The sequence below is a fragment of the Paenibacillus sp. Soil750 genome, assembly GCF_001428045.1.
Classification (GTDB): domain Bacteria; phylum Bacillota; class Bacilli; order Paenibacillales; family NBRC-103111; genus Paenibacillus_E; species Paenibacillus_E allorhizoplanae.
This window is the reverse complement of record NZ_LMSD01000042.1, coordinates 1-57,671: the sequence shown is the minus strand read 5'-3', so window position 1 is coordinate 57,671 and position 57,671 is coordinate 1. Positions and strand designations below refer to the sequence as shown.

The following is a 57,671-nucleotide window of genomic DNA, read 5'->3' as shown; positions in this document are numbered from 1 at the left end:
CAATCCGTATGCCAATGGGCATACAGCCAGGTACGTTGTTCATCGATCAGATGATGCTGAACACGCCGATCGATCCTAGGTTTCATACTAGGGATTTTCAGGTGCCGTTGGTAAACCTTCGCGCTGATGTATCTGCAAACGCACACTGGCTTGCGTTATATGCGTTTGAACAGTTAGCCCCGAAGCATGCGATCCCTTCAGTGGTTATACAGGAAGAGCAAGATGCCTTTGGGCTGATGAACGAGCGGTTCGAGGCGCTCTTCCTCAAGAAACGGCGTGTGTCGAAGGAGGAGATCACGTTGCTTCAGCAGCGTTTCGCCGAGTATGGGATCGCGCGCAAAGGTGGAATTCTCACAGGCCGTCCGATCGAGCTGTTCTTCGATCATTATCCGCCTTTGCTAAAGGAGGAGCTGAAACGCCTTTCCAACGGTGTACAGCTGAGCGAGATTACATATTTCCTGCTGGAAACGGCGATCTGTTTCCAGTCTTGCGAGGAAGCGGAACAACAAGCTGATCTGCAGGCAATGTTTATAACCGTATTGGACTATATGGAGGATCAAGGCTGGACGTACGGCAGCTCTCAAGGAACCGTCCATCATTTTGGCTATAACTTCCGAGATTATTATCCTGCCGTCTTTCTTATGAGAGCTGTGCTTCAAGAGGCGGGAATCCTGGAGCGGACACAGCGGACGATGCGTTGGTTCAGCGGCGTGGGCCGCACACATACGCCTCTTGCAGAAGTAGAAGGCAACATCGACATCTACAACACGACACTGCACGGGATGCTCGCTTCCTTGCTTATCATGGACGACACACCTGAAAAAGTACGGGACCTGAAAGCGTTCCGCGATTGGCTCTCCCAGTCGTTATTGCCTGCTCCAGGTTTGCGTGCAGCGTATAAAATCGACGGGTCTGCCTATCATCACGTGAATCATTACCCTGCCTATGCAGTAGGCGGCTTTCAAGGCGTGACGCCGATGATGTACGTTCTGAAGGGTACCCCGTTCCGTGTCAGCCAAGAAGCACATGAGACGATACGAAAGGCCCTACTCTCTATGCGGTTGTACAGCAACAAGCGGGAATGGCTGATCTCGCTATCTGCCCGTCATCCGACAGGCAAGTGGGCGCTAGATCCGGAGCCTTTTGTTTTTCTGGCTGACAGTGGCACACCTGAAGGTCGCAGCGAGGTAGATGCAGAGGTTGCTGCAGCTTACCTGAGGCTGCTAGAACAAGGTGATCGAACGGAAGCGGCACGTCGCTTTGAAGTAATGGGCATCATAGCGGAACCAGAACCGAACGGTCACTGGACGATGAACTACGCCGCGTTGGCCATACATCGGCGTGGTTCTTGGCTTGCTGGCATGCGCGGGCATAGCCGCTATTTGTGGGCGAACGAAACGTATGTGAACGCAAATCTGTACGGCCGCTATATATCTCACGGTCATCTTCAGATAATGAGTCGTGGTGAGCCGGTTAATCATCATGCCAGCGGTTATCAGCACGACGGTTGGGATTGGAACCGATGGCCGGGGACAACCACGGTGCATAAGCCCTTTGAGGAGCTGCGGGCTAACGTTTGCAATGTAGATACGTTTAGCGGATTTGAGGAAATGCTCCTTTCGGATGAAACCTTTGCAGGCGGACTTCATTTGGAAGGGCACAACGGAATGTTTGCCATGAAGCTTCATGAGCATCCCAAATATGAGGGGAGTCATCGAGCGCGCAAGTCGGCATTTTTCTTTGATAATCGCATTATTTGCTTGGGTTCTGGTATCGAAAACGACAATGTAGCAAACAGGACAGAAACGACCCTGTTTCAGAATCATTTGCCTGTCAGGAAAGATCCGCTCTGGATTGACGAAGCGGGACCGATTTATGATTTTCCTTATTTCCAAAAAAAGCAATTGGACAATCCCACATGGATATTGGACAATAAAGGGAACGGGTATTATATTCCAGCCGGGCAGACGGTTTCTGTCTCGAAAGACACACAACATTCCAAGCATCAATCGACAGATGTCGATACGCAAGGGGATTTTGCTGCAGCATGGTTGGATCATGGGACTTCACCGACTGAGGGCAGCTACGCGTACGCAATTCTGGTTGATACGGACTGCGGACAAGTTAAGCGCTTTTATAAGCAGATGGAGCATCCGGATACAGCGCCTTATAAGGTGCTGCGTCAGAATCGATCAGCACATGTGGTGTTTGATGCAGAGAGCTGTACAACCGCATACGCGCTGTTCGAAGCGGACGATTGTCTCGGAATCGGGTACGTGACGGCAGTTGATACGCCAGCAATGGTCATGATTCGCGAGGAAAGCGGAACCTTGACGATGAGTGCGGTCGATCCGGATCTTCGTTTATATGAAGAAATCGAAAAGGATCAATATGATAGGAACGGGATTCAGAAAGAAGTCAGTGTCTATTCACGCAAGTGGGTTAATGCGGAAAGCATTGCGCATCCAATGCGAATTACGCTCAAAGGACAGTGGATGCTTTCGTCGCCTGAACAGGGAGTTCAAGTTTTTGCAGGTGAGGGGGATTGCAGTGTCGTTGAGCTAATCTGCCAAGATGGGATGCCAAAGGAGCTTGTTTTGGTTCCAATCGTGTAATCACTTAGAAATGCTCAAATACAAATCGAAATGGAGGCGAAAAGATGAAAGCGGCGATTAACCAACTACCGGTCTTTTATCGTTATCTTTTTTCCTACATGGCGTTATTTTTGCTCCCGCTGCTTGTATTAGGGGTGACCGGTTACCATCAGTTGGTTCATATCGTCGGGGATGATGTGGAACGCAACAATCAGGCGCTTCTTCAAGATCTGCAGGATGAGATGGATCAGAAGATGATCCTATTGAATCGGATTGCAGGTCAACTAGAGAGTGTTTCCGAGCTATCGCCTTATGTGCTGACGCATGATTACTACAATGTCTATCAGGGGAAAAAGGTGCTGGAAAGCAAGGTTGTTGACGAAAGCATTCGGGAAGTTGCTTTGCATATTAGGGGGACTGATTTTCTGCTTTCATCGACAAGTATCTATAAGGTCAATTCCTTCATTGATGAATTTTATCAGTATAAACAGTGGACCTCAGCGCAGTTTAACGATGACTTGAACCGTTTGACAACCCCGCAGCTAAGGCCAGCGGAGGACGTTAGCATTTCAGGGCTGCCTAATCAGCGGCTAGTTACCTACATTGTGCCGATTCCGATTAACAGCCTGCATCCTTACGGCACAGTTTTGTTCATCTTGAAGGAAAATGAATTGCTCAAAAGCTTGCCGCTGGCAGGGGGCAATGCTATTGTGTTCGACAGGGAAGGGCGCGTCTTAGCGGCTCAAACGCCTACTGACTACTTGCACGATCCCGGCTTCTTCGGCAAAATTGTGAACGGCAAAGCCAAATATCAGGATGTTACAATTCAGCATATTACCTATGCAGCCTCTTACAAGAAATCGGACAAGAGTGGGTTTACTTACGTCACGATGCTTCCTAAGTCTACCCTGGTGGCCCCCATTAACAGAGCGATTTGGCAATGGGGGAGCTGGATGGCTGTTATTTTCCTTGCAGGCTGCGTGCTCGTCTATGTGCTCATGATTTTTAACTATAATCCGGTTAAAAGACTTGCTGCACTTGTGGAGACGATACGGGGCCAGTCACTCCGCAGAGCGAACGTATTTGAGATGATCGGTAACGTTATTCATGATATGGCGGATTCGAACCGAAGTCTGGGGCTGAAGTTGGAAGCCAACCGTTCCGCTGTTATGGAGCACCTGCTTGCCAGTATACTGAAGGGTGAGTTCACTTCAGTCGAAACGTTAAATGAACAGGGGAAAGAGATTGGCTTCCTGCTCCCTTACTCGGAAACAGCGGTGTTAATGTTGGAATTTCCTGCTTCTTTTGTACCTATGAAAGGTAGACTGCATGAAGAGGTGGAAGCGTGGTTCGGAGGGCAAATTGTCGGGTATCGCAAAGAAAGTCTAGAAGATCGCCGGATGTTGTTTATTGTATCATCAAGCTGTTCGCCAGAGGCTTGGAGGGAATGGCTGGATCGGATTCACGAACATCTGACAGCCGTTTTCCAAGCTCCCATCACGATGGGGGTGGGCAACCGTTATGCTGAGTTGGTGCAAGCGGGCCGTTCTTATCTGGAGGCTTCAACAGCGATCGATTATAAACTGATCAAAGGCAATCAACGGGTCATTTTCTTCGATGAACTGCTCGTGCACGACCATGCCGACCTTCTAAGCCCCAGAAGAGTGCTGGAGGATTTGGAAATCGTGCTGCAGCACGGAAATGCAGGCCGAGTCACCGAAACTGTCCATCAAATCGGCATGCGGATGAAACAGAGTGGACTTACGTTGTTTGTTGCTAGAGAGCTTTGTTACGATATGATTCGTAAGTTTATTGCCTACGCGGATAAGCGCAATTCAGGCGGGGCAACAGCCAGCTTTCCCGACGTGCTGACTCTTACTGAGTATATGACATTGGATGAAATCGTGGATCTTCTGACGACCGCCTGTGCAACCTACTGTGATTTGCTTGAATCGAAGAAGCCGGCAAATCCATCCGCATTGATCCAGCAAATCACGCAGTACATATCACGGCACTGTGGGGAATATGACTTTTCTGTGCAGAGGATCGCTGAGCATTTCTCGTTATCCTTATCATATTTGAGCAGATATTTCAAGGAACAGACGGGCAGGACCATCATGGACTATATGAACGAAGTTCGAATTGATCATGCCAAACGACTACTTAAGGCAGAGGATTTCTCCGTAAAAGATATTGTTCAGCAAATTGGTTATAGTGATGTCTCCAGCTTTATTCGCAAGTTTAAACAAACAGTTGGTGTCACACCGGGTGAATATCGGAAACAGCATCGATGATGACATGTTCATCAAACGCCCCTTCTTAGAAGAGGCGTTTTTTTGCTATTCCGCATTGAAATTGGCATATAGACAAGTTAAAAATGACTTATTCTTGGCCAAATCAGGCCAATATCAAGAATGGCATAGTCCATGTAGCGATCTCACTTATATACGGATGGTCTAAAAGGGTGGTACAAATGAGACATGAAGAGCTGATAGCTAGCGGAGGTGAAAGAACAACATGACACAACAACAAATGTTTAAGCGTATCATCCGTAACTATGACTTATATCTACTGCTTTTGCCCACGCTGGCCTATTTCATTATTTTCCACTATCTCCCGATGTACGGGCTTCAAATTGCTTTCAAAAATTTCAACCCAGTGAAAGGCATCTTGGGAAGTGCGTGGGTAGGATTCGATAACTTCGAGCGATTTTTTGAGTCGTACCAGCTTGTTACCATTATTCGGAATACGCTAGGCATTTCTATTTATGAACTGCTGGTCGCGTTTCCTGCACCAATCATTCTGGCATTGATGATCAATCAGCTAACGAGCGAAAGATTCAAACGTTTTGTACAAACGGTTACGTATGCTCCCCATTTCATTTCTACGGTAGTCGTAGTCGGCATCGTATATCTGCTGCTTTCACCGAAAACAGGAGCGGTCAACAGTCTCCTCGGTATGGTAGGCATCAAACCAATCTTCTTCATGGGAAGTGCCGAATGGTTTAAGACCGTTTTCGTCTTCTCAGGCGTATGGCAAAGCGTTGGATGGGGGACGATTATTTACTTGGCAGCCTTGACTGCCGTCAACCCAGATCTGCATGAAGCAGCAACCGTTGATGGTGCATCCAAGCTGCAGCGTGTCTACCACGTGGATATTCCATCCATCATGCCGACGGTTATTATTATGCTAATCATGAATATGGGCCATATGATGAGCGTCGGGTTCGAGAAAGTGTATCTGATGCAAAACCAGCTCAACATTGACTCGTCGGAGACTATTCAGACGTATGTCTATAAAGCCGGACTTGTGCAGGGGCAGTATAGCTACTCCGCAGCCATAGGGCTGTTCAATACCGTGATTAACTTTATTCTGCTGATCAGCGTGAACAAAATTGCAAAATCGTTAAAACAAACTAGCTTGTGGTAAGGGGGAGAACCGATGAAACTAGCGAGAACAAGAGCGGATCTCCTGTTTGATATTTGCAACTATACGCTCATCTCTATTCTGGTGCTGTTAGTTTTGTATCCGCTTTATTTTGTGTTGACCGCGTCTGTTACAGATCCTGACCTGGTTTATTCCGGGAAGTTGCTATTCTTTCCTGAACATATAACCTGGGACGGCTACAAACGGCTGCTTGCCGAGTCCTCCATCTGGCTTGGCTTTAGTAATTCGCTCTGGTATACACTCACGGGAACGGCGATTAACGTCGTGCTCACGATCACTGCAGGGTACGTGCTATCCCGCTCGGATCTAATTGGTAGAAATGTGTTTATGTTCTTGCTTGTATTTACGATGTTCTTTGGCGGCGGACTTATTCCCAGTTATTTGCTTGTCAAAGAGCTGCACATGCTGGATACGACTTGGGCGATGATCATTCCGAATGCAGTTTCGGTCTTCAATGTGATTATTGTAAGGACGTTTTTTCAAACCAACATACCGGGGGAATTGCTCGAGTCAGCTCAAATGGACGGGTGTTCTAATCTCAAATTCTTCTGGAAAATTGCCATTCCACTTGCACTGCCGATCGTAGCGGTGATCGTTCTCTTCTACGCCGTAGGGCACTGGAATTCGTACTTCCAAGCGCTTATTTATTTGAAAAGCAACGCCAAGCAGCCGCTGCAAATCATATTACGGAATATCTTGATTATGAATGAGGGCTCCGATATGCAGGGGATGCTCGATGGTTCGCAGGAGCAGCAGAAACGGATGGAGCTGATGAAATACGGTATTATTATCATATCCAGCTTGCCCGTTATGATTTTGTACCCGTTCCTGCAGCGGTATTTCGTCAAAGGCACATTGGTCGGTTCAGTCAAAGGGTAATCGCGTTTTCTTCGCTTACTATAGGCAGGGTAATCTCTTAATCAGAAAGGGGAAAAAAAGATGAAAAACAAATGGTCAAAAGCTTCACTAGGATTAGTGCTAGGCATGTCAGTTGCACTTGTAGGCTGCAGTTCAGACAAAGGCGCACCAGAGGTGAGCGGCAAGTCGGAAGGATCTGTTCCATCCGATATGAACGTGAGCGGCTTCCCGATCGCCAAAGAGAAGCTGACGCTAAATATTGCGGGGTTTAAGCCGCCTTCAGGTAAGGATTTGAACGATTACAAGCTTTTCCAGGATATAGAGGCCACGACAAACCTTCATATTAATTGGAATTTGACCCCGGGCAGCAGTTGGACAGAGAAGAAGAACCTCTTGTTTGCCGGCGGCGAGTTGCCCGACGCTTTCTATGCGCACGGTATTCTCAGCGAAGACACAGATATTGTGAAGTATGGTTCTCAAGGTATTCTCATCCCGCTTGAGAATTTGATCGAGAAATATGCCCCTAATGTGAAGAAATTGCTGCAAGATAATCCGACCTATAAAAAGCAATTAACCGCGCCGGATGGGCACATTTATTCACTGCCTACGATCGACGAAAGCTATTCGCGGACGAAATCGACGATGTTTATCAATAAAAAGTGGCTTGACCAGTTAAAGTTGCCTATGCCGACAACGACCGACGAGCTCTATAAAACGTTAAAAGCCTTTAAAGAGAACGATTTAGGCGGTAACAGCAAGAAGGATCAAATCCCGCTATCGTTCCTACAAAACTGGAACAGTGATGTAAATTCCTTCTTCGGTGCTTTCGGACGAATTGATCGCGATGTACATAAAGCGGGCAACAATCACCTAGCTGTTGAAAATGATAAAGTTATTTACACAGCGGTACAGCCGGAGTACAGAGCGGCAATTGAATATTTCAACAAGCTTTTCGCCGAAGGCTTGGCAGATCCAGAAAGCTTTACTCAGGATAGCAAGGTGCTCACGGCAAAAGAAAGCAAAGGGATTGTAGGCGTTGTGTTCGATTGGAATCCAGCCAACCAGGACTATGTATCGCTTCCGCCGCTGAAAGGGCCAAATGGTAAAGATCCGGTTTGGGCGGAATATGCAAACGGTATTTTGTTGCGAGGATCTTTCGCCATTACGAACAAGAATCAACATCCGGAAGCGACGATTCGCTGGATTGATTACACGTATGATCCGAAAGTTTCCATGCAAATGAGCAGAGGGGTTATCGGAGGCGATAGCTTAAAAGAGCGCTCGGATGGTAAATACGATGCGATTGCCTTGCCGCAAGGAGCCAACTCGGAAGACTTCATGAAGGTGCCGCCAACGGCCTATTCAGTCTGGGCGTTGACCAAAGCTGTCAGTGATATGGTCGTGCCGCCTTCACCGTCGCAAATCCGCTCCAAGGTAGATGTAGATAACCTATACGGCAAGTATCTGGTTGACAATGCGTTCCCGAAAACTTATTTCACGGCGGAAGAAAGCGATCAGATTTCCCGATACTTGACGGATATCGATGCCTACGTAAGTAAAATGTATGCGAAGTGGATGCTTACAGGTGGTATCGATAAAGAATGGGACGATTATGTGAAAAAGCTGAATGACATGGGAATGGATAAAATGGTAAAAATTTACCAACAGGTTTACGATCGGTATAAAACAACGAAATGAGTGGGAAACCGAACATCATTGTGATACTGGCCGATGACATGGGGAGTTGGGCACTTGGCTGTGCAGGTAATCACGAAATCCACACCCCGAATCTCGATCGGCTTGCAGCCAAAGGGATGCGTTTCGATCATTTCTTCTGCACGTCGCCGGTATGTTCCCCGGCGCGTGCTTCTATATTGACTGGACGTATGCCGTCGCAGCACGGCGTTCATGACTGGATTTGCTCCGGCAATGTGACTCGGAGCGAATTGCGGGAAGAGGTGCAGAGTCAGCCGATTTTTGCTGACGAGCGTACAGCTACTGAATATTTGGCTGGTCAGCTGACGTATTCGGAGCTTATGGCCGAAGCTGGATATGCTTGTGCTTTGAGTGGGAAATGGCATCTTGGTTCCAGCACGGTCCCACAGAAAGGCTTCGAACGCTGGTTTTCCATCGCCAGAGGCGGATGCTCGTATATGAAGCCTGATATGGTGGGAAATGGCGAGGTTACACTAATGGATGGCTATGTGACAGATTTGATTACGGATCGGGCACTGGACTTTCTGAATGAAATTTCCCAGCAAGACAATCCTTTTTATTTGAGTGTTCACTATACAGCTCCGCATTCTCCTTGGGATCGCTCTGAGCACCCAGAGTCCTATGTGTCCATGTATGAGGACTGCCCGTTCGACTCTGTTCCTGAGCTGCCACTGCATGCGAATCAAATCACATCTGCACCGCATGGCGAAGGTGAACGCCGTAAGGAGTTGCTTCGAGGCTATTATGCATCTGTTACTGCTATGGATGACGGCATCGGTAGAATAATCGCAAGGCTGGAGGAACAGGGATTAAGGGAGCAGACACTCCTCATCTTTACGGGCGATAACGGCATGAATATGGGGCATCACGGCATTTGGGGCAAAGGAAACGGGACATTCCCTCTGAATATGTTCGATACTTCCGTTAAGGTTCCCGCAATCTTCAGCCACCCAGGTGTCATCCCTGCCGGTGTTGTTTGTAGTGAACTGGTTAGTCAATATGATATGTTTCCAACACTACTGGCTTATGCGGGATTGTCCAATCCGGATCCATATCCGCTGCCAGGTCGTAGCTTTCTTCCGCTATTACGGGGAGAAGAGGACGACGGTCATGAGGATATTGTTATTTATGACGAATACGGACCGGTTCGTATGATCCGCACGCAAGCTTGGAAATATGTACATCGTTATCCTTACGGTCCACACGAGTTATATGACTTGCATAATGATCCGAACGAAGATGTAAATCAGATTCATGATGCTGCATGCCAAGAGGTGCTGGAAGACATGCGACGAAGACTCGGCGAATGGTTCGTGAAATATACAGATCCAAGTAAGGATGGCCGGGTTGCACCTGTTACGGGAAATGGTCAGCTAGCTCCGCTTAGGGCGGGGATCACCGAAGGCGGCGCCTTTAAGTAACACGACCCAACAATACACGTTTCTAGTTAGCAAAAACTATGCAGAGCAAGAATCTTATCTGTTATACGATGATCTGAGCGATGAGTAGCAGTTGAACAATTTCGCAGATGAACAGGAAAGCATCCCTATTATACGGGCGTTAAGAGATCAACTGAATGATACTTTGGCAACGACTCGGAATGTATGGAATGATTAGTCCATCTAGGCACGCTGCTGATCCATTTCGTTACCCAAGGAGGAAAGTTGGATGTTAGCTACTCAAATGTTACCCTCGCCACGATCTGGCGGTTTTCGAATGGACGGCTACTGGGTGTGGTGCGGTTCTGTTGTGAAAGGCGAGGATGAGCGCTATCATATGTTCGCTTCCAGATGGCCTAAATACCTGCCGATGCATCCTGGCTGGCTAGTCGCATCCGAGGTGGTGCGAGCCGTTTCGGACGCTCCCGAGGGACCTTATCAATTTGAAGAAGTTGTTCTTCCTTTCAGAGGAGCGGAATACTGGGATGGAAGAAGTACGCATAACCCGCATATCGTGAAGCATCAGGACACGTATATTTTATACTATATGGGGTCCACGCACCCATTTACGGATGTATCGCCTGAAGAGGCAGAGTCCTATGATCTTCATGATCCAAGATGTATCGTAGCGCGAGCTAATAAGCGGATTGGCATTGCTGTTTCCAAGAGTGTATACGGGCCGTGGGAACGAATGGATTCTCCCATCTTACAGCCAAGGCCGGATAAGTTCGATAATTTCTTCACTTCTAATCCTGCGCCGTGCATGCATGAAGATGGATCCGTACTTCTGGTGTATAAGACTAGAACCTACAAATCCAGGCCGTATCCTACCTTTTTGCACAGTCAAACCATGTCGTTCGGGGTTGCAAAGGCCGATCATTACAGGGGACCCTATACGGCTTTAGCAGATGAGACTGTGTTTCCAACAGATAAATTCTGCTTGGAGGATCCTTTTATTTATCAGGTACCTGGCGGCTATGAAATGATCGCGAAGGATATGATTGGCAACATTTGTGGTGAATATCATGGCGGGATTCTGGCAAGTTCGCAGGATGGGATACACTGGGAAGCTCTTGAGGGAGAAAAGTCATACACCCGGAGTATCAAATGGGATGATGGCACGGAACAGGTCATGGGGAGCCTGGAGAGGCCGTTTATTTTATTTGAAAATAACGAGCCCACCCATATGTTTTTTGCTACAGCTGACGGCCCTGGTGAATTTACAAAAGCAGCGAATACCTGGAATATGGTCATTCCATTGAAACGGGATAACTAAGGTTAGGGCATAAAATTATACAGACCAACCACATAAGATTGTTGAAACGGCAGCCGGCATGGCTGCCGTTTTCTTACATAAGCATATGAAATATTTCTGTATACAGGTGGATTTTCAAGCATTTTATCGTCAGCCGACCGTGATTTGGCTTGATTTCGCAAGGATGTGCAAACCCGACAAGATAGTTGCAGGCGAAAGAGCATGCTGTCAAAATAGTGCGATTGTTAGGGCAAAGTGACTTCCTATATAGTGCTTATATAGAAGGAAGCAGTTATTCACTTATCGAGGAGATGTGCTTACATGGCCCAGTTTACGATGCAATCTTTTGCGCAGCCGGAAGCGACTTACCGGATCCATCCTTTTTGGTTTTGGAATGGAGATATGAATGATGAACAGATTCGTTACCAGATCGATGAGATGGCGGACAAGGGGTTGGGGGGATTCTTCGTCTGTGCGAGACAAGGGCTTGAGGTACCTTACTTATCCGATGCCTGGTTTCAAAAAGTACGCGTAGCGGTTGAAGCGGCAGAACGCCGCAACTTGCAGGTGTGGCTCTATGATGAGTACCCATATCCGAGCGGGATCGCGGGCGGCGAGGTGACGCTGGAGCACCCGGAGGCCAAACACTATACACTCGAGCATCGAGCAGAGCGTGTGCAAGGTGGAGAGCACTTGTCCATGGAGCTGCCGTGGGCGCGCATTTTATATGCCAAAGCGATTCCTCTCAGTCCGGAGGGAGTTAAGCTGTGGAATGAGGCGATAGACGTCCGTTCGTCGATCGGGAACTTCCAGGCGGAGCCGATTTTTCAGAAAGCGGGCTTGACGGCTTACAATCAAAAACGGTTCTTTACGTACCGTACCGTTCAGAAAATGGAATGGACGGCACCCGCAGGCGATTGGGAAGTGCTGATTATGCAGGAGAAGGAAATCGAAGATTTCAAATACTACGGAACGTTCGTCGATCCCTGCAATCATGAAGCAATGGCGACGTTTATTCGGTTGACCCACGACAAGTATGCGCAGCACCTGGGCGAATACTTCGGCGGTACGATTAAAGGCATGTTTACCGACGAGATCGGGCTGTTAGGCAAGCTGCCATGGTCTCCGCGGCTGCCGCAATTTTTCCTGAAACGCAACGGATATGATTTGCGTGAGCACCTTCATGCGCTGCTGTATGAAGAAGGGGAGCAGTCGGCTCGTATTCGTTATGATTACTATCAAGTTATTCATGAACTGCTTCTTAGTGCTTACCATGAGCAGGTGCACGATTGGTGCGAACGGTATGGTTTGCAGTACGTGACCGAGGTGCCTTCTGTACGGCATACGACACAACGGTACAGCCATGTGCCGGGAGGCGATACCGCTCATGAGAAGCTCGGACGTTCACTGGATTGGATTTTGAATAATCAGGCGGAAAGCTTTCGGTCGAGTGCCAAAATGGTTAGCTCCATTGCCCGCCAATTCGGCCGTGAGCGCAACTTGATTGAGTGCTTCCATAGTGTGGGATGGTCGATGACGATTCAGGATGCCAAGTGGATGATCGACCGTATGGCTGCTCAAGGCACGAATTTCTTTAACTTCCATGCTTTTTTCTATACGCTCGATGCGTTGATGAAGCATGACGCGCCGCCGTCGCAGTTCCTGCAAAATCCATATTGGCCGTATTTCAGACAACTCGGCGATTATGTCGGACGGATCAGCTACGTCATGAGTTGCGGTGAAGCAGATATTCGAACAGCGGTGCTTCAACCGACAACCTCGCTGTGGGCTCACATGGGCAATCCCTTCCACCATTTTGATTATGGTGGCAACAATGCCGATGAGAAGCGTAAGCTTGGTGACTTGAAAGCGTGGTGGACACGCATTTGCAACGAGCTGACCTACAGTGGCAGGGATTACGACCATCTGGATACGGAACTGCTCGCGGAAGCTGTGGTAGAGAACGGTCAGATTCTGCTTGGCAATGCCAGCTATTCAATCGTGATCATGCCGCCGATGACGAATTTGGAGAGCGGCGCGTGGGCGAAGCTGGATGCGTTCTTGGCGCAAGGCGGAACGGTGATCAGCTTGGGGCAATTGCCGTACCAGGCGATTGAAGAGAACGGTTGGGACGAGGCTACTTCAGCGAGTACCTTTGGTTTGCCGCAGCCTGTCGCCGAGCATTTCTGGGACGAAGACGCCGAAGCGGTCTTGTCGTGGTCCAAAGGCACAAAGAGTGCATATCACTTGCCGTTCGCGGCGTCAGCTGACGAAGCGACAACGCTGGGCAGCATGACATCGCTCCTCGAGGAGCTACAGCCGCTGTCTGTGAAACTGAACACGGCTTACGGCGGGCGCAGTATTCTTATGCAGACTCGCCGGATTGACATGGACAGCTTCCTTGTTTTCGTAAGCAATCAGGAAGAGGCGGAACGTGATTTGTCATTACAAATATCAACCGCTCTTTGGGATGAAAATGATGTGAATGCCGCTCTGTTTACTGAGCTGTCCTTGGATCGCGGCGATGAGACATCTGTTGAGACTGAGATCTTTGTCAATGGCTGGTCATTGCCGGTTCTGCTCGGCGCGTTCGAATCCAGACTGTTCCGCATCACACGTAGCCATACTGACGCGGCTTTAGTCGTGCAGAACAAACCATGGACGTTGAAAATCGACGCGTCCGACTCAACCTTATGGACGATGCAGACCGATGAAGATAATGCGGTACGCTTGGATACGTTCCACCTATCCGTGCAAGGTGTGAACAGTTCGGCAGAAGGTGCACAGGACGCAGCTCCACAGGTACAAGTGAAGACGTTCATTGATCAGTGTGCCGATCTTGCTGCATCGACGAAGCTGCCCGTACACATGAGCCAGTTGTTTGGGACGCCGATGCGCATCCAGCTAGCGTATCCACTGCAGGCGAACTATACGACAACCTTTGTTATGGAGAAGCATCTCGACCGGGTTCATCTCGTGATGGATCAAGGTGCGATCTCCGGTGAGGGGGCGGTAGTGATAAACGGCCATCGTCTCCTAAAGTCGGATTTTACACGACACAATGTGTATGACTTTATGAATGTGGGCTGCGAGATTACCGCTTATTTGAAGCCTGGAGTCAATGAAATTGAGGTAGAAGTTACGATTGAACAGGATTGGAACGGACTGATCGATGCGCTGTATGTAACAGGGAGTTTCCAAACCGGTTTTGATGTGGAGCAGCGTCCTATTTTGAATCGTCCGGTTGTTCAGGCGCAGCCGCTCGCTGCGAGTCCATACGCGGGTTATCCGTATTTTGCCGGAACGATGACATTCAGCCGTGAGCTCGAGCTTGACCGATTGCCTGTGGAGGATAGCTTCGAGGTTACGTTCGAGGGACTGGACAGTGAATTCCACGACGTGGCGGAAGTACTGGTGAACGGTGTTTCCCTTGGTGCGCGCACATGGATGCCCTACCACTTCCGTGGCCAGACATCCATGTTGAGGGAAGGTATGAATTGTATAGAAGTGCGCGTGACCAATACCTTAATCGGATTGCTGGAAGGGAAGTATTTCGATTATGCAAAGCACGAATTGAAGCCGGTGTACGCTGCTGAGCGCGTGCAATCCTACCAGAACCGGGAAGGGGATTGAGACTTCTATGCCACACAACACGGAACATGGATTGCCTAAACCTAACATTATTTTTTTCATGACGGATCAGCAGCGCTGGGATTGTATCGGTACATACAACCCACATATCCATACACCGAACATCGACAAGCTGACTGCGCAGGGCATCACTTACAGCGAGGCGGTATGCCAAGCTCCGATGTGTGTGCCGAGTCGCACTTCGATGATGTTTGGTTACTATCCATCGCAGCTCGGGGTACGAACCAATCACGGCGGTTTGTATGATGAGGATAAGCTGCCAAGCGATCCGCTCCCGGAATTGATGCGGCAAGCGGGGTATCAGACCGCAGGGTTCGGGAAAACGCACTGGAATCACGGCGTGAAAACCGCGGTTCCGTCCACGAGAGGCTTCGAGGTGAGGGCCGTCGGTCTGTCCCGTGGCAGTGGACATTACGAAGACGGCGCCGTCATGATGGGGGATGCCGAGCCGGAGGGGCTCGCTGCTTATTATGAAGAAACGAAAGACTACGGCGGCGGCGAAGAAAATTCGAAAGGCTACATCGGCTGCACGAGTCAAGTGCCGACGTCTTGGCACCGTGACGGCTGGGTGGCGGAGCAATGTATGAATTTCATCGACGAGGGGCTGGATGAGTCGCGCCCGCTGTTTCTCTATCTTTCCTTTTTAAAGCCGCATGCCGGCTTCAATGTGCCGAAGGAATTCGAGGATCTCTATGATATTAACGAGATCCCCGATATTCCGCAGCCGCCATGGGAGCTTGAGCAGGATACGCATCTGGCTGCGACGGACGTTGTCAATGAGAGCAGCCAGATCAACTATTGGGAGAAGCGTCATGTCTGGGAAGCGATGACACCGGAGGAACGTAAGCGGACGACGCTTCGCTATTGGGCGAATTGCTCATGGCTTGACGATTACTTAGGCAAGGCTCTGGAGAAGCTGGAGCGGCAAGGGCGGCTGAACAATGCCTTGATCGTCTTCGTCTCCGACCATGGCGAGATGATGGGCGAACGGCAGCACCGCTTCAGCAAATACTGTTTGTACGAGAGCAGCGTCCGTGTGCCGATGGTCTTGGCCGGCAGTTATTTGCCGCAAGTGGCCCATGGGACGGTGGACGATCGTCCGGCTGAGCTGGTGGATCTCGTGCCGACCTTGTCGAAGGTAGCGGGCTTGCTGCGCAATCCGCAGTTGCCCGGACTCGATTTACTGGGCGAGACCAAGCGAATGGGGACTTTCTGCGAATTTCATGGCAAAGGAGCGGAACCACATCATTCGGCTCCTGCCTTGATGTGGAGAAAGCAGGACTACAAGCTGATCGTGTATATGCCAGGCACACTTGGAGAGGCGATTGGCCGAATCGGCGAGTATCAAGGGGAGTTGTACGATCTAGCAGCGGATCCGAATGAATGGCACAATGTGTATGGCGATGAGAAGTATGCGGGGATCCGTGAACGGATGACCGGTGAGCTGCTTATGCATTTGGCCTGCGTTTGGTCGCGCGGCCCGGTCTTTTATGACAGGCACGGGCTTGCGGCGTTGGCGTAATCGAGTTTTCTTGAACGTCTTACATGAAAGAAGGGGCTGTCCCAAGCGTCGATGACGAGGGGGATTGCCCCTTTTCATTTGGACGGGAGCCCATCGTAGAAGAGTGGTAGTCTCCAGTAGTGAGGCCATCTTAGCACGCCATTTTTCCCGTCGTGACGCCATTCTTAGGCCACTGCACAATATTGTCTCAATCGGCAAAATAGTCGCAATCCCCGTTCCACTTGCGACAAAATTGCCATGTACCCAAACAATATTGTCTGATTGTAAACGGTACGAAACTAGTCTAAGTTGATATCATTCGATAACATAACTGGAAAGGGGAATGAGAGGATGGCAATGGTACAACCAGAATCTGCAGCATCCGGCAATTCTGCGAAATCCCGAACTGTGCGCAAGGGAGGTCTTTTACGGGATTTAAGGCGTGACAAATATTTATATGTACTGGCGTTGCCAGGCGTGTTGTTTTTTCTGATTTTCAAATTTGTGCCTATGTGGGGCGTCGTGATTTCATTTCAGAACTTTTCTCCGTTTGCCGGCATTACCGGAAGTGAATGGGTGGGATTCGAGCACTTCGAACGGTTTTTCACCAATCCGGACTTTATGCTGCTCTTCCGCAATACGATGGCGATTAATCTGATGAATCTCGTGCTCTTTTTCCCGCTGCCGATCGTACTCTCGCTTCTCTTGAATGAGTTGCGAAGCGTGTTGTATCAACGGGTGATTCAATCGATCGTGTATATGCCGCATTTCTTGTCGTGGGTCATCATTTCTGGCTTAACGTTCCTGTTGTTTGCCAAGGGAGAAGGTTTGGTCAACAAAATGCTGGAAGGGTTAGGCTTTGCTAGAATCGACTTTTTAACGAATCCCGATACATTCTGGGCTATGCTTACTGTTCAATCCATCTGGAAAGAATGTGGTTGGGGGACGATTCTGTTCCTAGCGGCGATGGCCAGCATTGATCCTGGGGTTTATGAAGCGGCTAAAATTGATGGAGCAGGACGGTTTCGCCAAATGTGGCACATTACGCTTCCGGCGATTCGCACGGTCATCATCACGCTGCTTATATTGCGGCTTGGACATATGTTGGATGTTGGCTTTGAACAGGTATTCCTGATGTACAATGGCGCTGTCTCCCAAGTGGCGGAAGTGTTCGATACGTATGTATACCGGGTCGGTATTCAGCAAGGCGAGTTTAGCTACAGTACCGCTGCTGGTTTGTTTAAATCGATAGTCGGCTTGATATTGGTTGTAATTGCGAATTGGATTTCTAAAAAGATGGGCGAAGAAGGCGTATATTAAATGTCACTTCTTATCGATAAGACGTAGCTATAGCAATGTCCTTAGGAGGGAATTATATGAAAGTAGGGCTGAGCAACCGGTTGTTTAACATAGCAAATATTGCTGTGCTGGGGCTGGTCGGTATCATCACTTTTTTTCCATTGTATTATGTGTTTGTCGTTTCTTTTACCGACCCGACGGAATATCTGAAAGAAAGCTTCGTGCTCTTCCCGAAGACGTGGTCGCTGGAATCGTATAAATTTCTAATGGCGACGGGCGCTTTCCCGAGATCGATCGGTGTGAGCGTCTACGTAACCCTTGTCGGAACGGCACTAAGCTTGGTCGTTACCGCTTCATTGGCGTATACTTTGTCTAGAAAAAGGCTTCGCGGAAGACGATTCGCTCTGCTTGCGATTCTCATCACCATTTTGTTTAATCCCGGTATGATCCCGAACTACATGTTGGTTCGTGAGCTGCACCTGATTGACAGCTTATGGTCGTTGATTTTACCGGCACTTGCCAGTGGCTGGAATGTGATTTTGATGAAAGGCTTTTTTGACAGCATCCCCGCTGAGCTGGAGGAGTCCGCTTCGATGGACGGATGCAACGATCTGTCGACGTTTTTCCGGATCATTTTGCCGCTGTCACTTCCTTCGTTGGCCGCATTCGGATTGTTTTACGCAGTCGCTTACTGGAACCAGTTCTTTAATGCACTGATTTATATTAACGATGCAAGCAAATGGCCGCTTCAGGTTATGCTGCAAAACATTTTGCTCAATGCCAATAATGCGGATCTTCGGATGGATGTTTCTAGTGTTCCGCCTCCATCTGAAACGTTAAAAATGGCAGCAGTGATCGTCGCGACGGTTCCGATTTTGCTGGTTTATCCTTTCTTGCAGAAGCATTTTGCCAAAGGAGCTATGGTAGGCTCGGTCAAGGGGTAGCAGTCTGAGGGGAGGGATTCCAGTCCAAGATGTCGAAGCGTGTAGAATATTAGTGATTGGAAGGTGAACATCTTGGCTGGAATCTTCAATAATGTACTCGGCTATATTCAGAAATATAAATATAACAAGCGGTTTTTCCGTAAGAGCCTTGTCATGATACTTATTATGGCAAGTATTCCCGGGTTAATTATCGGTCTGAGCATTTATTGGATCGCAACGAATAACGTGGAAAAAGAGCTGCAAGGGCTCCACCAGAATCAAATTTCTAACCGGGCAGCCAATATTGACGATCAGCTTGCATTTCTGGAAATGACCGTATCGCACTGGGCGTTCGATTCCAAGTTCGACGAGAAGTTGAAAACGATTAATTTTGCTTATAATTACGATACGGTTCAGGATATGTACCGGACCCTCTTGTCGCTGGAGAGCGCGCATCCTTTTCTACAAAAGGTGGAGTTGTTTCTGGATAAGCCGCGTCCGCTTGTGTTCTCAACAGAACGTTACACATTTCTCAGCAATCAGTCCGACATCGGTAATTATGAGTCCTTGCTCCAGCATGATAAGTCGATGTTCTGGATGTTACGGAAGCCGCAAGGAACAGGTAAACAGGGACTTGCCATTATTAATAAAATCCCCGGCGACAGCACCGAACCCTTCGGTGCTCTTATTGCCACTTTGAATCAGGATAATCTGTTGAAGGTGCTGAAAACCTTGACTCCCTATGATGAGGGGGTCACGATGCTGTTCAACGAGAAAGACGAATGGAATTTATCAAGCAGTGGAGCCGGAGGATCGGAATTGGATCTCGCGCTCAAAGAGGCTTACGCGAAGCATCAAATGGAGCTTGGCGAAGCGGCCGTAAAAGATGCGAAACCAGAATCGTTTCTATTTGACTACAACAAGATTTCGTACTCGGTTTCTTACGGTCATTTTAATAGGTTGGGTCAAAAATGGGTCTATATCTCTGCTGCGCCGCTATCGTCCATTACCGCGCCAGTCATTGCTATTTCCAAATGGATCTTGGTGATTAGCGTTTCAGGGTTGCTTTTTGCACTGCTGCTTTCGTGGTTCGTATCCCGCCGGATCTATCATCCCGTACAGCGTCTGATGACTTTGCTGTCTGGCGAAAAGAACGATGAGGTGAAAGACGAATTCGCCATGATTGAGAAGCATTGGCAGCATATGTCCAAGGAATCAGAAACGATGCGTCATAAGCTTGAGGAGCAAATGCCGCTTTTGCGTGAAGGCTTCTTCCTGCAACTGGCGCAGGGTTACTTGATTTCCCTGCAAGAGAGCGATATGAAGGAACGGATGAAGCGCTATGGCTGGGAAACGGAGGATCGTCAATTTGTTGCGTTGGTGTTTCAATTGACGGGTTTCGCAAACCTAGAGGGAAGGTTCTCTCAAGGGGATGAGAGCCTTGTAACTTTCGCCGCGTCCAACATTATCGATGAGTTGATTAGGAGCCAATATGAGCAGGCAGAGATTATTAATTTCCACAATTTTTCAATTGGCGTCCTGCTCTCCTTTCCGTTATCTCATCCGTCGACATGGCTTGAGGACGATTTGGAGCAGGTGTGCCAAGAGATCATTCGGGCCATTAACCGGATTCTAAAAATGCAGGTTACGATATCGGTCAGTAAATGGGTACACAACGTGAAACAAATTCCACATTTGTTCGAGGAAGTGAAGCAAGCGTTGGTCTATCGGGATCTGCTCGATGAGAATCAGATTATTAAGACGGAACAGCTTTCCAAGTTAAACGTTTATAAGGAAACGGGCTATCCCTTCACCTTGGATAAAGAAATTATTAATGCGATCCGCAACGGCCAGGAGTCGGGTGCCATCGATCTCATCGCTCAGTTCATGAAGGAGTTGGCTGCCAATGGTTCTACGGAATTCATGCTTCAGCAAGGCATGCTTCAGCTTCTAGGAAGCATCCGATACGCATCCCTGCAGTCCGGGATGAATCCGGTGCAGTTGTTCGGCAGCGTGAACTTGTTCGAGCAGTTGGCGCAGATTAAAGAGCCAGAAGAAATGCTCAAGTGGTTCCAGCACAAAGTGATCGGTGTTTTCGTGCAGGAGATGATTTCTAGGCAGGATTATCACTTCAAACAAATCATTGAACAGGTCATCGTTCATTTGCGCGAGCAGTACATGACGCCACTGTCGTTGGAATCGTGCGCAGATTTATTTGGCACCAGTCCATATACATTAAGCCGGGCGTTCAAGCAGATTACAGGCATTAATTTCATCGATTTCTTGACGAACATTCGAATTAGCAACGCCAAGTCGCTGCTCATTGAAACGGATATGAAAATCAATGAAGTCGCCGATGCCATCGGATATCAGCACAGTTATTTTAACCGGCTATTTAAAAAGTACGAAGGCATTACACCAAGTCAGTTTCGCGAGCTAAACCGCACGGAATAAGGGTTTTCTTGCTTTATACATCGATGTGCAAGTTGCAAGATAGTCCTAAACCTGCTGAAATGGCCGTACAAAAAAGTCCGATTGTCGATCAAAGCGGAATGTACTAATGTCTTCCTTGTGCTCTGTTGGAGCGATGGATACGAAGAAGTTCAGAAGTTCATAACAAGGGAGGATCACTCATGAAAGTAAGAAAAAACAAAAAAGTTGTCCTAGGTTCTATGGTTCTTATGTTGGCACTTTCTAGTCTCGTTGCAGCATGCGGAAATAAGAGCACGACAGGAAGCAGCGCAGCAGGTGGAAATGAAGCACCGCTAGACGTTAGCATCATGACGATCTTGCTTACGCCATCTCCTGCAGCAGATGACAACAAGATTAAGCAGGAGATTGAGAAAGCCACGAACTCCAAAATGAAAATTCAATGGGTGTCTGGCAACAACTATACAGATAAGCTGAACGTGACACTGGCTTCCGGCGATATTCCGGATTTGATTACGATTAACGATCCGTTCACTCCAGTTTTTCGCAACGCGGTAACGCAAGGTGCTTTCTGGGATTTGACGCCCTATATTAAGGACTATCCGAACTTGAGTTCCAAAGTTTCCAAAACGGCTTGGGATTTGACTAAAATGCAGGATGGCAAAAATTACGGCATTCCGCGTCCTCGTCCAGCTGAAGCTGATTCCTTCTTCATTATTCGCAAGGACTGGCTCGACAATCTGGGCCTTAAGGTGCCAACAACAACCGATGAGCTGTACGACGTTATGAAAGCCTTTGCGGAGAAAGACCCGGATAAGAACGGCAAAAACGATACGACTCCGCTCGCAGCCTTTATGACACCTCCCGCTGATATGGGAACGCTGGCAACAATCGAGAACAGCTTTACCGGCGCGAATGTGAAAAACGACAAGTGGAAACTGGTTGACGGCAAAATTGTAAATACCGCGCTGCTACCGGAAACTCGCAAGTCCATTGAATATTTGACTAAAATGTACAAAGACAAGCTGCTTCCGGAAGACTTCGCATCATTGAAGCTTTCCCAGGCCTCCGATCTGTTTAACGGTGGTAAAGCAGGCATCATCATGGATAAAGCTGGTACGATGAATGATCACTATGAACTACTTAAAAAAATCGATCCGAATATGAAGCCGACTGACTTCTATCCATTAACCAACATGAATGGGTACAATCCGAAAGGTCCTGGTTTTTCCGGGATGGTTTCTATTCCGAAATCCGTGCCTGAAGCCAAAATGAAACGCATCTTGAAAATGGTAGATACGTGGATGAATGACGATGTATTCGCGATTCAGCAATATGGAATCGAAGGTGTGGATCACACGGTCAAGGATGGTCAGAAAGTGATCAACACTGAGCAGTTGGCGAAGGATAACGGTCCTGATTTTAACCAAATCGTCTATGTCGCGGATCCATATGCGAGCTCTACAAAGGTATATTTCCCGAAAGATGCCAACGATTTGTTCATGAAAATTCAAGACGAGCGTGCCAAAACAAGTGTCGCCGATATCAGTATCGGTCTCTACTCGCCAACGGCGCAAAAGCTGCTGCCTGAATTTGAGAAAAAAGTCCAAGATTTGAAAACGAAGATTATTCTAGGCCGTGAGCCGATTACTGCGTGGGACGATTTCGTTACCAAAGCGAAAGCAGATGCAGATTTGGCGAAAATGAGCCAAGAAATGACGGAAGCTTATCAAAAACGCAGCGGCGGCGCTGCAAAATAAGAATTTGTTGTGTGAAAAGCATGATGGTAAGGGGCGGAGAGACTCCGCCTCTTTATTTATTGGAACAGGAGAGGAAGAAATCATGACGGAGCGTTACATCGACATCAACGAAAGCATTTTTACGAAATGCGGAGACCGCGTAAGCGAAATTTTAGCTACAGTATCTGACCGATATGTAGGAAACAACCCGCCTCATCCGATGGCATACCGGGCTTTTTGTGCCAATGGGATTAGAAAGAACCACGATTACAGTTATGATTTTAATTTCGTAAAACGTTTCCCCGAGCTGCAGAACGGACAGATCGTCTATGCGTGGTCGCAATATTGGAGTGATGTGGACACACCGCTCAATTTCATCTTGCATTGCTATGGTCCGCTCATTTTGTTTGCGAACGGGCAGCCCATTTACAAAGCGAATATCGCAGATGAACTAAATCCGAAACGAAGAACAGTCGTTACTATTCCAATGCATAAGGGCTGGAATCACTTGGTGTTCCAGTTTACCAAAACAGAAGCGGGCAGCGGAGGCTCTCTTGGGCCAGGTTCGTATAAGAGTAATCCCGTGCATTTCCTGGCACCTTCACCCGAGCGATTCGGCCACGAAGGTTGGATCTACTCTGCGCCGCAGGATCATGTGTGGAGCGAGCTCCCCGGCGAGGGAAGTACGGAAGCTGATCGTGTTTGGTATCCGGAACTGGTGTGGAACGATGACGAGAAGGCGAGAACCTCTGTTGCACGCATCTTCGGAGAACTGAACGGCAGGTATGCAATCGCTTGGACGAAGCTGCGTTCATTCTCGCCTAAACTACGAAATGTTGAATTAAGTGGTTATGCGGAAGGAAGTATTGCGATTTATGTGGATGGGGAACTGCAAACCCGCATCGACCAAGCAGGCGCTTTCCGTGCTAATCTGCAGTTAGCGTACGGCGAGCATAACCTTGTCATCCAATGCTTTGGTGCGAACGGGAGTGTAGGCTTTCGTCTGGATCCGCTTTCGGTTGGCGTTCAGCTTGTGGAACCATATCCTGTACATGGGGCTAAGGACGCTTGGCTATATTTGGGTCCGTTCCTTGCAGGTGAATCCATCCCTGATGTTGAGAATTCGCTCCTTGCCTTGGTGGAGACGCAGGAGGGCGGAACGTTCTGGCGGCTGGATCAGCCGAACACGTGGGTACGACCGTTCACGGAGAATGCGTTGTTCGGCAAGTGGAACTATCCGCTTGGCGTAACGCTGTATGGGATGCTCCAGACCGGAAAGCTGCTTGGTCGCGACGATTTGCTGCAGTATGTGTATAAGCATATTGAAACATGCACGCGGCTGTACACTTATGCCAATTGGGACAAAGCGCAATATGGCGCTTCGGGTGTGTTGAACACACTGGCGACGCTGGATAGCTTGGATGACTGCGGCTCGTTCGGTGCAACGATGCTGCTAGCGCTGCAAAATCATCCGCTTCAAGGCGCTGAGCGGATTGCTGATGTAATCGCGGATTATATTAGCAACAGACAGGATCGGCTGCCTGACGGTTCCCTGTACCGGAAGCCGAAGCATGTCGATTTCCCGAATGCGACGTTGTGGTGCGACGACTTGTACATGAGTGTGCCGTACTTATGCCGCAGCTACCAACAGACTGGTGAAATTAGTTATCTGGAGGATGCAGCCAACCAATTCATCCAGTTCAAGAAAAAATTGTACATTCCTGAGCTGCAAATCATGTCTCACGTCTATGACTTCGGTATCGACAAGCCCACGAAGATTGCTTGGGGCCGCGGCAATGGGTGGGTCATTTTTTCCTTATCGGAATTGCTGGCTGTGCTGCCGGAAAGTCATGAGCAGCGCGGCGAACTGCTGCAGTTCTTTAATGAATTGAGCGAAGGCTACTTGCGCCTGCAAGGGGGGAACGGCTTGTGGCACCAAGTGCTGACAGAGCCGACTTCGTATGAGGAAACCTCGTGCACCTCGATGTTTTTGTATGCTTATGCTCGCGGTGTAAGGTATGGCTGGATCACAGATACAGAGAAGTATATCGCAGCGATTCATAAGGGCTGGAACGGCATGGCCCGCATCTCCATCGATAAATTCGGCAATGTGTACGGTGTGTGCCGCGGTTCGGGCTACTCGTACAGTGTTGGTTATTATAAGGATGATCTGTCATGGCTGCTTAACGATACGCATGGTATTGGTATTGTTTTGCTTGCTGGCATTGAAGTGCTGCAGCTGGAACGCCATTTGGTAGCAGGGAAGGTCTAGGTAAAACTGAATATACGATAAGTGAAGCTGGCCTTACGAGAAATCGTGGGGCTAGTTTTTATTTCTAGTCAAGGTAAATAGCAGGAGACCTTTGAACAAACCTAGATTCCATCTTGTTCATTTTTTGTTTATCCGACATTTGTATAATAATCCCGATTACTGTCGAAAAGTTTCGTGAAGTTAGGACTAGAGGCCGGGGGTTGGTAGGTCTATAAGCTGCTATGCCTACGGATACTGTTGATGAAAACTAGGAAAAGAGGGATGAATGTTGAATAGACGTCGGAAAGCCGGATGGGCCAAACTATTAATTGCTGCATTGCTATTCCAGTACATACCGTTTCTATACGGCGGTTCGAGTGTAGCTCAAGCTAAAGATGTGGCTCCCGGGACTAACACAGTGCTGCAGAATACATACGGTCCTGCAACCAAAATTACGGATTATACTTGGCAGAGAGTAACAACGAATCTTTCACCTGGTGCAAGACAGGGTGCAGCCATGATCTTTGATGAGATGGCTGAGAATGTGGTCATGTTCGGAGGTCAGAGTAACAGTGGCCTTTTCGATGAGACTTGGATATGGGATGGCTATGAGAAAACTTGGCGGGAAGAATTGCATCTTGCTTCCTCTCCGTCCAAACGCAAAGGCGCAGCCATGGCTTATGATCCATCCACTGGAAAAGTTCTTCTATTCGGAGGCGAGGGTCAGTCCGGAGCGTTGCTAGGTGATACTTGGCTGTGGGATGGCATGGATGCCAAGTGGGAGCAAGTTCAAGGGCTTACGGACTCCCCGATAGCTCGCGGAGGCGCTCAGCTTGCCTATAACGGCGATCAGTTGGTTCTGTTCGGCGGATATTCAGGCAGCGGAAGTTCTAAGCATCTTCAGGACGATACTTGGCTGTGGAATGGAACTGGCTGGACTCAGGCTACGCCTGATGATAAGCCACCTGCAGCGTATGGCGGGCAAATGGCTTTTGACGGCCAAACGGCAGTGCTTTACGGTGGGAACAAAGGCCAAATCACTGCGTCCTACACAGGTACCGCTACAAAAGAAACGAAGACGATCACGCATGATGATAGCTCTCCGTTATTATGGAAATGGAACCGGGAAGCAAAGAACTGGAGTTCGATAGCTGGTCCAGAAGCTTATGGTCGATGGGGACAGGCAATGGCCTATGATGGGCGTCGAATTGTCTTCTTTGGTGGAGAACGAGACTATGTACATGATAACAATGCGGTATTGGTTGAAAAATTAAAACTGCCATCCAGCACATACCCTCCGACGAGAGGGAGTATGGCTTATGGATGGAATGGAAGTAAGTGGGAAACTTCTCCATTAAAATTCTCCACCGGAGTTATGTATAAAAGTAATATGGACGATAAGGGAAAGGTTTATGAGGTCCAGGGGCAACCCAATCAGGTGCCTTTCCCATTAACCAATGCGAACATAGCGTTCGATGGTAAAAATTTTGTCATGTTTGGTGGAAATCGCGACGAAATTATGATCATGGATAAAGTTTTCGGCTCTAAAGTCGGTGCTGAGCCTGCAGCGATTATGAACGAAACTTGGTTGTTCGGGTATACACCTCCGACAGCGCCAGGTGTTAAGCTTACGGTGGATCCGATTCTTCAGTTTGATCTCAAGCATATCGATGATATTGTCAGTGTGATTACAAATGTCTATGATGATGGAACAAAAGACATTACTGCACGAGGGGTCGAGTATCGAGAGTACTCAGATAAGGGCGATAATAATTGGGTTCGAGTACCGTACACAGGTACAGAAGAAGGAACAAGCTCATTTACTGTTGTTCTAAAAGGCCTTACGTGGCATAAAGAATATGAAACACGTGGCTATGCAACGAATATCATTGGTACAAGCTACACAGATATAAGACGATTTATCATGAAAGATGATCCGAACATGTTAAAACCGGATGTTGATTATGACCGTGTAGGCGCTTCGGTTCTGCATGTGAAAGACAAGAAACGATTGGTTGCAGTCGGTACGGGTATTCCTAATTTGCTTCGTAAGCCTTTAGCCGATATTCATTACTATTTACAAAGTAAGGACGGCACCAAATATACACTTTCTTACAATGTCATTAATGAACGTCAGTTAGAATTGACATGGAAGGATGAATTGCCACCGGGCAAATATGATGTACACCTGGAGCATGATTTCTATGAAGATTATGTATATACGGAAGGTTTGATGATAACAGCACAAGACTTCTACAAACCAAGAAACTTCGCTAGAGTAGATGTGCCAAGCACGTCTGCTAGCAACGAGGCAAACAGTCTTGGTCTGCAAGGGCCGTTCACGGAGAATCCGGATACGGCTGGTCTCTATACACTTAATGACACTACCGAACCGGTAATCATTAATGACTCGGTCATGTTCAAGGGAACCAGCCTTACTGTGGACAAAAGAGTAAATCCAGCGACAATAACCGGCGATGGCCGCTTATATGTCAACGGCGGTGGAGCACTCGGTTCGAATGTGTCTTACACGATTCATGAGGGGCCTTTTACCATCACGTCAGACAAGTTCGCTTTGGATTTGAGCAGCTCGCAAGCGACGGACTACTTGAACATGGATATGCCGGTCAAGGCAAGCTCGTTTATTTTTACAAAGGACGGCCTGCGTCTAACTGGTGATCTGGAAATCGGTTTGCAAGTAGGAACTCAAAAAGTTAAGGAAACGGTGCCGTTTGAAGGCCTGCAATTCCGTAACAACCGCTTCGATTTGTCGGGTACCTACACGATGAAGAATAGCTTTCAGGTGGGCCCAATCAAAGCAAGTGATACTAAATTCGTTGTGGAAAGCCGCATTCCTTATGTCGGTGTTCAGGGAACAGGCAGCTTGCCAGATACGAACTTAAGCTTCGATTTGAATATGAAAACCAAACAAGGACGTTTGGATGGCGTAAGTTTTGGGATGTACAAGAAAGTGAAGCTTGCTTCGACAGGTCTACAAGTCAATTATCTATTCGGTAATGTGGACAAACTTGCAGAGAAGTCGCAGATTCCTCAGAAGTTCAGTGTCACTGGATCTGTGAATGATCTCATTGTCCCTGAACTGAAGCATCCGCAGGCCAATTACAAGTTTAATCTAATCGGTACCGATTCCATTGATATGAATCTATCGAACTACGGCTTTAATGGCAGTGGAATTGAATACTACTATTGGCTGCCAGTGAAAAACATGGACATGCAAACAGTAGTGAATCCAGCAACCGCTGGAATCAAAGGATTTTCTGCACCGGGCTTTGCAACGAAAGGCGACATCAACCTTTTTGAAGTCGTCAAAGGAGCAATTGGCACGTACTCTTTTAATCAAAAGGGATTCAACGGTGCTATTAAAGGAACGGTTTATGTTCCCAAAGGGATTCCGCGTATTGGTGGAGCGACGGTGAGTAACGTTGCACTTAGTGTAAATGAAAAAGGCATTAGTGGTACTTTCAGACATAACGGGGTAGGCGCTAATCTGAAGTATACGTTCAATAACAATACCATTCTGTTCGAAGTGGAAGCAGAGCCGCCTAAGAAGTCTTGGTGGGAAAAGGGTCTGGATTTCGTGAACAGTGTTTCTGATTTTATGGACGCAGCAGAACCATGGCTGGACATTGCGGAAGAATTGTTCCTAAGGAATACAGATTCGGGCAAAACGGTGAATGATGTTAGAATTGCTGCTGCCAATCCGCTGAAGCGAGTCTTTGATCTAACACCGGTTAGTTTGTCTTTCCAACCGGATGAGTCAGTTCATATCGATGCGAAAGCGCGCATTGTGAATGGACAACTTACGTCAGTGGATCAAACACCTCTGATCACAACAGAAACAAATGCTTCAAGCGGGAAGTCGACAGCTACTTTTACGGTAGATCGTTCCTACACGGCACTTATTGCCTTAAAAGGAGATCAACGAACTGCTGCACTGAAAAGTACTGCATCTAAGCAAAGTTATGAGCAGACTATGTATCCAGAAATCAGCTATGATGCTGACAGCCAAATGACATATATGCGTGTAGCGTTGTTTGCAGGCAAATGGAGTCTGACAACAAGCGGTAATAGTCATATCCAAGTGAATGAACTGTTATTTGCCAGCGAGTCGATGAAGTTGGATGAATTGGCGAAGCTGTGGTCGCAGACACCAGATCGCTCGGTTACTTCTCTTACAGTGAAAGAGCGTGGAAGCTACATCCTTAAAGTTGGTGAAGCTCAAGGTGATATTATTGTGTACAAGCCAGATGGACGTCCTTATAGTCTACAGACGGCACAGAACGAACCAGATTGGAATGCTTTCGAAGATAAGGGTTACGTGTACACGTTGGTGGATGCGGTTGAGGCAGGAACTTGGATGATCAGCGCAGGCACAAGTCCAAGTGCCGTATTAAACAGTGTTCCGTCCAAAACGAAAATAGAGGATGTTCAGCAGTGGGTGCAGGATCAAGTTTATCCTACCGTGTTTGACATGACTCAAACAGATAATGGCCAAGCGATCGTAGAGATTTATGGCGCAAATGAACAGACAAAACTGTATACGCCAAAAGGTGATCTTTACAAGCTTCAACCAAATGCGGATTTGCCAGGAATGAATGTTCTGTATGACGAATCGCAGCAGAAGAAAACGATTTTCCTAGATGATGTTGATTTGAAGGGACAGTGGAAAGTTGTAAGCAGCAGTCATACAAGTGTTGTTGCCTACAAGTCAACTAGGAAGTTCAAGTCCATTAAACCATTGGCGATGGAAGGCCGATTCAGCAAATATCTCGAAATCGCCGAGAATGGCAATTACATGCTAACGGTTAGCGACGGCAATGCCAATACTGTCATTACAGCGCCTGACGGTTCGCCGTACACACTGAACTTCGATGCTCCTGATGGCAACGCCTATTTACAACCGGCGTCAGATCGAGTATCAAGTACAAACTCAAGCGGAGATCCGCTCCAACAGACGAAGATCTCGACACCAAATCCAGTGAATGACGGCAGGGATACACTATATGTTTCGCTGTTGAATGCGCCAGCTGGCAAATGGATGATTCAAAATGCTACAAAAGTTGATCTGCAAATTCAAAAATTAATTCCTCTGCCTGAGATTAAAGCTTCAGTAAATGCTGTAGCTGGCGTGGAAAATCGTATTCAAGTAACGTGGTCTATGGAGAATGCATCGTCTGATGCGCAAGTAACCATGATGTTAACAGACAGTGCTGATCAATGGGTTGGAGAAGTTATTCAAAGCAGTTTGCCATCATCCGGCAGTAAAGCTATTGATCTTCCGACTTCCTTGCTGCCTGGAACTTATTATCTTTCTGTTGTAGGAGAAAGTGCAGATCAAGCACCAATCCATGCTATTACGGATGCAACTGTAGAGGTGACTGCTCCTATTTCGCTGGATACACCTGAGCAACCTGAGGTTCTTTCTACTGGGAATGGAGAAATATCCTTGCGCTGGGCTTCTATTGCAGGAGATGTGACAGCTTATCGCATTTGGGCTAGTGAAAGCACGAGTGGTAAAGCTGCAGTTCCAATCATGGATCTGCTACCTCAAGTGGGAAGTGAGCAGAATGCTGTTATTACCGAGTTAACTTCTGGTAAAAAATATGATATCTTTGTCTCAGCTATTGGTCATGAGCAAGGACGTATTGTGCTTAGTCCAATGTCTACGAGTGTGTTGACAGATTTGCCAGTTCCACAACCGCCAACGTTATCAGTGGCGATTGATGCAGGTGGAAAAGCAGTCATTGAACAAGCGTATACGTCATATGACGGAAATAAAGAGAAGCTAATGCTTACAACAGCTGTAAAAGCCTCCTTGAAGGTGACTGCTGATCAAGACGCAACTGTGACTTTATTCGTAAACGGACAGCAGCTCGGCAGCCATGAGCAAGTAACAGCAGGAGGAACTGCCACATTTGTTCTGCAAGATCTGCTTGGAGTTGCCGTATTGGAAGAACGGGAATATAACGTGTTGGTTGAATCTGTGAATGTGCGCGGTGACCGCTCTACGGCATACCGCAAGTTGTTCATTGACCGCACAGGACCGATGTTGATCGCTTCCGGAGGCAATGATGCTCAGAGCAACCCGATTTCACTGAATGGTATTGTCACAGATATCAGCAGAATGTATATAACCGGCCAAACAGATGCGGGAGCTAAACTTGTTGTTAATGGTACGAATGTTCCATTGGATGATAAAGGGAAATTCTATTATTACGCACCATTGGCGTGGGGAGATTCGACGGATCGCGTAAAGATGACGATGACGGCTACTGATGGAGTTGGCAACAAAACCGAGTATGGATTTGAAATCATCCGAGGTATACCTGAAGCGATTCCGGCAACCCCTAGCGATCTTGCGGCACTGACAACGGGCAATGCACAGATGAGTGCTCCGTATCAATTCGGTACAACTGCTTATCAAGCAGTAGCTTATTCAGACAATGTTCGTGTATATGCAGTTCCGATGGCGGCTACTTCGGTCGTGACGATCGACGGCACGACAGTTCCTGAGAGCGGTTATGTCGATGTCGCAGTACCTGTTATTGGGAAATCGGTATCCATCAAAGTTCGTTCTGCTAGCGCAGGTGATAAGTTCTACACACTTACTCTTGATGGAACGGGTTCCAAAGAAGCCCTATTGACGTCATTGAAGTTGAATAATGCCACGGCTTCGCAACCGGGAGATGTACTTCCGGCGAAAGTCTTCACAGGGACGGAAGAAAACTATGCCGTTTATGTGGATAATACCGTGGACACAGTAACCTTGACACCTGGTGCTATGAAAGCCGGTTCAGGTATTAAAGTGAAAGGTCAATCCGTTCAGGGCGGGCAATCTTCTCAGACGATTCAGCTGCAAGTTGGCGAGAATCAAGTCCCTGTGGTTGTGACCTCACCAGACGGATCGGAAACACGCAACTACCAAGTAACTGTAGTTCGAGAACTAAGTGGTAATGCACAACTGCAAAGCTTGGGACTTGCTACTGACGGAGCTCAGTTGTTAACTGACTTCAACCCGACAGTAGCAAATTATGAGGTTCTTGTACCTTATACAGCTGGTGAGTTTAAGCTTCTACCAGTTGCTGCAAAATCGGATACAGTCATCTACATCAATGGTCAAAAGGTAACGAACGGAACAGTCTTGTCACTTCCATTTACGAAGGATGCACAATCCTTTACTATTAAGGTGGAAGCTCAAGACGGTACCGCACTCACCTATATTGTATCTGTATTGCGTAAGCAGACAGTGCCTGGTCAGCCACCATTATTGGCGAGTTTGCAGGCAGATACCATCTTGGACGGTGCTTTTACGCCATACAAGCTTAAATACGGAACGATTGCACCAACCGAAAGCTCCAACGTGGCAATCAAGGCGATTACCAATGATCCAGAGGCGACAGTAAGGGTGCGGAATGTAAAAATTAAAGGCGGTGGCACCTTTACACCTGCTATAGGAATTGGAAGCAATACCATAATCGTCAATGTGGAATCAGCCGATCTGATGTCTTCACAGACGTATTCCATCGACGTAAAACGTGTAGAGGAATCAAGTACTGGCCCTAAGGTTCGCCAAACGACGGTTGCAGGAAGTTCCGGAGGTTGGACATTCGAAACCAACATCCTGAGGACCCAATCGTCAGAAGGTAAAGCGCTTGATACGGTGAAATTGAATACTACAGATGCACGTAAGATCTTGGAAAAGGCTGCAGAGAATAAGGATCATATTGCTCGCATCTATGTAACGGACTTGCCAGAAGATCCTGCAGATGAGCGAATTGTCAGCTTAAATGCCGAAACGGTAAGCTTGCTTGCAGATGGAGGAATGGCGCTGCAGTTGGTGCTGCCTGATGGGCAGATCACCGTATCCGTAGAGTCCCTACAGCAAATGGACAAAGACGGAAAAGATGCCTACTTCCGAATTGTTCCGGTCCGTGCAGAGGCTGAGCGCAGTGAAGTAACAACACGCGTGAAAGCTGCTGAGCTTGTGCTCAAAGATGCAGGAGGTCGATCGATTACCATAATTGGTCAACCGGTTAAGATTGAAACCAACTATTTGGGATACAAGACGGAAGTCGTGTTCCCACTGAATAACTTGAGTTTGCCAGAAAACGCAGCAGCGGCCAAACAAGTACTGGATGGGCTTGCTGTGTACATTGAACATAGCGACGGCGAAAAAGTGCTTAAGCAAGGAGAAATCCGTTATGATGCGGATGGCAAACCAATCGGTATTGCTATTGAGATCAGTAAATTCAGTACATTTACCATTATTCAGAAAAATGGAGCGGGAGCGCTGAAACCTTATTTGTCCGGTTATCCAGACGGCACATTCCACCCATCGCAAGCCATTACGCGTGCGGAATTGGCGACAATTTTGAATCGTATTGGCGCTGCTAAGTCCAACAATACATCGGTTTCGGCACAACCTAGTGGTTATCCGGACGTTGCCAAAGGACATTGGGCTGCAGAAGCTATTGCCAATATGCAGCGCGCAGGAGTGATGCTCGGAGATGATACCGGCTTCCGCCCTAATGATGCGATTACTCGCGGCGAGATTGCCAACATTGCTGCTAGACTGCTTCAAGTTGGAGCAACTGGAAACACTTCTTATGCAGGTTTCAGCGATACGCAAGAGCACTGGGCTTTTGAAGCGATTAAGCAAGCTTCGCAAGCAGGCATTTTGCAGGGCTATTCCGACGGCACCTTCCTGCCGAATAATCAATTGAATCGTGCGGAAGCAGTAACGATATTAAACCGATTGTTCGGGCGGCCGACAGCCGACGTTAAGTCATCAAGCTGGCCGGACGTTCCGCAAGAACATTGGGCACTTCGGGAAATTGAATCAGCCTCGGGCACTGTACAAGTGTTGTCTGATGGCAGTGTTTATGTGGTACCTAATCATTAATAAGTTTTAAACATGACAGCCAATGAGCTGGTCATACCCTTGTCAAGTAGACAGATGAAAAAAGCTATGCTGTGAGCGCGTGCCGATACTCAATTGGCGCGCGCTTTTAAGTTTGAAGCGGTTTTATTTTCATTTTAAGCCGCATACCGAATAGGAATTCACGATGACAACAACGAAATAGTTTATATCGTTAAGTAACTGATTAGGAAGGAGGAGGCGAACCTGATTCGAAACGAAAGAATATCTTGGCTTGCAAGGGTCTTGCTTGTCTCAATGATCGGATTGATCGGTTTTTCGCTCGTACCTCTTTCCGAGAAGATCGGAGGCGGCGAGCAGCAAAGCCAATGGATTGTGCAGGATGGCGTCTTAGATCTTGCGCGGTGGAATCCCGTCGACGATCCAGTTATCCCGTTAGACGGCGAGTGGGAGTTTTACTGGAATCAGTTGCTTACGCCGGATGATTTCCGGCAGTTATCAAAATTGCCTGATGCCAGCGGCGTTTCTTATATGAAAGTCCCATCCCCGTGGAACGGGAAGGTGATTAATGGCGTCGAGCTACCGGTTTATGGAGCGGCTACGTACAGGATCGTGTTGACGGGGCTTTCCTATTTCGGAGAGTTGGCACTGAAGAAAACGAATATTCGTTTTGCCAGTGAGATTTATGTGAATGGAGTCAAGCTGCTGGCGGATGGGCAAACGTCTGGAGATAACAAATCGGGCTATCGTTCGGGTAACCGCCCGCAACTTGGCGTATTTTCTGCAAACCAGGGGCGCATCGAGATTATCGTGCAAGCGGCCAACTACGATTATGTAAATTCAGGAATGGTCGATTCGTTGCGCTTTGGGTCAGCCGACCGATTGATCTCAGAACGGCAGCTAGCGCTCAGTAAGGATTTTTTCGTACTAGGTATTCTCTGTACGCTGACTTTGCTTTACTTGATCTGTTTCGTAGCTGCCTCCGCTTATCGCATCAGAGACAATTCGCTTTTACTGTTGGCGTCCATCTGTTCGATGTTTGGGCTGTATCATGGACTAATGGGAGAGCGATCGCTATTTTTTTTGTTGGAAGGCAGATTATCTTTCGAAGTCCTCTATAAAATCAAGGATTTCGTTTCGGTTTCCGGTTGTTTGGCATTAGCGCTTTTTTTCCATCATTTGCATCGAAGCAAGCTGTCTTTACGGATTACACAAGGGGTATCGTTCGTGCTGGTTGGATTTATGCTCCTTATTCCGATGCTGTCCATTCGGGCGTATACGCCCATTCAGTTTTATATTGTTCTCCTGTACCAAATCGTTCAATTTTGGAATTTTCTCGTATCTGCACAATTGTTCATCCGAGGCGAGCGAGGGTCACGGTTTAAATTACTGATGCTGTGTGTGGCTGTCCTGATGATTAATATGTATTCGCTGGACGTTATTTTCTTCGCAATGGGGATCCATAGTAGCGCCTCGCTGGCGCAGTTTTGCATCATTATTTTTAATATCGTGATGGTACCTGTAGTAGTACTGCGCTTTTTTGAAGCTTACCAGACAGTTGATAGGATGAAAGACCAATTGTTGCGGCTCGATAAAATCAAAGACGATTTTCTGTCGAATACGTCTCATGAATTGCGGACACCGCTGAATGCGATCGTTAATATTTCCCAGTCACTGCTTAAGGGAGTGGAGGGGACGCTTACAGACAAGCAGGCTCGCAACATGGCCATTGTGGTTGACAGCGGAAGAAGGCTGATGATGCTCGTAAATGAATTGCTCGATTACTCCAAGCTCAAGCACGGTGATTTGGCGTTACAAAGAAACACAGTCGATGTGAAATCGTATGTCGAATCGGTTATCCAGATTCACGGCTTTTTGCTGGAGGGCAGAAGCACGAAGCTTATCAACAGCGTGCCGGATCATTTGCCTCTCGTTTATGCGGACGGTAATCGTCTCATACAAATTTTGCACAATTTAATCGGTAATGCAATTAAGTTTTCCAATCAAGGGACCGTCGAAGTGAGCACTGAAACCAGGGGAGAATGGATGGAAGTGCGAGTGAGCGATACAGGGATAGGGATCGCTGCAGATATGCGCGAACGTATTTTCCTGGATTTCGAACAAGGCGGAGCGGCTGATTACGGCGGCACCGGGCTCGGGCTCAGCATTACGAAGCGTCTGGTGGAGCTTCACGGCGGACTTATCGAAGTTGATTCTGAGCCGGGTAGGGGGGCGACATTCCGCTTCACGCTTCCCCTGGCAAGTGACAAGTTGAAACTGGACGGCGACGGAAGGTTGGCTGAATCAGTCGAATTGCCATTGTCCGGAACTGTCAGCGTACTCCCTACTGAGTATCCACTTTATGTTGCGGGGAAAGAAAAGGAACCCATCCTGCTGGTAAATGACGACTTTGCCAATCTGCAAAGTATGATGAACATGTTCAAGCTGGAAGGGCGCACTTTCATCGTTGTCGACCGAGGGCAATTAGCTTTGGAAACGTTGTTCAGTCATCCGGATATTTCCCTTGTCGTACTGGATCTCATCATGTCGGACATGTCCGGCTACGAAGTACTTGCGAAGATTCGGGAAAGATTCTCGCCGTTCGAGCTGCCGGTGCTCGTGCTGACGGCCCGCAACAGCAGCGAGGATATTCGGATCGCGCTAGAAAATGGAGCGAACGATGTCGTCGCTAAGCCGTTTGAATCCGAGGAATTGATGGCCCGCGTACGTAATTTGACCGAGCTGAAATCTTCGGTCAAGCTGGCCAGAAATGCAGAGATCGCTTTTCTACGTTCGCAGATCAAACCGCATTTTCTGTATAACGCGCTTACGGCGATCGCCGAACTGTGCGTGATGGATGCCGAACAGGCGGAGCAGCTTACGCTCCGATTGTCGCGGTATTTGAGAAGCAGTTTTGATTTCAAGCACCTTGAAGCGTTGACTACGCTGGAGAACGAGTTGGAGCTCGTCAAATCTTATGTAGCCATTGAGCAGGCGAGATTTGGCGCGAGGCTGCAGGTGGAATACGTCTTGGAGGCAAATTTGGGGGTCATGATCCCCCCTCTCGTCATTCAGCCGATTGTCGAGAACGCGATTCGACACGGCATTATGTCCCGCTCGAAAGGGGGGACGGTGAAATTGACCGTCATCGAACGGGCACAAGGTGATATATTGATACGCATTGAAGACAATGGCTGCGGCATGAATGAAGGTCAGTTGAAGTCAGTCATGAAGCCCGATACGACAGTCGGAGGCATTGGATTGTGGAATATTAGTCAACGCCTGCGATTGCTGTATGGTACAACCTTGTGCATCGACAGCCGGGAGGGCGAAGGTACACGTGTCGAGATGGAACTGTCGACAAGCCACATTTTAGAAAGAGGGGAGACGTAGCGTATGCTGCGATTGATGATCGTAGACGACGAGGAAATGGCGGTAAGGAGATTGAAGCGCCTCTTGTCGGAAGTCGGTGGAATCGGGAGTATCGAGACATTCTTAGATCCCCAAGAAGGATATGATTATGCCAAAGAGCATGACGTCGATGTCGCTTTTCTAGATATCTCCATGCCCGATATTAACGGAATGAGATTGTCGGCGTTGCTAACGGATATGCGGCGAAATATCGATATCGTGTTAGTGACGGGTTCCGACGAGTACGCGGTTAGGGCCTATGCGATTAACGTGCTAGACTATATCGTAAAGCCTGTTACGTCGGAGAGGCTGGCCGTCACCATGGAGAAGATTCAAAGGGTTCGTCGGCAGGACGATCCCATCCCGAACCTGGAAGTTCAACTGTTTGGTGGTTTTAAAATTATAGGCCGTACGACCGATGGGAAGAAAGAAGCGATTCGATTGCGGACTCCGAAAACCGAGGAATTATTTGCTTTCCTGGCTTGCAAAAGAACGGTCGCCCGCGAGGAAGTAACGGAAACGTTGTGGCAGAATCTAGCCCCGGACAACGCATTGAAGAATTTGAATTCGACGCTGTACGCTATCCGTAAAGCGGTCGGATACGACCGGTCTGGCGGCGGGATTACAACGACAGGAAACGAGATACGCTTAGAATCCGATGACCTGAAGTGCGATCTGTATGAGTTCGAGCGATTAATCAAGGAAATTAGAAGAGCACCTAGTGAGAGCGCAGCCTTGTTGGAAAAGGCGGAAGCCCTCTATAAGGGACCGCTGTTGAAAGGCAGGTCCTATGAGTGGGCCATCGAGATCAGTCGCTCGCTAGAGCAACAGTACATTGATTTGCTAGAGCTAACCGCTCAGTATCATCGGACACATGACCGTCAGCAGCAAACGCTGCATTACTACGGTGAAATGTTGAAGATCGATGCGATGAGAGAAGACATTCATTACAAAATGATGCGGTTGTATGCTGATCTAGGCCGGAAGAACGAAGCGATGAAGCAATATCGCGAATTGGAGCAACTGCTGCAGCGAGAGCTTGGAACATTGCCAGATCTTCGACTAGAGGATGTGATTTCATAAGAAAGACAAGCTCCTCATCTAATAAGGGAAGAGCTTGTCTTTGCTCATTCCATATGGGGATACTAGGTCTTGCCACACAGTCGCCGCTTGCAGCGTTGATGACCAATTACAAGGCAGTTCCGAAAATCTCCTGTCCTCCAGACGCTTAGATGGATTTTATTCTAACTGCTAGCGAGAATTCAATTTAGCCATCCCTTTTGGTATCATTATGTTTAGAACAACGCGACAACAAATAACGTAACTTAGGGAGGTAATTAGAAAATGGAAATCAAAAGAGCAGGATCCCAACCTTCGGGTAAAGGACCATCTAATTATTTTACGGGAACGGTTCGGATCGATCCATTATTTGAAGCAGCTGAGCCTGCACGCGTAGCTGGTGCAAGTGTTACGTTCGAACCCGGCGCACGGACAGCGTGGCATACACATCCGCTGGGTCAAACGCTGATCGTAACGGCAGGGGTAGGACGGGCTCAACGATTGGGAGGTCCAATCGAAGAAATTCGTCCCGGTGATGTGGTCTGGTTCCCCCCTGGTCTAAAGCACTGGCACGGAGCTTCGCCCACCACAGCTATGACACATATTGCCATTCAAGAACGTCTTGATGGCAAGGCTGTCGAATGGTTGGAGCAAGTCACTGATGATGAATATCAGTCCTAAGAAGCGCGGAATCGCTGTTATAACAGCAAAAGCGCTATATAAATTTACTGTTCAAAAAACACGAGCCAAAATGGCATCGTGTTTTTTTGTGCTGCAAAAAGTTATAGGTTCGTTGTTTCAATCTATCCATATGCGTGTAATTAGCATTAAATTCAACAACACAGGGGAGGAAAGTGCATGACAATGATCGCCTCGAAATCAAACACGGATGCGCTCTATTTGCTGCATGAGGGCACACAGTATCAAAGCTATCAATTTCTTGGAGCACATTTGGAAGAACGCGATGGCTGCAAAGGAGTCAACTTCGCTGTGTGGGCACCGAATGCCAAGCAGGTGAACGTATCCGGAAGTTTTAATGGTTGGGATGGCACTCATCATGCTATGTCCATGCAGGAAGGTATTTGGACACTGTTCATACCCGAGCTGGAAGAAGGCACTTTATATAAATATGAAATCGTTACGCTGGATGGGGATCGTTATCTGAAGGCGGACCCGTATGCGTTTCAAACGGAGTTTCGACCGGAAACCGCTTCCATTATTGCTTCGCTTGATAATTATGAATGGCAGGATGAAGACTGGTTGGCGAATAACACGTCGAATCAACACTTGCAACAGCCGCTTCTCATTTATGAAGTGCATTTGGGCAGTTGGAAGCGCAAGGAGGATGGCGGATTTTATAGTTATGTGGAATTAGCAGATGAACTTGTGGATTACGTTCACGAGCGGGGGTATACCCATATTGAGCTCATGCCCTTAGCCGAACACCCGCTTGATTCATCATGGGGATATCAGGTAACCAGCTATTATTCGGTGACAAGCCGTTATGGATCACCGAAAGACTTTATGTATTTTGTGGATCGTTGTCATCAAAAAGGAATCGGCGTGATTATGGATTGGGTCCCTGCTCATTTTTGCAAAGATGCGCATGGCTTATCTCGCTTTGATGGCTCTCCCCTCTATGAATATGAGGATAGTCGCAAAGGTGAGAATCCGACGTGGGGGACGTATATTTTCGATTATGGGAAGCCGGAAGTCATTAGCTATTTAATTTCGAATGCTCTCTTTTGGATGGATATGTATCATGTCGATGGACTAAGAGTCGATGCCGTTTATAGTCTGCTAACGCTGAATTTTAATCGGCCAGAAGAGGAATACATTCGAAACGAACAGGGTGGAGAGGAGAATCTGGAAGGGATTGCGTTTCTACAAAAATTAAATGCGGTCGTATTTGCCAGGTATCCTAACGTGCTCATGATTGCAGAAGACTCTAGCGCATATCAGGGTGTCACTACTCCGGTTGAGTATGGTGGACTAGGGTTTAATTACAAATGGAATTTAGCTTTTACCTCCGATACGCTGGAATATATGAAGAAAAATCAAAGCGAACGCGGCGGACAGGAAGATCGGTTAACGCGGTCACTGTTGGGGACAAGGGATGAGAATTATGTCTTGCCTTATTCTCATGACGAGATGAATTATCCGAGCAAATCCTTGTTAGGTAAAATGTCTGGGGAAGATAATTGGCAGCGTTTCGCCAATCTGCGTGTGCTTTATACGTATATGATGGGACATCCGGGTAAAAAGCTGCTTTTTATGGGCACTGAATTCGGCCAAATGGACGATTGGAATTCAGAGGATTCCTTGGCATGGGGATTGCTCAGGAATGAAGAGCATCAGCAATTTGCGGAATTTGTGAAACAGATGAATCATTTTTACATAACAGAAAAAGCATTGTGGGAACTGGATTTCGAGTCAAACGGCTTTACCTCATTAGTTGCGGATGATAAAGAGGATGGTCTGGTGACGCTCTTGCGAAATTCGAAGACGAACAATGAGCAGCTAATTATCATAAGCAATTTCAAGCCTGAAACGCATGAGGGATATCGCCTTGGGGTTATGGATCCTGGGCGCTATCAGGAGGTTTTTAACAGCGATAAGTTGGAATTTGGCGGTTCAGGAATAACGAATGACCATAGTTTGGAAACCGAGGAATGGTCTTGTCAGGGTTATCCTCAAAGTATTTCAGTTCATATACCGCCACTTGCAGCGGTTATCCTCAAATATATGCCTACGGAAGGATGAGATTAAGGTGAAGAAACAGGAATGCGTAGCTATGCTATTAGCAGGTGGTGAGGGCAGTAGACTTAGTCCGTTAACGAAAAATATTGCAAAGCCAGCTGTCCATTTTGGTGGGAAATATAGAATCATTGACTTTTCTTTAAGCAATTGCCATCATTCGGGCATTGACACGGTGGGTGTATTGACGCAGTACAAACCCGCTGTTCTGAATGCTCATATCGGAAGCGGGGAAGCATGGGGGATGAAGAGTGATAGAGGGGGTATCTCTCTATTTGAAAGACAAGTTGGCGCGCCCAATGCTTACTCGGGGACAGCGGATGCTATTTATCAGAATTTGGCTTTCCTCCGGGAACAGAATCCAAGCTATGTCTTAATTATTTCCAGCGACCATATCTACAGCATGGACTACCGCGCCATGATCGAGCATCACAAGGCATCTGGTGCGGATGTTACCATATCCGTGACACCTGTGAAATGGGAGGAAGCAAGTCGGTTTGGCATTATGAGCACCGATGAAAACGATCGGGTCACAGCTTTTGAAGAGAAACCACTGAAGCCGGGTAGTAATCTCGCTTCCATGGGTGTGTATTTGTTCAATTGGGATGTTCTTCGATCATCTTTGGAACAAGATGCGAAAGATCAAGCTTCTGACCATGATTTTGGACACAATATCATTCCGAGACTACTAGCTGGAGGTGCCCATTTATCAGCGTTTCCGTTTGACGGATATTGGAAAGATGTGGGCACGATTCAAAGCCTATGGGAATCCCATATGGATTTACTGGGATATACGCCGAAGTTGCAATTGGAACAGGAAACGTGGCCTGTATTGACCAAAACAAAGAATCTCTCGAAGACTCACGTTGCCTTGACGGCCAGAGTAAATAATGCAGTTATCGGGGATGGCTCGACGATCTATGGAAATGTCAGTCACTCCGTGGTATTCGATAATGTTCGGGTTGGAGAAAATAGCAGAGTACTCAATAGCGTCATCATGCCAGGTGTGCAAATTGGTAAAAACGCACTCATCAGTAATGCGATTATCGGAGAGGGCGCTATTATTAAAGATGGAGCTGTTGTAGGTCAGTTAGACGCGTTAGAGATTACGACAATTGCTGAGAGAACAACGGTAAGACGCCAATATCCAGCTGTTATTCCGGCCAAGCTGACCAATCAGGTATACTTTGGGTAATCCAAGACAAGGAGGAGTGTACGATGAAGGATGTTCTTGGGATGATCAATTTGATGAATGAACAAGATGACTTATCTACACTTACACGCAATCGATGTGTAGGTGCCGTGCCTTTTGCTGGTCGTTATCGGATGGTTGACTTTGCACTCTCTAATATGAGTAATTCGGGTATTCAGAGGGTTATGCTATTGGCAAATGACAAAGCGGACTCCTTGCTCGAACATGTGGGTGACGGGCATCATTGGGGCTTAGATACGACCGCTGAAGGCGGTGTAACGGTGCTCCCTCCTAGTTATCTCGCTAAGGATGTGCGTGGAGATCTATTTCATCTATACAGTCATCTTGATGTATTGAAAAATTGCACCGAAACATATATGTTGCTTGCTCCAAGCAGTGTGATTTACCATATGAATTTTGAAAATATGATCGATTACCATCTGGGCAACGATGCTGATATTACGATTCTCTACAAGCATTTAATGGAGATGGATCGCCATGCGCATATTGGTCATGCCTATAACTTGGAAATGAGCGATCAGGGCAGAGTCGTCCGGGTTACGCCAACGTACCATGCGTTACCAAGCTTAAAACCGCAAAATATCGATTTGGATACGATGGTTATCAAACGAAGTCTGCTCATTGAGCTGATCGAGCAAAGTATGATGCTGGCAGTGAGAGGTATCTGAAAGAAGTCATATGGAACCACTTAGCCGATATTCATGTTCAAGGTTATGCCAATCATGGATATGTGGCAATTATGGATTCGATCGATAGTTACTATGCCCATAGTATGCACCTTCTGCAACCGCATGGATGGCATGAATTTATGATTAACCATGAATCTGTCTATACAAGGCAGGAAGAAGAACTGGAAACGGCATATCATGACCAAGCGTTGATTCGTAACTCATTCATCGCTCATGGCTGCAGCATTGAAGGCTATGTGGAGAATAGTATTTTGTTTCCCGGTGTGAAGGTGAATCGAGGCGTTAGCATCAAGAATAGTATCGTGATGCATCAGTGCGCGATCGAAGCGAACGCCTATTTGGATCATGTTATTTTGGACAAACAAGTTGTGGTGGAACAAGGAGCTGTCTTACGCGGCGAGTTCGCACACCCCATTGTGGCAGAAAAAATGGTTGATATCAGCCAATGACATCAAGGTAGAGGAGGTCAAGTATGCCTAATAGCCATTTTCGATGGGAATCTGGTAAAAAAGTACATTTATCGAGCTTAGATCCCAATGATACGAATGCTCATCATGACAGAGAAGAAATAGAGCCGAATATGGCACGTTTGAAGGAACGATTGCAAGATCTTCAAAATATGCTTTATGCAGAAAAGCAGCGTTCTGTTCTGTTCATCATTCAAGGCATGGATTGCAGTGGGAAAGATGGTGTCGTGAAGCAGGCGCTCGGATGCTTGCATCCGCAGGGGTTCCAAGTAACGAGTTACCGAACGCCAACAGAAGAAGAGGCATCCCATGATTTTTTGTGGCGTGCACATAAGGCGACGCCTGCCAAAGGCATGATAGGAGCTTTCGTTCGGTCTTACTATGAAGATGTACTGATTACCCGTGTACATCAATCAATCGACGATTCGGAAACCAAACAACGGTTCAAACATATCAAACATTTTGAGAAACTGCTGGAGAGCAGTGGTGTAAAAATAGTAAAGATTTTCTTGCATATATCGCAAGATTTCCAACTAGCCAAGCTTAGAAATCGACTCAAGGATCCAACAAAGCGATGGAAATTCGATAAGAATGACCTCGTTGAACGTGAATCTTGGGACGAATATCAAGCAGCTTATGAGGATGTAATTAAACACTGCAGTTCGGAGTCAGCGCCTTGGTATATTGTCCCTGCCAACCATCGCTGGTATCGGGACTGGGCAGTTCTGCAAATTGCCGTAGCAGCGTTAGAAAGCATGGAATTAACTTATCCGGAATCCGACAAGGAGTTTGATGACAAGCTTCTCGCTACATTGCAGTAAGATTGGCTTAGGGAAGAAGGGACACGAAAATGGAAAAAGAGATAGGAAAAGAGACGGAAGGGGCTCAAGCCACAGGTGATTTCACATCGGAGCAGTTGTTTCATGAATTAGATAATGATCCTAACTTTAAATTGGACAATGACCAATTAGAACGCATAGCCTCCATCGTAAATGCGTATAAAGGGAACATTAAGTCCCATTTAATTGAGCAACAGGAGAAGAAGACTTCCTGGGCTGATCGGCTTGCTGATGGCATTGCAACGTTTGGTGGAAGTTGGGCGTTTATCTTGCTTTTCAGTTTGTTTTTAGTCATTTGGATGTCGATTAATTTCATGAGCTTCGCCTTCGATAAACCCCCGTTCATCCTGCTTAATCTTATCCTTTCTTGTATTTCAGCCTTTCAAGCTCCCGTCATTCTCATGAGTCAGAATCGACAAGCTTCCAAAGATAAGCAGGAGGCGATCCTTGACTTCGCTATTAATTATCATGCGGAGCAGGAAAATATGGAGATCAAGGTCCTGCTGGAAAGGTTGGATCAAAGGCTTAAAAGAATCGAGCAACAGGGGCGGTAAGTAGTGTCTTGTTATATATATACATAAGTAGAGAAAGGCTGGAATCGCAGATCTTGGTTGTTATTTTTATGTTAGAGCCAAAAAACTCATTTGCTACATATAGCAGATGAGTTTTTTGGTTCTACTATTTATCTAACAACATGACGCGTTCCACGGTTAAAAGGTTCATGATGCTCCAAGTCGTCTTCATCATCGTCAATATCCAAACCAGTTGCAATGATCGTGTCATTCACGATGGTTTCAAGCTCACCATCTTCCATTGAAATTCCTCCATTTCGCACATGGTTCAGATGTACCTCATATCTATTTCCCTGTCAGATGCAATTATCCTGCACTTTTCGAATAAGGACGGCATCTTGTCAGTTGACTGCCTACCCCATCGGCTCTTTATTCCGATAATGCAGAGGAGCGACACCTTCGATCCTTTTGAACATACGGCTGAAGTAAAAAGGATCCGGATATCCCACTTCACTGGCAATTTCCTGAACACTTTTATCTGTAGTGCGCAGCAGATGTTTGGCGCGTTGGGTTTTGAGTTGGTGGATATAATTGTGGATGTTCGTTCCGGCATACTTTTTGAACACCTGACAGAGATATTCATATTTGCGATCCATCAATCGTTCTAATGTCTCTTTGGAAATGTCCGAATCGTAAAAATTATTCAAGTAATTGACTAGATTGCGAAAAGTAAGGTAGGAAGCGGAGAAAGCGGTGTCCAATTGGCTTTGCTTCAAAAAATCATTGGCCATAAGACGAAGGATTTCACCAAGTAATAAGGTGGCATGAAAACGAAAATAACCCGTCGGTTGTTTCATTGTCTCGACTAGCTCTTCAAACAAGCCGAGCAATTTATAACGTTGCAAAGAACGAAACTGACGTGGGATAACAAGCAAATCTTCATGCAGGTTTTCCGTGGTTCTAAGCTCGGTTCGTTCGGCATGGACAATATTAAGCTCAGTGGCTCGATCCAGCACGAATTCATTAAGGGTAGGATTGCAGGAAAATTGTACCCAGAAAAATTGCCCTTGTCGTTCTTGGGGATTCCAACCGGTATGCGTTTCCCAAGGTTTCAAAAGAAGCGACTCCCCGGCGTGTAAGATCATGCGTTCATCTGCAGTCTGCAAATGCACCGTTCCGTCGGCAATGACGATAAGCTCATAAAAGGGATTATGATGCTGACCGAAGAAATGGGGGTTATTGGCATCGAAAAGATCAGCCCATTTGACATCCAATGTGGATAATCGAGAAAGAGAGTAGTGCATGGCATGACATCTCCTGATGTTTTTTCTTTTTAGAACAAAACTATGTACATGGCACTATAATGGAACCGCTTTTATACTGAATTCAATATCCATTATATCAAACAACGGAGGTTTCCACATGCCTATCAGTATTTTAAATGAACAAGATTACTATCGTATCGTATATGGGGGATGGCTAGGGAAAAATATCGGAGGAACGCTTGGGGCGCCGGTCGAAGGCAAGAAGGAGCTGCTTGAATTGAGCTTTTATCCAGAGCTGCCAGACGGTCCACTAGAGAATGATGATTTGGACCTGCAATTGGTGTGGTTGCACGCTTTGGAGCAGTATGGTCCGGGATTGACCGCAACTGAGCTTGGACAGGAATGGTTAGAGCATGTCTTTTTCCCGTTTGATGAATATGGCTATGCGCTGACGAATTTAAGAAGAGGTTTACTTCCACCGATTGCTGGTTGGTTCAACAATCCATTCAATGACTGTATGGGCTCACCTATTCGTTCCGAAATATGGGCGATGGCAGCTCCAGGTGCCCCGGAAATCGCTGCTCATTATGCGTATCAGGATGCGATTGTAGATCATGCTGGCGGCGAAGGGGTTTATGGTGAAATGTTTTTCGCTGCGTTGGAAAGCGCCATATTCTTTGAGAAAGACAGGGATCGATTGATCGAGATTGGAATGAAGTATATCCCTGAGAATAGTCGTACTTCCAAGGCCTTGAAAGATCTGCTTCGGTGGCATCAGGAAGGGAAAAGCTGGATAGAAACGCGCTTACTCATTCTGGAGCACCATGGCAGCGATAATTTTACCGATGCTCCTCAAAATATTGCCTTTACTATCCTTGGATGGTTGTATGGGGAAGATTTTGAAGACGCGATTTTGAAAGCCGTCAATTGTGGTTACGATACAGATTGTACCGCAGCAACGCTGGGTGCAATATTGGGTATGCTAGTAGGACCGGAAGGCTTGCCTGCTAAATGGGTAAAACCGGTAGGTGACCGCATCGTTGTCAGCCCCCCAATCAAGGGATTCCCAGCGCCTAAGAATTTGGACGAATTAACTCGTCGTACAATCCGTATGGGCAAACAGATTCTCGCAGCTTGGGATACTGGGATTTTGGTGCATCCTGAGTTTCCTACTTCTTGGAAACAATCGCTGGCAGTGGGAGAAGCGGATGAAGCCATAAGGGAACTTTGGGAGAGAAAAGTAACATCGAATCATTACTTGCTGCCTCTGGGTACGAAAAGATGCCCGGACGCAGAATTAATCATCGATTTCGGACCAGATGGTCCAGCTATTGGTCCAGGACATAGCAAGGTACTGCAGTTCACGCTGACGAATCGCTCATTGACCCGGATCGATGGAGATATAGCATTAGAGCTACCTTCAGGTTGGCATGGACCAACAACGGTTAAGATTAGTTTGCAACCAGATGAATCCTTCAAGTGGGATACGGAAATCCAAGCTGGACCGATTGCAGCAGTAAGTCATGAGTTAACGTTTAGTTGGACTCGAATCCATGACCATGCGATATGGTCGATTCAAAAAGTACCATTTACCATGGTCAACTCCTCCAGATGGATCGTCTGGGGTCCCGAAGATAGCGAAGGAGAAGTGATCTATTTCCCAGGGAATAGCGTACAGTGGGAGAAAGTCGAAGTAGAAGGCATGTATAAGGCGCAAACAAGGCTTACTAATCCGATTGAGCGCAAGCTGAGACTTATTGCAGCAGCGAATAGTCCTGTAACGCTGAAGTTGAATGGTAAGACGGTGATTTCATGCAAAGAAACGCTGGAGTTCATGCCAGCGTATCACCGTGCCCCTGATCAACAGTATGTGGAGTTAACTCTAGCAGCTGGAAGTCATCTTGTGGAAGTTGAGGCCATAGGCGATGGCTCACCGCTTGAGGTGTATATCTTGCCGGTGGCCCTTCTCGATACAACATCACCGGGTCCTTACTATTATTATACGGATATATTACTGGGATAAATGATGTGAATTTGCCCAAGTCACATTGATCAAAAAGATTGCCAATCACCTTGCCAGGAAGGCAGGGATGAGTGGCAATCTTTTTATTGTCCAAACCTACTGCTTTTTTTTATCCGAACTGCTGAATCGGCGATAACACCACAAAAAAGCAATTTGATTTCTATATTTGACCGGGATACTCGTGTAACAATGGGTTCACAGCAGGGAATTATAAAAACGCAATCGCTTACATGATTTCGTTAAATGAGTTTTAGACGCCTAGCTACATATTGGAAAGGGGAATAACAAGATGAAACCTGCAACGAATCACGCCATGCCCCAGAAGCTGATCCGGGAGCCTACGGCTGCGGCCAAACGGCACAAAACCTGGAACAGGATGAAGCGCTTCATTCCGCTTTACCTTTTATTCTTGCCGGTACTTGCCTATTATGCCATCTTCCATTATGCACCGATGACCGGCGTAGTGATCGCTTTCAAGCACTACACGTTTATGGATGGCATCTTCGGGAGCCGGTGGGCAGGACTCGCACATTTTAGAAGATTCATTGAGAACGGCGATTTCTGGGTCATCTTCCGTAATACACTGCTTCTAGCTTTTTACCGCATTTTATTAGGATTTCCAGCACCTATTCTATTCGCACTGCTGGTTCACGAAATGCGATTTACGAAATGGAAGCGTTTTTTTCAAACGGTCTCCTATTTACCGCACTTTGTATCTTGGGTCGTGGTGTACGCGCTCTTGTACAACTTCTTCTCGGAAAGCGGTCTGATCAATCTGCTGCTCAAATCGTCCGTTGGTCATACATTTGAATTTCTGTCATCCACAGAATATTACCGGATGATGTTTGTAGGCAGCGCAATATGGAAGGAAATTGGATGGAGCGCTATTATCTTTTTGGCGGCGTTAACGAGGGTTGACCCCGATATGATTGAAGCTTCGGCCATTGACGGTGCGAACCGATGGCAGCGATTGTGGCATGTCACCCTGCCAAGTATCAGAAGCGTTATCAGCATTATGTTTGTGCTGAGTTTGGGCGGCATTCTCAGTGTAAGCTTCGAACAAACATTGGTTATGATCAATCCTCAAGTAGCTCCAGTGGCTGAGGTTATCGACTACTATGTGTACCGCATCGGGCTACTTAATACGAATAACTACAGCTACGCAACTGCCGTAGGTCTGTTCCGTTCAGCGATCGCGCTCGTTCTCGTATTAGTTGCCAACTATGTATCCAAGAAAATCGACGAGGAGGGGGCGATATGGTGAACGGAGGAAAGTCTAAGTCCTTGTCCAAGCCGGGAATCGTGGATTATATCATCTGGCTCTTTCTGGCGCTGCTCTGCGTGAGCACCCTGTATCCATTTCTAAATGTACTTATCGTATCGTTCGCTGACATGAAGGATTACGTGAAGCAAGGAGGACTCCTGCTCTATCCGCGCTCGATTCATTGGGACAGTTATCGCTATGTGCTTCGACATTCAGGACTGCTCGACGCTTATGGGGTTACGATCTTTATTACGGTTGTCGGGACGCTGATCAATCTGATCATGACTTCCCTTGGCGCTTATGTGCTCTCTAACCGAGAGTTGCCGGGGCGTAACGCATTGATGACCATTGTGGTCATTGCGATGTTGTTCAATGGCGGATTGATCCCCACCTATCTGGTTGTTCGATCGCTGCATTTGGTAGACTCCGTGTGGGCACTGATGGTGCCATTTGCTATCAATGCCTGGCTCTTAATCCTGATGCGTAACTTCTTTCAGGGCATTCCAGTTAGTCTTAGCGAATCGGCCCGATTGGACGGTTGCTCAGAACTGGGCATCCTCGTTCGCATCATGCTGCCGTTATCTCTTCCTATCGTAGCCACACTGGCTTTGTTCTATGGTGTAGGTCACTGGAATGAATATATCAACGTGATTATTTATATCAACGATCCAAAGCTATCCACCCTACAGCTGATTTTGCGCAAAATGTACTCGTTTTCGCTCGAGCAGCTTGACGGAGACAGCCTACCGCCACCGGTAGAGACGATTCGTGCCGCTACGGTGATTCTGTCTGCTTTGCCCATCATCATCGTCTATCCATTCCTGCAGAAGTATTTTGTACAGGGAGTTATGGTTGGGTCTGTGAAGGGCTAAAGTATTGACTTATCATAAACCATTTTATCTATTCAAAGGGGAGACTAAATCAATGAAAAAGCAATCAACCAAACGCGTTATCGCATCCTTATGTACCGTTTCAATGGCTACGGCATTAACAGCAGCTTGCAGCAGCACGGAACCAAGTAAACCAGCAGCCGCTGGAGAAAGCAGCAAGGCCACCGCAACGGCCTCTGTTGCACCAGTAACGATCTCACTCACACAGCCCGATGGAGGTCGGGTCTGGAAAGACGATAATGCAGCCACCAAAGAAATCGAAAAGAAAGCCAACGTCAAGTTGAACGTAACGATGCTTCCCAATAACGATTTTAACAGTAAGTTCAATGTGCTTGCTGCTTCTGGTGATATCCCGGACATGAGCCGACTGGGTGCATTTGACTATCAGAAATATGTGGATCAAGGGTTATTCATGGATATTACAAAGCTAGTGGATCAATATGCGCCGAACTTAAAGAAGAACCTCAAGCCTGAGCTGTGGGAGCTGACGAAGCACAAAGGCAAGCAATTTGTCATTCCGTATGAGAATGGGGCAGGTAAGGAGGTACCGGTGCTCCGTAAGGACTGGCTGGATGTCCTGAATCTTAAAATGCCTACCAATCTGGATGAATTTGAACAGATGCTGAAAGCGTTTACGTTCAATGATCCGGATAAAAACGGTAAGAATGATACGTACGGTATGGGCCTTACGAACAGTTTCGCAGAAACCTTTATGCCGATATTCGGAGCGTATGGCATCGCTCCCGGCATGTTTGCAAGCAGCGTGCCAATGAATAGTTATCTGAAAGACAACAAGATCGTTCCGGTTGCCATTTCTCCGGAATATAAGGAGGCCTTGGCCTATATTAAAAAACTGTGGGATGCTAAGGTCATCGATCCCGAGTTGTTCACCATCAAAGCTGATCAGGGGCAGCAGAAAGCGGCGCAAGGGAAAATCGGCTATTTCACGGCCTGGTGGTCCATCGCTCCACAAACGCTCATTCAGCAGCTGAAGATGAAAGAGATTGTGCCGAATGTGAAATGGGAACCTATCTCACCAGGCATCAAAGGTCCTGAAGGGAAAAGCGGCATGCTGTCTTTCGGTAATGTAGGTGCAACGATCGCGCTTTCCGCCAAAACCAAAAATCCGGAAGCCGTCCTTCGTTTCCTAGATTATATGTCCACAGATGAGGGTTGGGAGCTCAACCATTACGGAATCAAGGGTACACACTATACATCAATTACAGAGCCACGCACACCTGAAGGACAGAAAGCATTTGACGAAAAATGGCTGGATCCATTAAGCCAGATTGTTTCCAGAGTAGATATTCAGAATAAAATCAATGCGGCTACCAAAGATCCAATTCAAGTAGAAAACAACCGATTTATTGATGCGGCAGCAAGTTATACCTTGATTTCAGACATCTTCTACGGCATCCCGGCAACGGAGGAGCAAAATACGCTAGGACCGGACGTCGCCAAATATGAGGTTGAGATGTTCCTGAAGTTCATCACAGGCGCGGAACCACTGTCTAATTGGGATGCGTATGTGGATGGATGGAAGAAGAAAGGCGGCAAATCTTTACTAGACTCTAAAGTGAAAAAATATAATGAATTGAAATCAAGCAATGTGAGTTCAGGAGTTTAACTATGAATTTCACTACAATGCCGTCGCCCATTCTCTTGAAGGGGGATCACCGCAGAGCTTTTCGGGATCCTTGCGTACTTTATCAAGACGGCATTTGGTGGATTTACTACACCCTTGTAGAAACGGAAGAGGATGGTCGCGTCTATTTGTACACGGCGATGAGCCGGAGCACAGATTTGTACCAGTGGAGCGACCCGCTTCTTCTGACCCCCAAGAATCAGCACTTGAATTTCTCCAGTCCTGGCAATGTGATTTACACCGGCGGAAGATGGCGGATGTGTTTGCAATCCTACCCACGACCGCATGGAGAGAAATATGGCAATGGGGATTGCCGCATCTGGACGATGGAAAGCCAAAACTTGGTTGATTGGACGGCTCCGGAACTGCTTCGTGTCAAAGGGGAACATGTGGCCTTAGAGGATATGGGCCGGATGATTGACCCCTATTTCATCGAAAATGCGAACAAACCCGGGGAATGGCTATGTTTCTACAAGCAAAATGGCGTCAGTATTTCGATAACAAGTGATTTTCAGCAGTGGACCTATTGCCGGTCTGAACAGGCAGGAGAGAATGTGTGCATTATCCGGCACCAAGGGGAGTATGTCATGTTTCATTCTCCCGAAAATGGTATTGGTATCATGAGATCGCACGATCTGATTCATTGGCATCAGGAGGACTCTTTACTTACATTGGGCCAACAGGAGTGGGAATGGGCCCGGGGCCGATTGACAGCTGGATTTGTCCTTGATCTCAGGCATGTGAAAGGCGTGGAGGCCTTTGTGATGTTTTTTCACGGCAGCGGACCGGAGGATGAGCGTGTGCTGTTTGATACACATGCATCCATTGGAATCGCATGGAGTAAAGACTTGAAGGAGTGGGATTGGCCAGGTAAGGAACGTAATTGAGATTGGTGGGAGGGAATATCCGTTGAGAAAATGGTTATCTGGAATTTTGTCATTCCTATGGATTATAACGTTATTTATGCAAGCGGTTCCATCCGCTGCGGGTGAAACGGCAACAAGCCCAGAACAAATTGTGCTTAGAGTCGAAGGGGAGAATTACACCTCGATCGTTGGTGCACTGGGTGGCGATAAAGCAGGAGTGAAGGGAACCAGCACCGAGTTTAGCAATAACGACTTTTTGTATTTCAAAAGTTTAACAGGAGAGAACATTTCAAATGGATACAGTGCCGAATATCAGGTTAATGTTTCTGTTCCCGGCATTTATGGTTTGGAGATCATGGCCGCTCCGATCGGCATGAACCATGTGTCAGCTTATCAAATGAAAATTAATGACGGTGCTTATTTTCCTGTAAACAGCTCAATCGCCACAAAAATCGGGCAAATTAATACACCGGCTAATCTCTTTTATAAGTATAAGCTGAATCCCGTGACGCTTAATGCCGGTGCCAACACGATCTCAATTCGCATTCCGAATGGAAGGCCCCAAGACGGGCGCATCTTCTTTTTTTTCGATTATATGGAATTTACCAAACTCCCTTGGGGATTGAACAAAATCACAACTAATTCTCCTAATAGCCTATTTGAAGAGCAGGATGCGAAGGAGTTTTCCATCCAATTTACCGATTCCGCCAGCAAGGGGCACGTAGTTGACTATAAGGTGGAAGATTATGACGGGAGTATCGTTGTTCAAAATAGCGTGACGATGAATGTGTATGCCCCTTCCTACACAGTTACGTTGCCGCAACTGCAACGGGGGCATTATACGATAACAGCAGAGGCAGATCAGAACGGCAAACCCATCATTGAATATTTCTCGGTTGTGATGAATACTTCTGAGCGTCATATGGCTGCAAACAACCCATTTGCTCTGGATGTGGCGGGAGGCTCGCTGATTCCAGCCGATCAAGCTGAGAACTATGCGCGAGCGGTCCGGCTGACTGGAGTCGATTACGTGCGGGAAAGGATGCATTGGAATTCCATCAGCACGGCTAGCGGGGTCTATGATTTTAGCAAATATGATCCTTACAACAGCGCCTATGCGAATAACGGCATTCGGGTTCTGGAACTGAACCATATCGCTCCGACATGGGCGAAGGATTCTGGCAAAAACATGCCTCGCAACCTCTTGGATGCCTATCAACTGGCCAAAACAAGCGCTGCTCGTTATGGAAGCCAGTCGGATTGGGAGTTTTGGAATGAACCAGATATTAGCTATACAACGGATAGTGAGCCGGCCGATCAATATGCTGCAATTCTCAAGGCAACGACGATCGGTGCAAGGGATTCAGGAGCTGACACGCGAGTGGCACTGGGGGGAATCGCCTATCCTCCGGGGGGATACACGGAGCTTCTGATGGAGAACGATGTTGCACCTTATATGGACATCTACAACTATCATGGTCACCGTAACGATAATGAGAGTCAAAAGATACTGCCAATGCCCCCTTCCTTCGCGGCCCACTCAGAGTTCATTCAGGGTTACGATTTGGATACGAAACCTATTTATGTGACGGAAGCTGGGGTATCCCAAATGTTCCCCGACAGCACACAGACACTGCTCGGCGAACAGCTGCGGACGCAGGCACGCTACTTGACCACCTCTACGATTCAATCTATCGCCACGGGTGTAGATAAACATTTCTGGTTCGTGTTTCCGAATTACCAGGAAACAGCTGGGAACTGGGGCAGCTTCACTACACGAGGGACGCCTTACGCCTCTGTGAATGCGGAAGCGGGTATGACCAATGCGCTTGGTGAAGCCGTTTACCTAGGCAGGTTGACCGGATTGCCTAATGAAGTAGCTGGTTATGTGTTCAAGGACGGAGCGGACAGCGTGGTGGCTTATTGGAGCGAACAACTGACACCTCTAACCTTGTCTACAGGCACTAACACGGCGCTATTGACGGATATCATGGGTAAGGAACAGCAGTTGACGTCCTCTTCCGGCAGCTATGCGTTGACGTCTGGTCCTGACTTGCATTATCTACGGATTGCAGGCAATTTCCAAGGCTTGACCACGTCCATTTATGCAACACCTGTGCCTAAGGCTGCAGAACTTTCGACTGCGGATCGGATGATCATCACGCAGAAGTATCCCGAAGCTACAGCAGCTAAGGCTAAAGCCAAGGGCTATCTCGTGGATAAGACAGCAGCAACTGACATTCAGGTCGATGTTTACAATTTTAACTCAACATCTATGAGTGGGACAGTCAGCGGCTCTGTATATGGCGGTTGGAGCTTGTCGACGCCTTCGAAAGCTGTAACGGTTGCTCCGTATTCCAAAGAGACATTGACTTTTACCCTGACTGGAAGCCAGGATATAGCGGCAGATGTGAAGTTCCCGATCGTATTCCAAGGCATGTTCAGCGGGGAGACTACCTCCAAGTCGGTGACGATGATCGCTTCCAATGAAAACAAGGCAGTAACGCCAAGCCTGCTCGTACCGGATTATGATAATCCTGCGCAGTGGGGGGAGAATATTTCGGCAGGTTCCACTGCCACGGTGACCTCACCGTCTCCTGGGGAGATCCAGTTCAACTATCTCTTTGGCAGCGGGGATAAGTGGACCTATCCTAACTTTATTTTACCGCAAAATGTGTCATTCGCTGGATCGGAAGGGGTTACCTTCGATGTGTATTTCCCGTCTCCTATTGATGGCGTGGTTGTACGAAGCTTCATCTATGAAAGCAATGGTGCCGGATATTTCACCTCCACGGGGATTACACCAGTAGGCGGCTGGCAGCAAGTCAAATTACCTTGGGCGGATTTTGCGGCTTTTGGAACGCCGGATGACAATTTCCATCTGGATCCGGATCAAATTCGGAGGTTCAGTATCGGCGTTAATTCCAGGACAGCAACTGAGGTTTCGTTTAAGCTGCGGAATGTCGGCATCTACACCCAGCCTGACACAGGTTTGTATAGTAAAATCACCAACCTGGTTCCGGCAAATAACGAGGAGCTTGTGGCAGGGAATGTTGTCATCTCGGCAGATTTGGTGCAAGGTGAGATTCCAATCGCAACTGGAACGGCTGAGCTCTTAGTGGATGGAACACCAGTCAATTATCAGATAAATGGCCAAACGATCATGGCCTCTACGGTGCTATTACCAGGCAGCCACAGCTTGAAATTAAAAGCCTTCGATGTAATAGGCAGACTGATTTCTGTTAAATCCAGTGTGATGGTTGAACCAGGAGCACCATTGCAAACTTCGAGTGGTGGCGGAACAAATGGGAATTTGCAGAATCCAACTGTTAAAAAGTTGTCAGTAGACGACCTAAAGCCATCCGGTAAAAGCGTAGTTGAGGTGTCTGTTCCAGCTGGAACGGAGCAAGTGGAATTGGGATCTGAGCTTTTTAGTAAGCTCAGCGGTCAAACGTTGCAAGTAGAAACGACCAAAGTTAGTCTGGTCATTCCGCAGGAAGTCTTGCAAGCTCTGTTTGGCAAAGAACAAACGTACAAGAGTATCCGAATTGGCATCAAAGAGGAGGGAGACTACACTCCTCTACAGTCATCGGGATTAACCAGCGCACAAGCTCAGTGGGGGGGAAGTCTAACCCCGATGAGCAGGCCAATGGAGCTGACGCTTTACGGTGTAAATGCGAATGGCCAGCAAGTATTGGTGAATTCATTTATTGCTCCGGTTAGACTCGTTTTCAACGAAGATGGTCAGGTAAAGCCGGATGTTACCGGTATTTATTACTGGAATCCGAACACCGGAACTCCAGAATATGTGCGAAGCACGTATGACGCGAGCAATCACACGGTAACGGCTAGCCTAAACCATTTCAGCACCTACTCACTGCTGGCGTATACGAAGAATTACATGGACGTTACTAAAGACCATTGGGTGTATCCTGCGGTCAGAGGCTTAACAGCGGCGCATGTCGTAAATGGGGATAGTGCAGACCGTTTTGTGCCTAACCGTTCGGTAACAAGGGCGGAGTTTGTAACGCTTTTCGTACGGGCATTAGGATTGGAGCAGAATGCAGCGTCCGATAAGGGAGCGGGATTCAAGGATGTATCGGCTTCAGCGTATTATGCTGGAGCGGTCTCGGCAGCACAGCAAGCGGGAATTGTTACTGGTAAAGGGGAAGGAATATTCGAACCGGAAGCGCAGATTACTCGTGAGGAGATGGCCGTCATGCTGATGAGGGGAATGACCTTCACGGGTCGCCAGGGATCCGGGGCAGGAGCTGTTGCGCAGCTGCCAACCTTTACCGATCAAAGCGTAATCTCGAAGTGGGCACGGCAAGAGATGCAGCAAGCAGCTAGGGCCGGTTTATTAAGCGGCTATGAGGATGGTTCTGTCAGGCCGCTAGGAAATGCCACCAGAGCAGAAGCGGTTCAAATGCTTTGGAAGCAAAGCCAATAAAAGTGCCAAATTCATAAAAAGATTGCCACACACTGACCCCCTAGCCAGGAAGGCTGAGTGTGTGGCAATCTTTTCGTTTTGGAAAAGACAGGCTACCTTGATAACTGGAAAATCTACAGCGATTTTCACGATTTACGGCTGAAATTCACAATTAGATGGAAAAAGGGTAGTTAATTTCCGTGTATCAGCTAGTTTGGCTGTAAAAGGTTTGAAATAACTACATATTTTCCATCTATTTCAAATATGATGGGGATTGTCGTGGATTTAGCTGTACTCCTGTAATAAATCGCGTTTTCTGCTGAACATAGGGGAACAACAA

Annotated in this window: 32 protein-coding genes (1 of these 32 running past the window's edge); 30 read left to right on the top strand and 2 right to left on the bottom strand. The window is 47.3% G+C overall.

Going from position 1 to position 57,671, the window contains the following annotated elements:
* From ASL11_RS31175 to ASL11_RS31055, 24 genes are all read left to right on the top strand, one after another.
* On the top strand, positions 1-2,615 hold the 3' portion of the coding sequence (locus tag ASL11_RS31175; RefSeq protein WP_056623741.1) for a chondroitinase family polysaccharide lyase. It extends 388 nt beyond the left edge of the window; the window shows 2,615 of its 3,003 coding nt (coding positions 389-3,003); its start codon lies off the left edge, out of view; it ends in the stop codon at positions 2,613-2,615.
* Positions 2,616-2,659: 44 nt separating this feature from the next.
* Complete coding sequence (locus ASL11_RS31170; protein ID WP_056623738.1) at positions 2,660-4,888, top strand: helix-turn-helix domain-containing protein; 2,229 nt, start codon at positions 2,660-2,662, stop codon at positions 4,886-4,888.
* A 223-nt stretch (positions 4,889-5,111) separates the two neighbouring features.
* The gene (locus ASL11_RS31165; protein ID WP_056623735.1) at positions 5,112-6,023 is read left to right on the top strand and encodes an ABC transporter permease; all 912 of its coding nucleotides are present in this window, start codon (positions 5,112-5,114) and stop codon (positions 6,021-6,023) included.
* Positions 6,024-6,035: 12 nt separating this feature from the next.
* On the top strand, positions 6,036-6,920 hold the full coding sequence (locus ASL11_RS31160) for a carbohydrate ABC transporter permease (protein WP_056623732.1): 885 nt from the start codon (positions 6,036-6,038) through the stop codon (positions 6,918-6,920).
* Between the two features lie 60 nt (positions 6,921-6,980).
* On the top strand, positions 6,981-8,597 hold the full coding sequence (locus ASL11_RS31155) for an extracellular solute-binding protein (RefSeq protein WP_056623729.1): 1,617 nt from the start codon (positions 6,981-6,983) through the stop codon (positions 8,595-8,597).
* Positions 8,594-10,036 carry a sulfatase-like hydrolase/transferase gene (locus ASL11_RS31150; protein WP_056623726.1) on the top strand — a complete coding sequence of 481 codons (1,443 nt, stop codon included), beginning with the start codon at positions 8,594-8,596 and terminating at the stop codon, positions 10,034-10,036. Before ASL11_RS31155 ends, ASL11_RS31150 begins: the two co-directional genes overlap by 4 nt.
* A gap of 247 nt (positions 10,037-10,283) precedes the next feature.
* Positions 10,284-11,330 (top strand): glycoside hydrolase family protein, encoded by a 1,047-nt coding sequence (locus ASL11_RS31145; RefSeq protein ID WP_200962492.1) that lies wholly within the window; start codon positions 10,284-10,286, stop codon positions 11,328-11,330.
* A gap of 300 nt (positions 11,331-11,630) precedes the next feature.
* Positions 11,631-14,942 carry a glycosyl hydrolase gene (locus ASL11_RS31140; RefSeq protein ID WP_056623722.1) on the top strand — a complete coding sequence of 1,104 codons (3,312 nt, stop codon included), beginning with the start codon at positions 11,631-11,633 and terminating at the stop codon, positions 14,940-14,942.
* A 7-nt stretch (positions 14,943-14,949) separates the two neighbouring features.
* The gene (locus tag ASL11_RS31135; protein ID WP_056623718.1) at positions 14,950-16,482 is read left to right on the top strand and encodes a sulfatase family protein; all 1,533 of its coding nucleotides are present in this window, start codon (positions 14,950-14,952) and stop codon (positions 16,480-16,482) included.
* A 330-nt stretch (positions 16,483-16,812) separates the two neighbouring features.
* Entirely contained in the window at positions 16,813-17,781 is a 969-nt protein-coding gene (locus tag ASL11_RS31130; RefSeq protein WP_056623715.1) for an ABC transporter permease, read from the top strand.
* 56 nt (positions 17,782-17,837) lie between these two features.
* Positions 17,838-18,704, top strand: a complete 867-nt coding sequence (locus tag ASL11_RS31125; RefSeq protein ID WP_056623712.1) for a carbohydrate ABC transporter permease — start codon at positions 17,838-17,840, stop codon at positions 18,702-18,704.
* Between the two features lie 72 nt (positions 18,705-18,776).
* A complete protein-coding gene (locus tag ASL11_RS31120) occupies positions 18,777-21,137 on the top strand; it encodes a helix-turn-helix domain-containing protein (RefSeq protein WP_056623709.1) in 2,361 nt (786 codons plus the stop codon).
* A 179-nt stretch (positions 21,138-21,316) separates the two neighbouring features.
* Positions 21,317-22,873: an extracellular solute-binding protein gene (locus ASL11_RS31115; RefSeq protein ID WP_056623706.1), complete on the top strand. Its 1,557-nt coding sequence runs from the start codon at positions 21,317-21,319 to the stop codon at positions 22,871-22,873.
* 82 nt (positions 22,874-22,955) lie between these two features.
* On the top strand, positions 22,956-25,124 hold the full coding sequence (locus tag ASL11_RS31110; RefSeq protein WP_056623703.1) for a glycoside hydrolase family 88/105 protein: 2,169 nt from the start codon (positions 22,956-22,958) through the stop codon (positions 25,122-25,124).
* 265 nt (positions 25,125-25,389) lie between these two features.
* Positions 25,390-34,026 (top strand): cadherin-like beta sandwich domain-containing protein, encoded by an 8,637-nt coding sequence (locus ASL11_RS31105; protein ID WP_056623699.1) that lies wholly within the window; start codon positions 25,390-25,392, stop codon positions 34,024-34,026.
* A 273-nt stretch (positions 34,027-34,299) separates the two neighbouring features.
* Positions 34,300-37,395, top strand: a complete 3,096-nt coding sequence (locus ASL11_RS31100; RefSeq protein WP_056623696.1) for an ATP-binding protein — start codon at positions 34,300-34,302, stop codon at positions 37,393-37,395.
* A gap of 3 nt (positions 37,396-37,398) precedes the next feature.
* Positions 37,399-38,496 (top strand): BTAD domain-containing putative transcriptional regulator, encoded by a 1,098-nt coding sequence (locus ASL11_RS31095; protein ID WP_056623692.1) that lies wholly within the window; start codon positions 37,399-37,401, stop codon positions 38,494-38,496.
* Positions 38,497-38,757: 261 nt separating this feature from the next.
* The gene (locus ASL11_RS31090; protein WP_056623689.1) at positions 38,758-39,153 is read left to right on the top strand and encodes a (R)-mandelonitrile lyase; all 396 of its coding nucleotides are present in this window, start codon (positions 38,758-38,760) and stop codon (positions 39,151-39,153) included.
* Between the two features lie 177 nt (positions 39,154-39,330).
* Positions 39,331-41,235, top strand: coding sequence for a 1,4-alpha-glucan branching protein GlgB (gene glgB / locus ASL11_RS31080; RefSeq protein ID WP_056623682.1), 1,905 nt, complete (start codon positions 39,331-39,333; stop codon positions 41,233-41,235).
* Between the two features lie 7 nt (positions 41,236-41,242).
* The gene (locus ASL11_RS31075) at positions 41,243-42,424 is read left to right on the top strand and encodes a glucose-1-phosphate adenylyltransferase (protein WP_082596015.1); all 1,182 of its coding nucleotides are present in this window, start codon (positions 41,243-41,245) and stop codon (positions 42,422-42,424) included.
* Positions 42,425-42,447: 23 nt separating this feature from the next.
* Positions 42,448-43,110: a sugar phosphate nucleotidyltransferase gene (locus ASL11_RS31070; protein WP_056623679.1), complete on the top strand. Its 663-nt coding sequence runs from the start codon at positions 42,448-42,450 to the stop codon at positions 43,108-43,110.
* A 140-nt stretch (positions 43,111-43,250) separates the two neighbouring features.
* A complete protein-coding gene (locus ASL11_RS31065) occupies positions 43,251-43,580 on the top strand; it encodes a hypothetical protein (RefSeq protein WP_157257117.1) in 330 nt (109 codons plus the stop codon).
* A gap of 23 nt (positions 43,581-43,603) precedes the next feature.
* Positions 43,604-44,419: a PPK2 family polyphosphate kinase gene (locus tag ASL11_RS31060; protein ID WP_056623672.1), complete on the top strand. Its 816-nt coding sequence runs from the start codon at positions 43,604-43,606 to the stop codon at positions 44,417-44,419.
* A 29-nt stretch (positions 44,420-44,448) separates the two neighbouring features.
* Positions 44,449-44,991: a DUF1003 domain-containing protein gene (locus tag ASL11_RS31055; RefSeq protein WP_082596014.1), complete on the top strand. Its 543-nt coding sequence runs from the start codon at positions 44,449-44,451 to the stop codon at positions 44,989-44,991.
* Positions 44,992-45,119: 128 nt separating this feature from the next.
* Here ASL11_RS31055 and ASL11_RS37930 read toward each other — a convergent pair whose 3' ends face one another.
* Together ASL11_RS37930 and ASL11_RS31050 are read right to left on the bottom strand one after the other, a co-directional pair.
* Positions 45,120-45,251: a hypothetical protein gene (locus tag ASL11_RS37930; protein WP_268796257.1), complete on the bottom strand. Its 132-nt coding sequence runs from the start codon at positions 45,249-45,251 to the stop codon at positions 45,120-45,122.
* Positions 45,252-45,362: 111 nt separating this feature from the next.
* Positions 45,363-46,253, bottom strand: coding sequence for an AraC family transcriptional regulator (locus tag ASL11_RS31050; protein ID WP_056623669.1), 891 nt, complete (start codon positions 46,251-46,253; stop codon positions 45,363-45,365).
* Positions 46,254-46,371: 118 nt separating this feature from the next.
* On the opposite strand from ASL11_RS31050, the gene ASL11_RS31045 reads away from it, so the two are divergent.
* The 6 genes from ASL11_RS31045 to ASL11_RS31020 all read left to right on the top strand — a co-directional run bounded on the left by ASL11_RS31045 (position 46,372) and on the right by ASL11_RS31020 (position 57,352).
* Positions 46,372-48,237, top strand: a complete 1,866-nt coding sequence (locus ASL11_RS31045) for an ADP-ribosylglycohydrolase family protein (RefSeq protein WP_056623667.1) — start codon at positions 46,372-46,374, stop codon at positions 48,235-48,237.
* Between the two features lie 289 nt (positions 48,238-48,526).
* Positions 48,527-49,501 (top strand): ABC transporter permease, encoded by a 975-nt coding sequence (locus tag ASL11_RS31040; protein ID WP_056623664.1) that lies wholly within the window; start codon positions 48,527-48,529, stop codon positions 49,499-49,501.
* Positions 49,495-50,373 carry a carbohydrate ABC transporter permease gene (locus tag ASL11_RS31035; RefSeq protein WP_056623661.1) on the top strand — a complete coding sequence of 293 codons (879 nt, stop codon included), beginning with the start codon at positions 49,495-49,497 and terminating at the stop codon, positions 50,371-50,373. Before ASL11_RS31040 ends, ASL11_RS31035 begins: the two co-directional genes overlap by 7 nt.
* A gap of 52 nt (positions 50,374-50,425) precedes the next feature.
* Entirely contained in the window at positions 50,426-52,018 is a 1,593-nt protein-coding gene (locus tag ASL11_RS31030; protein ID WP_056623658.1) for an extracellular solute-binding protein, read from the top strand.
* Positions 52,019-52,020: 2 nt separating this feature from the next.
* On the top strand, positions 52,021-52,923 hold the full coding sequence (locus tag ASL11_RS31025; RefSeq protein WP_056623656.1) for a hypothetical protein: 903 nt from the start codon (positions 52,021-52,023) through the stop codon (positions 52,921-52,923).
* 22 nt (positions 52,924-52,945) lie between these two features.
* Positions 52,946-57,352, top strand: a complete 4,407-nt coding sequence (locus ASL11_RS31020; RefSeq protein WP_056623653.1) for an S-layer homology domain-containing protein — start codon at positions 52,946-52,948, stop codon at positions 57,350-57,352.
* Positions 57,353-57,671: the final 319 nt, after the last annotated feature.

Bases quoted from the DNA above. Each gene is read 5' to 3' on its own strand.
- ASL11_RS31170 (WP_056623738.1), top strand. From the start codon at position 2,660: ATGAAAGCGGCGATTAACCAACTACCGGTCTTTTATCGTTATCTTTTT.
- ASL11_RS31165 (WP_056623735.1), top strand. From the start codon at position 5,112: ATGACACAACAACAAATGTTTAAGCGTATCATCCGTAACTATGACTTA.
- ASL11_RS31160 (WP_056623732.1), top strand. From the start codon at position 6,036: ATGAAACTAGCGAGAACAAGAGCGGATCTCCTGTTTGATATTTGCAAC.
- ASL11_RS31155 (WP_056623729.1), top strand. From the start codon at position 6,981: ATGAAAAACAAATGGTCAAAAGCTTCACTAGGATTAGTGCTAGGCATG.
- ASL11_RS31150 (WP_056623726.1), top strand. From the start codon at position 8,594: ATGAGTGGGAAACCGAACATCATTGTGATACTGGCCGATGACATGGGG.
- ASL11_RS31145 (WP_200962492.1), top strand. From the start codon at position 10,284: ATGTTAGCTACTCAAATGTTACCCTCGCCACGATCTGGCGGTTTTCGA.
- ASL11_RS31140 (WP_056623722.1), top strand. From the start codon at position 11,631: ATGGCCCAGTTTACGATGCAATCTTTTGCGCAGCCGGAAGCGACTTAC.
- ASL11_RS31135 (WP_056623718.1), top strand. From the start codon at position 14,950: ATGCCACACAACACGGAACATGGATTGCCTAAACCTAACATTATTTTT.
- ASL11_RS31130 (WP_056623715.1), top strand. From the start codon at position 16,813: ATGGCAATGGTACAACCAGAATCTGCAGCATCCGGCAATTCTGCGAAA.
- ASL11_RS31125 (WP_056623712.1), top strand. From the start codon at position 17,838: ATGAAAGTAGGGCTGAGCAACCGGTTGTTTAACATAGCAAATATTGCT.
- ASL11_RS31115 (WP_056623706.1), top strand. From the start codon at position 21,317: ATGAAAGTAAGAAAAAACAAAAAAGTTGTCCTAGGTTCTATGGTTCTT.
- ASL11_RS31110 (WP_056623703.1), top strand. From the start codon at position 22,956: ATGACGGAGCGTTACATCGACATCAACGAAAGCATTTTTACGAAATGC.
- ASL11_RS31105 (WP_056623699.1), top strand. From the start codon at position 25,390: ATGTTGAATAGACGTCGGAAAGCCGGATGGGCCAAACTATTAATTGCT.
- ASL11_RS31100 (WP_056623696.1), top strand. From the start codon at position 34,300: ATGATCGGATTGATCGGTTTTTCGCTCGTACCTCTTTCCGAGAAGATC.
- ASL11_RS31095 (WP_056623692.1), top strand. From the start codon at position 37,399: ATGCTGCGATTGATGATCGTAGACGACGAGGAAATGGCGGTAAGGAGA.
- ASL11_RS31090 (WP_056623689.1), top strand. From the start codon at position 38,758: ATGGAAATCAAAAGAGCAGGATCCCAACCTTCGGGTAAAGGACCATCT.
- glgB (WP_056623682.1), top strand. From the start codon at position 39,331: ATGACAATGATCGCCTCGAAATCAAACACGGATGCGCTCTATTTGCTG.
- ASL11_RS31070 (WP_056623679.1), top strand. From the start codon at position 42,448: ATGAAGGATGTTCTTGGGATGATCAATTTGATGAATGAACAAGATGAC.
- ASL11_RS31065 (WP_157257117.1), top strand. From the start codon at position 43,251: ATGATTAACCATGAATCTGTCTATACAAGGCAGGAAGAAGAACTGGAA.
- ASL11_RS31060 (WP_056623672.1), top strand. From the start codon at position 43,604: ATGCCTAATAGCCATTTTCGATGGGAATCTGGTAAAAAAGTACATTTA.
- ASL11_RS31055 (WP_082596014.1), top strand. From the start codon at position 44,449: ATGGAAAAAGAGATAGGAAAAGAGACGGAAGGGGCTCAAGCCACAGGT.
- ASL11_RS37930 (WP_268796257.1), bottom strand. From the start codon at position 45,251: ATGGAAGATGGTGAGCTTGAAACCATCGTGAATGACACGATCATTGCA.
- ASL11_RS31050 (WP_056623669.1), bottom strand. From the start codon at position 46,253: ATGCACTACTCTCTTTCTCGATTATCCACATTGGATGTCAAATGGGCT.
- ASL11_RS31045 (WP_056623667.1), top strand. From the start codon at position 46,372: ATGCCTATCAGTATTTTAAATGAACAAGATTACTATCGTATCGTATAT.
- ASL11_RS31040 (WP_056623664.1), top strand. From the start codon at position 48,527: ATGAAACCTGCAACGAATCACGCCATGCCCCAGAAGCTGATCCGGGAG.
- ASL11_RS31035 (WP_056623661.1), top strand. From the start codon at position 49,495: ATGGTGAACGGAGGAAAGTCTAAGTCCTTGTCCAAGCCGGGAATCGTG.
- ASL11_RS31030 (WP_056623658.1), top strand. From the start codon at position 50,426: ATGAAAAAGCAATCAACCAAACGCGTTATCGCATCCTTATGTACCGTT.
- ASL11_RS31025 (WP_056623656.1), top strand. From the start codon at position 52,021: ATGAATTTCACTACAATGCCGTCGCCCATTCTCTTGAAGGGGGATCAC.